Raw genomic sequence first — 46,865 nt, 5'->3', positions numbered from 1 at the left:
CTCTCAACCACAGGCGTGTCGTTCACCGCATTCACGGTGACGTTGACCGTGGCTTGGTCAGTCAGCGAACCATCGGTGACGGTATAAGTGATTTCGACATCACCATTGAAGTTCTCGGCCGGTGTGAACACCAGTTTGCCGTCAACAATCTCAACTGTACCTTGTGTTTCAGGTACGGAAGCCGATTGAATAGACAGCGTATCGCCATCAATATCGGTGTCGTTTGGCAGAACATCAATCGTCACTGGTGTATCTTCGTCAGTAACAGCGGTATCATCGTTTGCCACTGGCGCATCGTTCACTGGCGTCACATCGACGTTCACCGTGGTGGACTCTGATACCCCACCGGACGTAACGATGTAGATGAAGCTGTCTGTGCCGTGGAAGTTGTCGTTTGGTGTGTAAGTGACGCTGCCATCCGGGTTGACCGAGACCGTGCCGTTGGCTGGGCCGTGATTGGTATCCAGCGACACCACTTTATCGTTGCCTTCGAACGTGTCGTTATCTAAAACCTTAATGATGGTTGGTGTGTCTTCCACAACCGTCGCTTTATCTGCCACGATGTCCGCCACAGGCGCTACCGTGAAGTTCACCGTTTGGCTAACGCTCTCGCCGCTTGGATCGGCGGCAGTAAAGGTCAGCGCTTCAGAGCCGTTCCAGTCTGCCGTTGGGCTAATGGTCGCGATGCCATTTTCAATCGACACCAACACGTTGCTGTTGCCAGAGACGCTAAACGTTAACTCGCCATCCACGTTATCCACATCGCTGAAAGCGGTATTTAGATCGATGCTGTATGGCGTAAAGTCTTCCGCCAAGGCTTGGTCTGCAATGCTGCTTTCAACCACAGGCGTGTCGTTCACCGCATTTACGGTGACGTTGACCGTCGCTTGGTCAGTCAGCGAACCATCGGTCACGGTGTAAGAGATTACAGCGTCACCATGGAAGTTCTCAGCCGGTGTGAACACCAGTTTTCCATCAATAATTTCGACAGAACCTTGGTCACTCGGCACAGACGCTGATTCAATCGACAGCTTATCACCATCAATATCGGTGTCGTTTGGCAGGACATCAATCGTTACTGAGCTATCTTCCTCTGTAATTGTTGTATCATTAGAGGCAATAGGCGCATCGTTAACTGAGTTTACTGTTACCGAAACTTGAGCTTCATCCTCTAACTCACCATCTGAGATGGTGTAGCTAATCGTTGCATTACCGTTGAAATTTTCAGCCGGAGTGAAAACAAGCTTACCATCGATAATCTCAACGATACCTTGCTCTTCTGGTACAGAAGCAGAGGTAATGATTAAATCATCACCTTCAATATCACTGTCGTTAGCGAGCACATCAATTACAACCAGGGAATCTTCGTCAGTTTGAATCGCATCATTAGTTGCTATTGGCGCGTCATTAACAGGCGTAATATCTAAGTTAGCAGTGCCATTAATAACACCACCATCATCATCAATGATGTCATAGGAGAATGACACTTCAGTGTCATCATCAGCTTCTGGGATGTAAGTCCAAGAGCCATCGCTGTTATCAATTAAGGTGCCATTCCCACTCTCAATAGTGACGTTTGTAATGACAAGAGTATCGGCATCATCAATATTGACATTCGATAGTAATTCTTCAGTAGTTATCGTGATTGGATCGCTATCTTCCTCAACAGCGCTTAATGTCACTGGAGAATTAGTAAGTGGCTTACTTGAGCCATCCCCACTTGTCTCGATACCTGTTGTGAAGAAGTCATTTAAGGTCAACGCTTGTGTTTCAGATAAGCCGAGGGATTCTAGGCCAATAGTTTCAAAGTTTGTTGAGGCTAGCACTTCAGTACCATCTCGTACAATCGTGGCACTATTTTGCAAACTGGAGCCACTATTTTCACCCGCTGCAGGTGCGAGTTCTTCATCAAAAGCAGAAGGGTCTTGACCTTGCTCAATAGCACTAATAATCTGTGCTACATCGTCTGAAATATCTTTTAAACCTTGCTCTTGAGCAAGCTGAATTTTCAGGTCTTGAGGCGCAGCATCTGTCATTGCCACTATCACTTCACCTGGTAGAGGCTGCTGTCCTTCTGCAAGGACTCTCAGCTGCCCATCCAAACCTATTACGACGACTTGATTACCGAGTGGCACTAATGCTGTACGATCCATATAAACCTTAACCCTAAATAACTGTCAAGTTTTTGACTAACAATACTAATTTGCTATATATTGCCCGAATATATAGTGCAATAACAGCAATTTGATGCTCAATAAAGTAATTATGTGTCATACATCAATAAGAATCCAGATGCATAAGTGTTTTATTTTATTAAAATCTGGACTCTCGTTTCTAGCCATTACCTCCATGTTTAATTTGAGATCTTAATTCAATTTTTAGGCAGATTTAGTAGGTTGATTTATCAAAATTGAAACAAATGAACAGCGAATCAACAGGTTACTTCATCGCATATTAATGTTATTGTGCGCTAAATTATTGACGCCCTTATAAGTATTCCACTTATAAGCCCTATCACCTCGAGAATTTTTACCATTATCTAGGAGAATCACAGTGAAGTGGACTCGTGCCAACGCCTTTTGTATTGGTATGTTCACCGCTAGTCATGCTTTTGGGCAAACGCTAGAGCAAGCGGTTGAAAACACATTAAAAACCAATCCTGACATCAAAAGTGCGTTCAATGAATTCGTTAGCAAGCAGTATGTGAATGAAGCATCTGGTGGTGCTTACCTCCCATCCGTAGACTTAGATGCCGGTATCGGTTACGAAGGAATCAAACCTGCAGAGTCAGGGCGAGATTCAACCGATCTGACAAGAAAAGAAGCCACCGTGACACTAACCCAGCTAATATGGGATGGCTCAGCGACACTTAATGATATGGATCGAACAGCAGCTGATGCTGAATCGGTCCGTTATCAACTTCTAGCTGATGCCCAAGACACCGCTTTAGAGGTCGCGAAAGTTTATTTAGACTCAGTAAAAGCTTATGAAATTCTGACACTTTCCGAGAATAACTTGAAAGTGCATAAGAAGATCTATGAAGACATTAAAAAGCGAGTTAACTCAGGTATCGGTTCTACAGCAGACCTAACCCAGGTAGAGGCTCGTTTAGCAAAGGCTCACGGTAACTTGGTGGCAGCTCAGAACAACTTATATGACAGCCACACCACCTTTACACGCCTTGTCGGACAGTCACCACAAGGATTGATTTTCCCAAGAGCGGACCAAAACTTTATTCCCTACACCATCGATGAAGCGATTGACTTGGCATTCGAGTCACATCCAGTAATCAAAATTTCGGTAGCTGATGTGGACTCTGCAAAGTTCCAATACAAGCAATCTAAGGGAACTTACTACCCAACGATATCGGTAGAAGCGGCTCAAACATGGCGTGATGATGCAAGCGGTATCGAAGGAAGCAGCGAAGAGACAACAGCAATGTTACGTATGCGTTACAACCTCTTTAACGGTGGTAGTGACGTAGCCAACGCTGAAAGTTTTGCCTACCAACTAAATAAAGCAAAAGACCTAAGAGAACGTGCATACCGCCAAGTAGAAGAAGGTCTTCGTCTATCTTGGAGTGCGTTAGATTTAACACTTCAACAAAAAGAGTTCCTAGCGGATCACGTAGATTCGGCCTCTGAAACTGTCATCGCCTACGAAAAGCAGTATCGCATTGGAAAACGCACTCTGCTGGACTTGTTAAATACTGAAAACGAACTTTTCGAAGCGAGAAAGAACTACTTAGATGCTCGATACTCAGAGCAGTACGCCAAGTACCGCGTTATGAACGCGACTGGCCAATTGTTAAATGCCTTGCGTGTCGATGTACCTACAGAATGGAATGAAAAGGTGGAGTACTGATCATGAAACCAGTGAAGATTCTATTTGCATTGGGTATGCTCGCCATCACTCAACACGTTGTTGCTGAAGACGAATATGAGTATCGTCCTGTACCAAATGCAGAACAAATAGCAGATTTGCAAGATGACGATAACGATGGTGTCATCAATGCTCGAGATATGTGCCCAGGTACACCTGAAGGCTCAGAGGTCGACAACGACGGTTGTGGAGAATACATTAAAGCATCAGATAACATGCAAGTGCGGATACTTTTTGCTAACGACTCTGATGAGATCAATCCAGTCTTCAGAAGACAAGTCCGAGAGCTTTCCGACTTTTTAAAAGAGTACCCTACTACTTCGATAGAGCTGCACGGCTATGCTAGTAAAGTTGGCGGTTCAAAGCATAACCAAGATCTTTCTGAAAGACGAGCACGCAATGTCCGTGAAGCCCTACTAAGCTACGACATCGAACCGAGTAGAGTCCGCATTGTTGGTTTTGGTGACACTCACTTAGCACAACAAGGGACCGATGAAGTCAGCCATGCTTTAAATCGTCGAGTAACCGCATCAGTCGTTGGTTACAAAGGCGAGATAAAAAGAGAGTGGACAATATTCACAACTCTTCCAGAAAGGTAAAGTACCTGTTTTTGTTTGCTCTGCAAGCACAAAGCAAACAAAAACGAGTGAATACTTAACCTCAGAAAAGGAGCTTCGGCTCCTTTATTTTTACTCATTTCGACAACCGTATTATGCTTTAGGAATCGGCACTTTAGTGTTACTCTAGCCACGTCATAACAACGAGAGTTTTGAAATGAGCAAACTTACATCAGATATCCAAGCGAACCTTGACCTTTTTGTTGCAGAAACGAAAGAAAACCAATTGGTTTGGGGTTTACGCAATGAAGAAGGTTGGCTATCTTGCGATTCAACTGAATTCGAAAACAGCGAAGTCATGCCTTTCTGGTCTTCTAAAGAAGATGCAGAAGCACATAATGTTGAAGAATGGTCAGATTTTACTGTACTAGAAATCCCATTAGATATCTTTGTTGAAGATTGGCTTTTGACTCTTGCTGAAGATGGTGTTCTTGTTGGAACTAACTGGAACGATCAGTTAGAAGGCAAAGAAATGGAGCCTCAAGATCTAGCAAAGCTTTACATTGATTAAAGATTTCTGACCTCAACTTTATGTTGAGGTCTTTCTTTTTTATGCCTCTTCTTTCAATATCTCGACCAAGTGCATAGTTTTACTACTCTTTTTCTTAGTACACCCAACTTAATCACAACGCTGATGCGTTAAAAGCGCTATGATAACTCAACTTTAAAGGCACCTTAAATTAAAGGCTCGTTTAAACATGCGCATGCTCTATCCCTTGCTTGCGTCACTTTTGCTCACTCCAGTATATGCAAGCGACACTCAAGATATTGAACCAAACCAAAATATCACACAGTGGCACTCTGTCTACCAAACCACACTACGAAGCAACCCTGAGTCGGCATTGAGCATGCTTCAAGATCGCTACCATACAGCGAAATCGGACAGCGAAAAGCTCTACGTAAGTGGATTGATTTACGAATATATGTCAAACATAAATCAGCCTTACTACGGCAGCAGTCAAGTCTTAGACAACCATTTTTCTCAATTAGAATCAGAATATATTCTTGCCTTAAATGAACGTAAGCATGGTAGTTACGAGGCCTCAGTAGATAGCTTTTCTTCTTTGCGACAGACAATGAAGAAAATATCCGATTCCGAAGGCAAGGCTCTGATGAACTATCAACTTTGTTATACGCTGAATCAACAAGGTCGTTATCACAAAGCAAACTTTTATTGCTCATCCTTAGAGAGCCACTTAAATCATAAGCATCAAGAAAACTTCCCTGTTGATCTTGCTTTGCGCGTGGTAGCAAATAACTACAATTACCGCGGTGACTATGAAAAAGCCTTAAGTTTGTATCGACAGTTGATGGCCAACATGTCGACGCAAAGCGATCCTTCAGGGATTTACAATGACGTCGGCAATTTACTTGCAGAGCTGGGGCAATTTGAACAATCAGAGCAATATCTCATTCAAGCCTTACTGGTTCGCCAAGATGAAGGGACACCTCTTGAAGTTGCGCAAGTCGAACATAGTCTAGGAGCGATGTACAGAAAATCCAAAGAACTCGATAAGTCCATCAGCCACTACAAAAATGCATTAACGATTCTCGAACAACTTCATTATCCATACGGGCAAGGGTTGACCTATTTAGGGTTATCTGCTGCTTTGGCCGATTCTGGGCAATTGGATACCGCGGTAGATTACATTGGAAGAGCATTAAACATTGCCCAAACTTATGAGAATACGCACCTTGAAACAGAGGGTCATTTGGCTGCTGGATTGGCATATTTAAAGAACCATACACCCGAAAAGTCGATTGAACACGGTACAATTGCGTTAAGATTAGCGGTAAAAAACGCTAGGCCCTTATTGCAAGCGCAAGCCCAATTACTCCTCTCAAAAGCATACCAAGCTCAAAATGATTACAAAAAGGCGCTGGAGCATCACAAGGCCTACTCGACGATTGAACTAACGAACCGAGACGCGAGTAATATCAAGGCGTTAGAGGCACTAGATCTCACTAAAAAAGAGTATGAATATGATCTACAAGTCGCGCAGTTGAACAACGAAACTCTTCTAAGTCAGTATCAGTTTGAAAAACTCACAGACCAACAACGCACTTATAATTTTGTTGTTTTCTGTTTATTGCTTCTCCTCGCTCTGGCATTGATGATTCAGCGACAAACACGCTTAAAAGCCAAAATAGACAGCTTAACGTGTGCATTAAACAGAGCGGCAATTATAGAGACGATTAAAAGCCAAACCTCCAAAGCGGAAGGAGACTTCCGCTACGTTCTAGCATTAATCGATCTAGATGACTTTAAGGCGATTAATGATCAGTATGGTCATCCAACTGGCGACTTAGTACTACAACAGGTTTGCAAAGCGCTTAAAGCTAAACTTAATAAGGGAGAGTACTTGGGGCGTTTAGGTGGAGAAGAGTTTATCTTGCTATTGAAAAACGTCGATGAGATTGACGTTCCCTTTAGAATACAAAGTCTGCATAAAACAATTTCAGAAAAGAGTGTACATTCGATTAATAACCATCAATTGAATATATCTGCGAGTCTGGCCTATCTATCAACCTCAATGCCACTCACCAACTTTGATGAGCTCTATTCGATATTAGACCAAGCGTTATACAATGCTAAGAAGCAAGGAAAAAACTCTCTTGTGGACGCATACAACGAGCCGATCAGTTTAAGTGCTGAGTATATTCTCTAATAAAGCCAAACCACCAGCGTAGTGGTTTGTTATAGGTGGAAGCATCAGTAAGCCATTCAGATGCAACACCATCATCAAGGAGTCTTTGTGCCCAAGGCAAGAAAAAACATTCAGTCTCTAGAGCGAGGTTTTCTAATCCTCGAGTTGCTCTCGATGAGTGAGTCTCCCCTATCATTACAGACGATCAGTAATGCGATCCAGTTAAATAAGACGACTGTTCACGGGTTACTTGCGACTCTACACTCTCTTGGATATGTATCCAAACACAACCATAGCTACAGCCTAGGGTTTAGATGCTATGAACTGTCTAAGCCGATTGAACAAAAAAACGAAGCTATCCGACAACATTTTGTTCCATTGCTGAAAAAATGGCCCAAATGACTAACAACACAGCTTACCTCGCTGTACAAAGTGGCGCTAAAGAGTACTTGTATATCGATGCTATAGAGCAGGATAACCCTCTTACTATCCGCAGCCCGAGAGGGAAACGAGAAGGACTCACAACATCTGCGATCGGCAAAGTTTTTATTAGTTTTGATGATGAGCTTCGTCGAACATTGCGCCTTGAAAGCCAAATATTCCCCACGTTAGAAACTGAACTTAATCAGGTTGTATTATCAGGTTACGCACTCGATTTAGAAGAGGCAGAGCCAAACCTCAATTGCTTAGCGATCCCCCTTTACTTGGATGGTAAGGTCGTTGCTGTTGCGGGTGTCAGCGGTGCTGCCTCCGAACTGACGGTCACTAGGCTAAAACACTTTGCCAGCATCTTTCTCAAACTTTAAGATTTGACAGTGTCGAATCCTAGGCCATTTTTATACTGTTTTGATTACATGCTTATACGTCGCCTCTAATATGGTCGTTGTTCAACTCAACAACGTAGGAGAAGCGATGTCTACTGTATTAATCACTGGCGCTAACCGTGGCTTAGGCTTGCAATTTGTCCGCCACTACCTTGGAAAAGGTTGGCAAGTTATCGCAACTTGTCGTTCACCAGAAAATGCTAAGCAGCTCAATGAACTAGTAACCCAATCTAATCAACTTCAACTGATGGCTCTAGACGTCACTAACCAACAAGATATCGATCAGTTAGCCACTCGATTAGCGGATCGTCCGCTCGATCATTTAATTCTGAATGCAGGTGTATTAGGCGAAGAGTGTGCAACGCTTGGCGAAATGACCCAGAAAAAATGGCTAGAAGTACTAAACATAAATACCGTCGCACCTGCCCTGCTAATTCAAGCACTACAAGACAACGTTGCGAAAAGTCAGCACAAAACCATCGTGGGAATCTCAACCCGAGTTGCGAGTTTAAGCGATAACAGTTCAGGTAACATGTACAGTTATCGAGCATCTAAAGCAGCGCTTAATCAGGTTCTAGTATCAGCAGCACGCAATCTCGAATCGCAAGGAGTAAAAACTGTCGCAGTTCATCCCGGCTGGGTAAAAACCGATATGGGCGGTGAGGACGCAACCTTTTCTGCCGAGGAAAGTGTTGCAGGCATTGTTTCGGTCGCAGAACAACTAACACTTGAGCTATCCGGAAGCTTCCGCGTATTTGATGGCTCTACAATCGAATGGTAACTGATCTCTAAATGACGTCTCCCGGCCAAATTGAAGGCCGGGAGAATACAGTAAACTAATAGGCCAAAAAGATAAAAGCTCGCACTATCGTCAGACAAGCGAGCCGTTATCGTCTATGGTGTTGTACTACCGTCAAACGCTGAGGAAGTCAGCGATTGCAGAGGTGTCATTTAGGCAATGATTTCCCGTGAAACTCACTCAATCATCCCACTCAGGCGCTAGCCCTTCAGGGTTTACTTCGCGGCCATTTCTTTCCAACGCATCTATCTTAGCAATCGCCTCTTCACTCAGATTAAGTTCAAGTGCTTTCAGGTTACTTGCCAAATTCTCTCGTTTAGTTGAAGACGGGATCACCGCGTAACCTTTTGACAGCGCCCAAGCAAGCGCGACTTGAGCTGGCGTGGCCTGATAGTCCTCAGCAATACCTGCAATAGTTGGGTCCCCAAGTACTTTCCCATATGCCAAGGTCATGTAAGACGTTACCTGAATATCGTTTTCCTGCATGAAGCTGACCAACTTACGATTTTGCAAATAAGGGCTAAGCTCGATTTGGTTAGTAACAATATTCTCTTTACCGACCACTTCTATCGCTTGTTGCAACAAGTCAATATTAAAGTTGGAGACGCCAATATTACGGGTTAACCCTTGCGATTTAGCTTCAAGTAATGAAGCCATGTATTCGCTCAAGTTATTGTTATTGCCAGGCCAGTGGATCAAGGTCAAATCCACATAATCTGTATTTAGCTTTTCTAAGCTCTCTTTTAGACTTGGAATGAGTTGTTCCGTGTTCATGTTATCAACCCAGATCTTGGTCGTAATGAATAGCTCATCACGTGCAATACCGGACTGTGTCAATACTTCACCGATTTCTGCCTCATTACCGTAAATCTGTGCAGTATCAATTACGCGGTAACCCACTTCTAACGCATTACGGACTGAATCCTTAACTACTTCACCCTCTAAACGAAACGTGCCGACGCCAAATGATGGTACTTTCATCTAAATCTCCTGAATTATCGATTTTATAGTTGATTCGAAGCAAAACTTTACGCCGCAAGAAACTTTCCGTAAAGTTAACAATACTCAAATCTAATTTGAAATATATTCAACAATGAAAGCTACTCTAGATGAAATGCGCACCTTTATGGCCGTGGTCGATACGGGTTCAATCAGCTCTGCGGCTGAACTGTTATCGATGACCGTCTCGGCGGTGAGTCGATCGGTATCTCGGCTAGAAGCCAAACTCGAAACGACTTTGTTAAATCGCACAACCCGTAAGTTAGATGTTACTAATGAAGGAACGATATACCTCGATAAAGTCAGACATATTGTAGAAGCAGTAGAGAATGCCGAAGCACAACTGAAAAGCCAGAAATATAAGCCCTCTGGCCTCCTACGAATAAACGCAGCTACCCCCTTCTTACTGCACGTACTAACGCCGCACATTGCTAAATATCAGAGCTTGTATCCAGAAGTCGAAATCGATCTCAATTCCAATGAGGAAAATATTAGCCTTTTGGGAACAAAAACCGATATTGCTTTTCGTATCGGTGAGCTACAAAACTCAACCATGCGCGCGATATTTCTTGGTAAAAGTCGGATTCGAATCGTCGCGAGTCCAGAGTATTTAAGACAACATGGTACTCCAACCTCAATAGATCAGTTACTCAATCACAAGCTACTTGGATTCAACAAGCCGGAGTATCTTAAGGAATGGCCGATCATGGATGATAAGAACAAACTTCTGCGTATTATGAGTAGCCTAAGATCTGATAATGGCGAGACGCTAAGGTGTTTAGCCTTACATGGTGCGGGGATAGCTTGCCTGTCTGACTTTATGACCTACTCTGACCGACAAGCTGGTCGCTTAGTGGGCGTGCTTAGTGAACACACGCATAATGTCGAACAGCCCGTTCATGCGGTGTATTACAAAAATGCCAGTACCTCACGCCGGATCAGCTCTTTTATTGACTTCATCAAGCAAGAAATCAAGGTAGAGAACCACCAGTTCCTTTAAAGACCACCGCTGTTTGTGGCAAAACACTTTTGTCTTTTTGCCGCTTTTTCTCACAACAAAAATCTCATAGTGTCCTGAATATCAGGGAGGCACCTTGCCTCCTAGTACTCACAGTAATAGTCAGGATTCATAATGCATAAAGATTTAAGTAACAGATTCACCATCGGGGTTGAGCTCCCCCTAGATAATGACTGGACCCAAGAAGGCCAGAAAAAACGCCTGCTCCAACGAAAACCGTTCGGCGTACCAGACATGAGTGCACATAAACAGCGTATTATGTTAGCCGATAAGTTAGGCTTTAACGTAGCGTGGGTGAGAGATGTCCCGTTGTACGACCCTAACTTTGGAGACGCGGCACAAATTTATGAACCGTTCAGTTATCTTGGCTATCTCTCTGCGTGCACCGACAACATTCTACTAGGGACAGCAGCGATAGTATTACCGTTAAGACAACCTTGGCTAGTGAAAAAAGCCGCTGCGACCATCAACGAGTTAAGTGGTGACCGCCTGATACTCGGTGTGGCTAGTGGAGACCGTCCTAGTGAATATCCCGTTTTTAACGCTAACTTTGACAGCCGTGGCTCGGCTTTTCGAGAAAGTGTAGAGATTTTGAAAGATACGCAAAATGATAAGCTGGGTAACGATCTACAGTTATTACCCGAGTTTGCTGATATTCCTATCTATGTCGCAGGGTTAGCGCAGCAAAGTCCACAATGGATAGGAGAAAACCTAGACGGCTGGCTCGCCTACCCAGGCACACCTGATGATCATGAACACCGCGTTGTACTTTGGCGCTCCGTAGCGGGAAACAAACCCTACGCCAGCTTTATTCATCTTGATTTAGTCGATAACCCAAATGCACCAGTCGTTCGGCATCACTTTGGTATCCGGGCCGGAGTCAATGGCTTGAGCGATGAGCTAGAAAAAATGCAAGAAGCAGGAGTCAATCACATCGGGTTGCATTTCCGTCGTAATAGCCAACCAATTGAGAAATCAATGGAACAGATCGCTCAGTACGTGTTGCCACGCTTTAACTAAGATCAAATAAAAATATGTGCCACCTTACTAAGGGGTGGCACGCTAGGCTTGGCACTTGGAAAAACAAAAGCTGCAATAACGACAAAAATCTTTTGTTAAAACAACAATAATAGAGTTATTTTAAAGTAAGTCTTGGTTGAATAAAGTCGATGAACGCGGAAATACGTTTAGAGACTGAAGAAGATTTGTAGAAGACAGCATTGACCTGTTCTCGTCCAGTATTTGTGATTTTTTCCGATTCAAACAATGCCACTAACCGTCCAGAATCAAGATCATCTTTCACCATAAAGCCAGATAAACATGCAATGCCGTTCCCTGCCAGCACTAACTGTCTAACCGTTTCACCACTGCTGGATAGGATATCAGGCTCTATCATCTCAAACCCTCGTAATGGCCACTGATTTAACACTTTAGCGCCAGAAAAACCGATCAAGTTATGACTGCGCAAATCGCTCACCGCTTCAGGGAAACCTCGTTTAGATAAATAACCAGGCGTGGCAACGATAAATAGTGGGCTTGTTCCTAAAGGTTTAGCATGCAGTGTTGAATCCGATAATCGTCCAATACGTATTGCCACATCGGTTCTTTTTTCCAATAGATCCACAAAACCCTCATTAGAGGTAAGATCGAGTTGAATATCAGGATAAGCCTCTTTAAATGGCTGAATTAACGGCACGAGTTGATGTAAAACAAATGGGCTAGCGGCATCAACTCTTAAGCGCCCCTTGGGTAATTCACCTCGTGTGATGATCTCTTCTTCAGCTTGCTGTATTTGTAGTAAACCTAAGCGAACCGCTTCAACAAACTGATGCCCTTCCTCAGTAACTTCCACTCTGCGTGTCGTGCGATTCAGCAAGGTTACCCCCAACTGTGATTCAACTTTACTAACCGCACGAGATACCCTAGCGACTTGAATACCTAGTGCATCAGCAGCGGAAGAAAATCCACCACTATCCACAACTGCCATAAGAATCTCTAATTCATCTGATCGGGTTAACATTTCATCCCCTTTCTTAATTGCGCATTTCCATCATTTATAGCAAAAGTATTTTGTAATAAACACCATTTTTCGCAACGAATAACTCTTTAATAATACACGGCATGGAAACGGGCTATTCGTTTATCCATTCATATTCAATGATTATAAGAGAGTTGTTATGCCTTTAGCTTTACTTGCATTGACGCTTAGCGCCTTTGCTATTGGAACCACGGAGTTTGTAATTGTCGGTCTGATACCGACTATGGCCTCCGACCTCAACGTATCATTACCTTCAGCGGGTCTTTTAGTTAGCCTGTACGCACTTGGTGTCGCGGTTGGTGCTCCCGTTTTAACAGCGCTGACTGGTAACTGGAAAAGAAAGTACGTTCTGCTTTCTGTTATGGCACTGTTTGTTCTTGGCAATCTGTTAGCCTGGCAAGCACCTGGATACAACACTCTAGTCACAGCAAGGATACTGACCGGGCTTGCACACGGTGTGTTCTTTTCGATCGGCTCGACTATCGCCACTGGCCTAGTGTCAAAAGAAAAAGCCGCTAGCGCAATTGCTATTATGTTTACCGGTCTGACCGTAGCTCTAGTGACGGGCGTGCCACTTGGCACCTGGATTGGCCAGACATTTGGTTGGCAGGCAACCTTCCTAATCGTCGCGATCCTTGGAATCATCGCACTGATAGGAAGCGCTCTGCTAGTGCCGAGTAATCTGAAACAACCACCAGCAACCAAGCTGTCATCGCAAGTAAAAGTCTTGACTCAACCTCGTCTACTTTTGGTGTACGCAATCACCGCGCTCGGTTACGGTGGTACGTTCACAGCCTTCACTTACTTGGCTCCTATTTTGGAAGAAGTTTCGGGGTTTGGCTCTAGCGCTATCAGCCTAATTATGTTGGTTTATGGTGTATCAGTCGCATTCGGCAACATCTGGGGCGGAAAGATGGCCGACTCTATGGGGCCAATCAAAGCTCTGACAGCGATTTTCTCGGGCCTAATTGTGGTATTGCTCGTGTTTAGTGTCACAGCATTTAATCCAATTTCTGCAGTAGTGACCATTCTTGTCTGGGGTGCCTTTGCCTTTGGTAACGTTCCAGGACTTCAAGTTTATGTTGTCAAACTAGCAGAGAAATATTCACCTGATGCAGTCGACGTCGCTTCTGGTCTCAACATTGCTGCATTTAACGTAGGTATTGCACTGGGTTCTTGGGGCGGTGGCCTTATCGTGGCCAATGCTGGGCTGATGCACACACCTTGGATTGGCGCGATCGTAGTATTAGGTGCTCTACTACTAACCCGTTTCAGCGGAATGCTAGACAAGCGTGGAGAACAGCACGCAACGGCACACTGATTCACGTTCCGAATCTGTAAAAATCACTTAAATTAGCCCGGCATTACGTCGGGCTTTCAATACAGAGTTTAAATACACCATTGACTGAGGTAGAAAGTTTATTCTACCCTTAGGTAAAACAAACGTTCTACCTGGTGTATCAAATAGTGAAAGAAAAAATCGCAGCAAGCCTAGAAAAAGCATTCAGTCAGTATGGCTTCGCCGAGCCTAGCGTACCCCAACTCAAAAACGCCTGCGAAGTCAGCCTGAGAACCCTGTACAAATACTACCCCTCCAAGGAAGCGATGATTGTTGCAGCTCTCGAGCATCGCCATCAAAGGTATTTGAGTTTTTTGCTCGAAGACGCCCCTGCCAATGGAACACCGGCTGTATTACACCTATTCACTCGCCTCGAGGATTGGATGAAGGAGTTTGCACCGAATGGCTGCATGTCCATCAATGCATTAGCAGCCTATCCAGAAAATCTATCTATTAATCAAGCAGTAAAACAACACAAATTGGCGGTTCGTCAGCTTATGGTCCAACTAAGTCAGCGAGAAGACCTCGCAACCACACTCTTCTTGTTACATGAAGGTCTATCCAACGCATGGCCGGTTCTCGGTCACGCTGCCTTTGCATCCGCTGAACACACTCTGCTAGAACTAATGAAGGAGAACAATCAATGACCACAATCCCGAAAGTCATGAAAGGCGTCCAACTTATCGGTCATGGTGGGCCAGATATGCTTCGTTACCGCGATGATATACCTGTGCCAGTCCCCTCGCCTGATGATGTATTGATCCAAGTTGCCGCCGCCGGAGTCAATAACACCGACATCAATACCCGAACAGCATGGTATTCTAAAAATGACGCCAATAGCATGGATGCAAGTTGGTCAGGAGACGCGCTATCTCTCCCTCGAATCCAAGGTGCCGATGTATGCGGTACCATCGTCGCTGTTGGTGAGAATATCTGCCCATCACGAATCGGTCAGCGTGTGCTCATCGAACCATGTATTACGCGCTTCAACAGTCAAGCACTTAGCTCGCCTTGGTACTTCGGTTCAGAATGTGATGGTGGCTTTGCTCAGTTCACTGTTGTTGACAGTAAACATGCATATGCTGTGAATAGTAGTTTATCGGATATCGATTTGGCCTCCTTCCCTTGTTCTTATTCAACTGCCGAGAACATGCTTGTCCGCTCTAATGTCACAGCGAGCGATACCGTACTGATTTCAGGGGCATCCGGCGGTGTTGGCTCTGCCGCAATCCAACTGGCGAAGGCGCGTGGAGCATACGTCATTGCTATCGCCAGCCCAGAAAAGAAAGAACAGATCACGGCATTAGGAGCAAACCAAGTTATCCCTCGCGATGCAAATTTAACAGCGACTCTCGGAGAAAACAGCGTTGACGTAGTGATTGATTTGGTCGCAGGAGAGCAGTGGCCACAATTTCTTCAGGTACTAAAGCCAGGATCAAGATACGCTGTTTCCGGCGCCATAGGCGGCCCAATTGTCGAGCTGGATGTAAGAACTCTTTACCTTAAAGACCTAACGTTATTTGGTTGTACCGTTTTGGCACCAGAAGTATTCGGTAACTTGGTTCGCTATATCGAACAGAACGCAATTCGTCCCTTAGTCGCGGAGTCATTTCCCTTGAACCAGATAGGTCAAGCGCAAGAAGTATTTTCACGCAAGCAACATATTGGGAAACTGGTTTTGGAAATCACATAGCTTTTGTGATTAACAACGACCTATACAAGTCATTGTAATTTGAGAACCCTTTAAGCATTCTACAAAATGTTCAGTAATTAGGAGTGCGCTACGGTTGGCTTAGCTTGTTATCCCTTTTCATCACGCTAAGCCAGCTTGTAAAAATATGCGGTGTTTGCTTCTGAGTTATAAATGTTTAATACCAACATTATCTTACTTCTGGCGTTCATGAACAGAACCGAGATCTGAACGACTTCGGTGTTAAACCTACGATTCTATTAAATATTTTCCTGAACGCGCTCACATCTTGGTAACCCACTCTAAATGATATTGCGTCAAATGTTAGGGTTGTCGACTCAAGTAAATCACAAGCTTTTTGTACTCTTAAGCTTTGTATGTATTGGTTAACATTGAAACCTGTCGCCTTTTTAAAGCGTCGCTGCAATGTCCTTTCTGTTAAACAACTCAACTCTGCAAGCTCTTTATTGCTCAGTTTTCCTTGATAATGATCGTTTATATAGTGCTGTATTTGAACAATTACCTCATCACCATGTTGGAAGTTTGGAGTAAACTGTTGATAAAAGCGTTGCTCTCTCGGACCAGTATCAATAACCAACATTTTTCCTAACAGGCGCATTACTGCCGGTGACGCAAATAAGGAAACCAGCTCCAAACCTAAATCCACCCATGACATCATACCCCCAGCCGTAATGATCGTTCCTTCGTTAATAAGGATGGCTTCTTGTCTTACGTGGATATCGGGAAACTGACTCGCTAATGAAGGAGCCAAGCCCCAGTGTGTCGTACAAGACTTATTGGTCAACAACTGGGTTTGAGCAAGAATAAAAGTACCAGCGCAGGCGGAGGCTAAAATCGCACCTTTACTATATTGGACATTTAACCAGTCGAGTAGCTCTGGCTCTGGTTCTAAGTAATATTGACCAGCGCCGCTAGGCGGAATCATTACCGCTGTTTTCACATCGAAGTGCGTGTTTGACCAGTGATCCAATATCTCTACTTCAAAGTGCACATCAACGCCCAATTTAGCCGCCGCACGGTTTGCCATCTCGAAGAGTTCGCTTAAACCATATACGGAGGCTTGCGAGCTATCTGGGTAATTAACGAGTGCTATTTTCATTTATCTTCAAGTGTCGCGTTTTGACTCTTTTGTGTCATTTTAGACTCTAAAGAAGGTGGCTAAAAGTCTTTATATTATTCGTACCGCAATGATCCTCAATAAAAGGAAAAGAAAATGACTCAAAAAGCCCTACTTGTAATTGATTTGCAAAACGACTATTTCACGGAAGGAAAGTTTCCTTTATGGAATACAGAATCGACTTTAGACAATGTTAAGAGAGCAATAACTAAAGCCAATGAGCAAAACATTCCTGTGATTCATATTCAGCATATTGCCGATCCTGACATGGGCATTGCCCCATTCTTCAATGAAGGCAGCGACGGTGCCAATATTCACCCAGAAGTTCTTGCTTTAGCACCGAATTCCGAAATCGTGGTAAAGCACTTCGCAGATAGCTTTGAAGGAACACGTTTAGAAGAAGTATTGGCAAGCAAAAATGTAACGGAGTTACTTGTATGCGGAATGATGACACAAAACTGCGTGACACATACAGCTATCTCAAAATCTGCGGACAAGTATGATGTTTCGATCTTAATCGATAGCTGTACCACGGTCGATGAAATGATTCACAACATTGCACTTCACGCTGTCTCAACGAGAGTTCCCCTCGTAACTATTGAAGATAAGCTGTAATACACGCAAAACCTTTCGCTCACACAATGCGGGCGAAAGGTCACACATATATGCACTTTCATTGATATTTGCTTACTTTGTGTTAAACATTGGTTTCCAAATAGTTACAAGGAAACGTTTATGAAATGGATAGTCGTATTGTTTATTAGCTTATTTTCAGTTTTCAGCCATGCGAAAGAGTGGAAACAAATTCGCTTCACTGTTGAAGGGGCTTACCCCCCATTTAGCTGGACGACAAAAGAGGGAAAGCTAGAAGGGTTTGAAGTCGACCTCGCTAACGCGTTATGCAAAGAGTTAGAAGTAAAGTGCGTTATCTCAAAAATGGATTGGGATGGCATCATCCCTTCTCTCCTTAGTCGCAAGAACGATGCGATTATTGCTGCAATGACAATCACAGAAGAACGAGAAAAGAAAGTCGATTTCACCGTCCCTTATGCAAAAGTACCGACTCGTTTTGTAATGAAAAATGATAGAGAAATCAACATGGATGACGGCAGCCTAAATCGTTTATCTATTGGAGTTCAAAGAGCCACAATTGGTGATAAGTACCTTTCTGCCTTGTATCCAGATATTGATATTCGTCGTTATGGTACGTTCGATGAGGCATTTACCGATCTACTCAATGGACGGTTAGATGCTGTATTTGGCGGCTCAATCGGTTTAAGTGCTGGTTTTCTTGAAACTGCACAAGGTGAAGGCTATCACTTTACTGGACCAGCGTTTACAGAGGAAAAGTGGTTCGGCCGTGGCATTGGCGTAGCAGTGAGAAAACAAGACAAAGAATTAAAAGCATTACTCGATAGCGGAATACAAAAATTGATCCAGAGCGGTAAGCATAAAACCATCGCCAGCAAATATTTCTCCTATAGTATTTACGAGTAACCTCGCTATTTTTTTATAGCCTGCGCGGTATAGGAAACTTCCCTTTCCCTATATGGCGACAAAAACAGAGCCCTCGAGCAGTCGCCCGAGGGTTATTTTTATAAAAAAGCCCACGTATATAAGTAACCCGCTCCCATGGCCATCGTTAAGATAACGATTAGGAAGGCAGCGATCATTTGGTTCTTAAAAATTGATTTCAACAAAATCACTTCTGTAAGACTTGCGCCAGCACTACCAATAATAAGCGCCATAACAGATCCAAGAGCCATACCTTTTTGTACTAGTGCCGCGCTAAGTGGAATGACCGCCTCTGCACGGATGTACAATGGAATACCAATGATTGCTGCGACCGGAATCGCGTACCACTTCGCTTCACCAGCGAACTCCGCAATGAACTCCGTCGGGATGAAGCCATAGATAAATGAACCAATCGCAATGCCCATCATGAGATAAGGGAACACTTGCTTAAAGTCTTTCCAAGTTGATTGCCAAATACGTGCCCAGCGGCTAGGTTCTTTCTCTTCCACGACTGTCGCTGTTGCACTACCGTCTGATGAACAGCAAGACACTTCCACTTTAGGTTCAGGTTTTGGTGCATCACCACAGCAAGATGTTTTCGCCGCAACTGGCGTAGGTTCATTGCAGGCGCTGGTATCACAGCTTGATGCTGGTCTCGCTTCTTCTTTTTTCTTGCTTGAATCGCCACAAGAAGTACCGCACGAAGAAGAACCTACCGCTTGATATGCTTCTGGTTTGACGTAACGTTCAAACCCTAGTTTTTCAAGTACATAGCCTGCTACCACTGATACTGACATCGCGATAGCAAAGTAAAATACCGCAACTTTCCAACCAAAAGTCACTACAAACAAGCCAATAATCACTGGGTTAAGCAACGGGCTTGCAAATAGGAACACCATCATAGGTCCAAAACCTGCTCTTGCACGCAACAAGCCTTTTAAGAAAGGAATGGTCGAACACGAACAGAAAGGCGTAATCGAACCTAGCAACGCAGCAATGAAGTAACCTTTACCCTTTTTCGAGCTGAGAATAGATTGAATTTTTTCTGGCGTTAGAAAATCTTGCAACACACCGACAATGTAGCTAATTGCCAGAAATAAGATGATAAGTTCGGTTGCTAGAAACGCAAACATATCCAGCGCTTCTTTAGCCATAGTTATAATTTCTGTATTCACATTTACTCTCCTCGTCATTTTTCGCTAACAAGCTTACCTGATAGATAAGCCTTTATTTCGATATTTCTGGAATCATAGAATCACAAAACAAAAGATCAACAAAATATTTCCATAAAAATGGAATAATAAAACTAGTCATTACTTATCATAAAGTTACATGTCATTAGCTATGCAGACTGGTTGTCGATGATAATTTCAGAGCATCTCGAATCCTTTTTATCAAACATAACCTAAAATTATCAAAATAAGAAAAAACCATAATTATTACAGTACTACCCTCTGAGTTAGTATGACTTTCGACCATTCTTAATAATAAGGAAAACCTATGAGAGCGATAACTTACCAACGAGATAACGATACTTTCTCTTTATCCGAATTACCTACACCAAAACTAGAAACCCAATTTGATGTATTGGTTAAAGTTAACGCTGTTGGTTTGAACCCTGTCGATGCAAAAATTCATTATTGGTCAGACATGGTCACTAACATGGGTAACAATTTTGTTGGCGGGTTAGACGTATCAGGAGAAATAGTCTCTGTAGGCGATGCGGTCGTTGATTGGAAGGTTGGCGATAAAGTGTTGTATCACGGAAACATGAGACGCCATCACGGTGGATTCGCTGAATTTGCTATCCATGATTCAAGAACGCTCATAAAGCACCCTCAGGTTTCGGTTGAAGTGGCAGCATCTACACCTTGCGCAGCCTGGACCGCATATCGCGCTTTGGTAGACAAGCTCGATATTTCAAATCGAAGCAGCATTTTTATCGCCGGAGGTGCTGGTGGCGTTGGAAGCTTTGCTATTCAGTTAGCAAAGACATTTGGTGTTGAACAGATCATTGCTACTAGTTCAGAAGCTAATCACGCATATTTGTCCTCGTTAGGAGCAACCCATATGATTGATTATCATCATGAAGATGTAGTTCAGCGAGTAATGGACATTACCGGAAATCATGGCGTTGAGGTTGCACTCGATTGTGTAGGCGGTGATAACGACCGAATTGCAGCCTCGGTGTTAACCTTTGAGGGAGAAATGGTGGAGCTCGTCAAGACTGTCGACCCTTCTCAATATCCAGATGCCTTCTTAAAAGGCTTGGGCTTCCACCAAATAAGTTTGGGCTCTGGTCATGTCTTTGGCGAGAGAGGGTTTGCAAGTATCGTTAATGCCGGAAAGGAAGTGTCTGAGCTATTAGAAAATGGAGAATTGGAAGTACCGAAACTGAAGATCATCGGCTTAGAGGATGTAGGTAACGCACTCTTGGACATGCGAAATCAGAGAACAGTTGGAAAGATTGTCGTTAATCTGAACCAAAAATAATTAATAAAGATCTCGAGGCACACTGGCAAAGTAATGAGCAAGTTAAAGCATCTTGTTACTTTGCCAGATACGAAAGACTTTTATTTTATCTATAACGATGAATGAAAAACAAAATCTCTTGTCATGCTTCCCTGCACTTCACCAAAATTAGGCGTTTTCGAGAGTGTCTCTCCAAGCCGCTAGCAATTTAATATGACGTGGTTCAATCCCACAGCAACCACCAATAATGCTTGCTCCCTGCACATGCCACTTTTTAGCATACTCAAGATATTCAGTCGGAGAGAAATGACGAACTTCCTGAATGGTCTCGTTGGCTTGGTGCGCTTGCTTTATCGGAGCAAAGCTATTTGCGAAAACACCTATCGTCAATTCTCTACCTGACTCACTCAATACTGCTTGTGTATCAATGATCGCTTGCTCGACAACTTCAGGAATAGAGCAATTGAAAAAGATACCTGAAACATTTGTTTTCAACAGCGTATTAACCGCGACTTTAAGAGATTCCCCTGAGCGAAGGCGAGGCAAAGAGTTAGGGTCATCCATTAAGGTGAAAGCAAGATAATTGGGCTTATCTGTTTTGGCTAAAATTATTGATAGAATTTCAACTTCAGCAAGGCTAGACACGGTCTCAGCTAACCAAATATCAACATATTGATCTTGAGCTTCAAATAACTCAGAAGCCACTTCCAGTGCCCTTTTCGGCTCGAATAATTCAGGCCTGTAAGACCCCATTACAGGAGGAAGAGACCCCGCAACGAGCACTCTATCGTTAGAGCTGGTGACTACATCTCTGGCAATTTTGGCTGCAGATTTTGCTAACTCAGCCCCTTGCTTTGCATAGAGTTCCTCTCCTAAGTGAAATGGAACACATGCATAACTGTTAACAGTGATAATCTCAGCGCCAGCGTCTATGAAATTCTCATGGGCCATTTTTACATATTGTGGTGATTCAATTAGCGCTTGTGCACTCCAAAGCGGCTGAGAAAAAGGGGCGCCAATACGTTTCAACTCTCGCCCCATGCCACCATCTAAAATTGTTACTTTCTTCATTTAGACATCCATACCGCCAAACATCCATAAGCTCTATTCAAACACAATTTTTATCAATTCAAAATGAAATTGTTATGTTTAAAGTGAACAAAGACTTAATGGCTGATTAAACACTCTAGTATTTACCAGACCTTTCATTCGGACCAAGATAATATTATCGCCATTAACTTCGAGTAAAAAGCCCATTATCTATGTCTCTCGGCGAGGCGGGCGTTACGAGCCACAATAGTGCATGAAGTGATTGAGGGGCTAACCCTCAATCAAATTTTCTTTTTATTATAAGACCTTAGATAAAAATTTCTGCAATCTAGGATTGGAGGGGTTATCAAAAAATCGCTCAGGAGAGTCAGAAACCAAAAGCTCACCATCTTCCATAAACAACACCCTATCAGCGACCTCTTTTGCGAAACCCATTTCATGAGTAACCACGACCATGGTCATTCCGTCCTTGGCCAAATCTTTCATCACATCAAGAACTTCTCCAACCATTTCAGGGTCTAGTGCTGATGTGGGTTCATCAAACAACATAATGTTGGGCTTCATTGCTAACGCACGAGCGATCGCAACGCGTTGCTGCTGTCCGCCTGATAAATGATTAGGATAATTATCCATTCTCTCCGACAGACCGACTTTATAAAGCAAATCTTTTGCTTCTTTCTTCACCGATTCAGGGTCACGTTTAGAAACCTTTAAAGGTGCTAACATGACGTTCTCTATCGCCGTTTTATGTGGAAAAAGGTTGAAGCCTTGAAATACCATGCCCACATCAGCGCGTAGTTTATTGATATCCGTAGATTTGTGGTACATATCGATACCATCTACGATAATAGACCCACTATTTATTGTCTCTAATTGATTGATCGTCCGTAAGAATGTTGACTTACCAGAACCTGACGGTCCTACGATGACAATCACTTCCCCTTTTTCTACATTTACCGATACGTCCTTGAGCGCATGGCAGCCATTAGGGTAAATTTTATTAATTGTTTTTGCTGAAATAATGTATTCCATTAATGACTCCACCATTAATCACTTGCTGCCAATTTTTTTTCTAACGTTTGTATTGCCCAAGATAAGGTACTAGTCAGAAGCAAATAAAGGGCCGCTACGGTAAACCAAACTTCAAATGGGGCAAAACTACCACTTACGACTTCCCTGCCCGCTTTTGTCAGATCAGTAATCGAAATCACGGAGACAAGTGAGGAATCTTTTATCAGGTTGATAAACTGCCCGGCTAAGGGAGGTAATGTCTGCTTAAACGCTTGAGGTAAAATGACATAAATCATCGCTTTGGGATAATTCATTCCTAGTGAACGCGCCGCTTCCATTTGTCCTCTTGGGATTGACTGGATTCCTGACCGCACAATTTCTGCGACGTAAGCGGCGGTAAACACGGAGAGCGCTATCACTCCCGCAGTAAAACGCTCAAGGTCAAGCACAGTACCAATAAAGAAGTAAACGATAAAAATCTGTACTAAAAGAGGCGTTCCACGAATAACCTCGACATACACAAGCGCCAGCTTTTTTAATGCCGGATTGCTGGATATACGCATTAGTCCGACAACTAAGCCCAACGCTAGAGCAATGATAAGTGACCAGAGTGAGATTTTAATGGTCGTCACAACACCATCTAAAATTGGGCCAGAGCGCCACTCTTTTATAGTTGCTAAGGTATCTCCTTCAAAAATAAGATCACCTTCATAGACGTCGACAGACTTATATTGGCTTAGTTCAAGAACAATATCACCATGAATACTCTCCAGAGCCAGTTGGTTATTCTCGTCGAGAATGATGTTCCCATCGACAGGCGCGGTAATGGATGAAGCAGCGTTAGTGGCAATATAAGGAAGGACACGCTCCCAATTCCAGCTGTAATCGATTCGCTTACCTGACAGATAGACAAGACCGCAAATTGATAGCAAAACAAGAACAAAAACAGCGTTCCACAATAGGGATTTAAAGTTATTTTGCATGTGATTCCGAGAATGACTTTGATTAAAGTTGGTTGGGTATTTGAATAAAGAAAAGCGTTAGCTTCACAGCGCGAACCGTTTGGTTGGCGATGAACCAAGCCAGAAGCTAACCGCTCCTCTACAATAACAATATGATTACTTGACTTGCTTTAACCATTTATCGTCGTTAAACCACTTATCGTAAATGCGATCGTAAGTTCCATCGCCCTTAATTTGACGTAAATAGTTGTTTAAGAAGTTGAGCGTATCTGGATTTCCTTGCGGCACAGCCCAACCCAAAGGCTCGTAAGTAAACGGTTTAGCCAAGTGCATTAACTGCCCTTTGTTTTCCGCCACATAAATAGAGTTGTAAGGAAAGTCATAAACAAACGCATCTACCTTTCCGTTGGCAACCTCAAGTACCGCTTCAGACTGAGTTTCGTATAGATTTATCTTAGCTTTCGGAAGGTATCGTTTTACCGCTTGCTCACCCGTTGTCCCAAGCTTAGTTGCAACAACATATTCTGGACTATTGAGATCACGGTAACTAGACACTTTACCTTCATGCTTGAGATCTACGAGAATGGATTGGCCAATAACCACATAGGGATCAGCGAAATTCACCTGAGTATTTCGCATAGGTGTGATCGTCATCCCGCCCATAATCATGTGACACTTACCAGTCAACAGTGTTGGGATAATGCCATCCCATGAAGTGTTTACCGGCACAAACTTAACATCCATGGCACGCGCCATTTGCTTACCCAAATCGATATCAAACCCGATGTACTGCCCATTTTTTGCTGTCATTTCAAAAGGCATATACCCAGAATCAAAGCAGACTTTTAGCTCCCCTGTACTTTTGATGTCGTCTAAAATTGGGTCTGCATTAACCGTCGTCGAAACAGCTAACCCCAGTGCAGCAAAACACAATAACTTTTTCATGGATATTCCTTTATCATTTGTTGTAAAGTTTTTTTATACACGACAAAAGAATAAAAAACCACAAACAATGACTTTTTAATCACTAGAATTTGTAGGATCGTTACTAAGCTGGAAGATCTGAATGAAAATCTATACCAAGCCATTGCAATTGAATTGCATGCATTAAGTGATTAAGTTGTAGGCAGGTCACTATAACGACAAGAAACATACGCTTTGACTGAATAGTCAGCGTTTCCGAGAGTGGTTTAATTATTAACGAAACCATACAGATATTCGCTTTTTCACATTGACCGTAATGTCAAAAGTGCTTGAGTTTTATTGTTGACAATTCTTCCATAGTCAATGGTCACAAATGTGATGTACAGCACATTTCTATAATGGCACTATCACCTTTGTCGAGAGATATTAACAAGGATTCGTTGGGCATCTTGACTTTGTAATACAAATAAAAAGGTGACTATATGAAAAAACTAATGACGCTCTCATCACTATTATTATTCAGTTTATCTGCTACTGCTGGTATTCATGTCGAACACTCTACAAACAAAGTTGTTCTCAATGACTTTACGACAAAAGATGCCGCTTATAGCTCTGCGTTTGATCTTGTCGATGAATACCAAACGCTATCAAAACATGAACTTAGAAATCGTCTAAACATCATTGGAAGCGGTTTCCCTCGTGATATTGCAATCGATGATAGTAAGGTGAGAGTTGAAGAATACGCACTTAACCGTGATGAAGTTAAATATCGTGCAATCATAAACTTCGATTATCACTTCAGAACAAGTGACGGCGGTAAAAACTAAAAAATCATCTGCACCTTTACTTTCTTAGAGCCCTTCCTATTTTAAGAAAGTAAAGGTGTCTAATCACATTGAAACGACTGCTTTTCATAAATCGCTCTCTCCTTACATAAACAGTATCAATCCCTACATCTATCGTTTACATAAAAATCATTTTTCCAATCTTCATTGAGATACATTTCGTCGTTTGGCACTTTATCATTCACTTGGTTCGCCATATGGATTCCACATCACTTAAATGAAAAAGACCCTTGAAATTGAGTTAAATTTTCTATGAAGATTAACTAAATCTAAGATCGACAATTGTCGTTACATTTTTCTCGTTTATAGCAATATATAAAAAACTCTTTTTGTTTTAATTAACCATAAAGCGTGAAAATAAAAAAAGGCAACAAGACACTTCTTGTTGCCAAAGAAAAAATACATCATTCAAAAAATATGAAAATGAAAACTAGCAGTGGACTAGCTAACAAAACCATTATATTCAAAACACTTAAACAAGTAACGATCAATATAATCCATTATATATGGATGAAAATCAGCACTTATGAAATTACACCGATAAATAAAAAAGCCTGAAAATAGTTTCAGGCTTTTTAGATTTATTAATTTTTTAGAATGAATATCTCGCAGCTATTGCAAGAATATCGTCTTCATTGTCTACATCTGTAATTCTGTATTCTGCTAGTGCTTTAAAATTAGAAGTCAAATCGTACTCTGCACCTAGTGAGTAGTAATCGACGACATCTTCATCATCACGCTCTAGATTGTTATAGCCAACTAGTGCCCAAAGCTTATCTGTTATTTCATAAGTGGCAACTGCTTCAATACCGGTGTAATCAATATTACTTTCAGAACCATCTTTAGCCCAGTTTTCACCATCACTGTATAAAACAGAGGCATAAAACTTGTCGTATTCAAATGCAATAGCACCCGTTAGCAGCTCTGCATCTTCTGCACCCGATTGCCCTTCACCTTCGTTGTAACCAAGCGCAACTTTGAAGCCATATGGCAACTTGTAGTCAGCCGCCGCACCATAAGAGGCTGCATCTGTTGACACTTCATCGTTTTCAGCCTGATAGCTAACATGAATATTCAAACCTTCGTAGCTTGTCGTTAGCTTAAATACTGAATCGGAGCGACCGGTACCATATAGATCCGCACTTACGCCAGCAGCTTCATTACCAAACTCCGGGAAAATATCCGTGTAGTCAGATACTAAAGTGACCGCACCGTATTGACGTCCATAACTTACTGTTCCGTAATCTGCACCAACTCCTACATAGCCTTTTCGGATATCAAATTCATCATCTTCAATCCCATCAGCATCTCTGCGATTAGACTTAAATTCCAACTCATATAAGCCGAATGCATAAAGATCTTCATTTATTTTAGACTCACCTGCAAGTCCTACACGAATGTAGCTATTATCTCCGTCTGCATTTTTATCATCAGAGAAATAATACATCCCTTGCGCTCGTCCATGAATATTTAATACTGATTCTTGATCTTCATAAACTACGGCTGAATTTGCAGCACTTGCAGAAAAAAGTGCTGCGATTGCGATCGACGTTCTTGTCATTTTCATTTAATTACCACTACTTGTGTTGTTTGAATCGAGTGAAATTATGAACAGTGGCAATTATTTTTAAAGTGCAAATTCAACCATATTCTATGGATAAATATAAACAAGCCCTCAATCTAAAACATTATGTCCTAGTACTCATATTAGTCGAGATAATCCATCCAAACAGGAGGCGTTCCTATTATTTTTTGAACAGTATCAATGAATAGTTTGGCTAATGGTTGTTGATTTCGGTGAGTATACATTGCATATATTTCCCCTATTGCGGGAAGATTATAATCAGGAAGCAACTGTACAAGATCTTGTTTACTCAAACTCTCCTGAAGAAAGAACTGCCCTATTAAAGCATACCCTAGATCAGATTTTACGGCATCGAGCATTAACTCAGTTTCATTCACGAAGTACTGCCCATTGATATTATACGTTCTAACGTCGCTTGATGACTGGCTTGGCGCTATACGTAGCTTATCTGCCTTAAAGTTAGCATTAGAGTATATTACTGCTGGCATTTTTATAAGCTCTTCTGGAGAGCTCGGAGTTCCATACTTGTCAATAAAACTCTTTGATGCAACCAGTGCCATATTATTGCTTGCCAACTTACGTACTATCATGTTGGACTCTCGGATTGGTCCGATACGAAACACAACGTCAAAACCTTCGTGGATAACATCGACTCGATTATCATCGAGCAGCAGCTCTACAGTAATGTTTGGGTACTGTTTTATAAACTCTTTAACTGCCTGATTTAAGTATGCTCTGCCAAAGAAAGTGGAGCTTGATATTTTCAAGTTACCCTTCGGTTCATCCTGAAATGTAGCAGCAATACTACGAGTTTCGGTTAGAACCTCTCTTACTTTCTTGGCTTGCGCCACCATCTCAACACCTGCATTGGTCAGGGATAACGAACGCGTGGAACGGTTTAACAGCCGTAAGCCCAATTCATCCTCTAGCTTTTTGATCTGTTTTGACAAAGCTGAACGATCTATATGATTTCTGTCAGCAGCTTTAGCAAAAGTTCCGTATTCAGAGACATCCAGTAGTAATTCAAGTTGGCTTGCGAGATCCACTGCACAATTCCTTATTTAGTTTTTATTCTTTATGTGATGGGAAATGGATTTTACAAAATTAATTTCAATTTTTTATGGTTCAAATTGCATCAGTGAATTGCAAATAATGCACGAATTAAAAACGCTTTAATTTTCGTCGCTATCTTTAGCTTCTGTTTAGTTATTCCTATCTATTATGGCTTATTACATTTAACAATACTCCACGTCTTTAAAACCCTAAACTGACCTTTTTCAAACCAAAAAATGAGCATTTTGACCAATATTTAATCGTGCATTTTTATCACTACTCTATGTTCGCTGAGGGCCTATTTACCCATAGGTACAATGAATACAATGCCGTTCCTTTTAGTATGAACAGAATCATTTAGGGCGCGACAAATGTTAAAGAAAGTTTTCGGAATTGGCCTTTTATCCGTTTTAGCTGCTTGTGCAGACGAAGAGATAACCAAACAACCTAATACTCCCTTACCTACGATAGACGTCTCCAAAGTCATCTATGAGCCCGTTCAATCGTGGTTCACCTTTACAACAAGGCTTCAAGCCCCAGAGAAAGTTTCTTTAATGCCACGCGTTTCCGGAGTTATTGAAACGGTAGAGTTCAAAGACGGACAGAGTGTCAACAAAGGCGACTTACTCGTCACTCTTGATGATCGAACCTTCAAAGCTCAGGTCTCACGACTTGAAGCGCAAGTTAAGAGTGCTCGAGCTGCGCTAGAGCAAGCAGCAAACGAACAAAAGAGAGCCGCTCAACTTGTTAAGCGAAAGGCCATCTCAGCGGAACAAGCAGAGGCCCGAGATACCGCAGTAAAACAACGCTCTGCAGAACTAATGGCCTTGCGTGCTCAGTTAGAATCCGCAAAGTTAGATCTTGAGTTTACGAAGATATATGCCCCTATTAGCGGTACTATTTCAAGAGCATTCATTACTAAAGGAAACAATGTAAACGCAAATCAAAGCGTTATATCAAACATTGTCTCTAACGATCAGGTATATGCATACTTTGATGTCGATGAGCGAACTTGGAACCGTTACTTCTCGACAATCAATGCCGACTCTAACTTACCTACTCGTCTTGAACTATCTGGACAAAATGGGCAGGTGTTTTTTGGACGCGTTGACTTTGTCGACAACTCCATCAACGAAAACACCGGTACTTTGCAGGTTCGAGCGGTATTCGATGCAACAAAATCAAACTTAAAAGTGGGATCGTTTGGCCGAGTTCAGATATCAACAACCAAACCAGTTGAACGAGTTCTCGTTCCAGAGCGTTCTATTGGCACAGATCTAGAAAACCGCTTTGTATTAACACTCAATGAAGAGAATACGTTGCAATACAGCATCGTAACCTTAGGCGAACGTTACGGAACATTTCGTGCTATCGAGAATGGCTTGAACGCCGACTCAATTATTGCGGTAAATGGCCCAGCAAAAGTTGGCCCAAATAGCAAAGTCACACCAAAAAATGTCACGCTAGATATTAGCAATACTTCATTGATTATGGCTTCAAACTCAACATCGTTGCCAAACAAACGTTTAGCTCAAGACTAAGAAGACAACCGAATGAAATTTGCACACTTTTTTATTCAAAGACCCATATTTGCCTCTATGTTATCGCTATTGATATTAATAGTAGGCGCAATTTCACTTTTGCAGTTGCCTGTGAGTGAATATCCAGAGGTTGTCCCTCCTACAGTAGTAGTTACAGCAAACTATCCTGGTGCGAACCCAAAAGTAATCGCAGAAACAGTTGCTACGCCTCTGGAGCAAGAAATTAATGGTACAGAAAACATGTTATATATGTTTTCACAGGCAACCAGTGACGGCAGAATGACATTGACCGTAACCTTTGCTTTAGGTACGGACTTGGACAAAGCTCAGGTTCAAATTCAAAATCGCGTCACTACAGCTTTGCCCCGATTACCAGAAGCCGTCCAACGGTTAGGAGTTGTTGCCGAAAAAGCCTCTCCTGATCTCACTATGGTTGTGCATATATATTCTCCAGATTCTAGCCGTGAAGTCAGTTATTTAGCTAACTACGCTAATTTAAACTTGAAAGATGAGATAGCTCGGCTCGGAGGCGTTGGTGATGTGCGCCTTTTCGGTGGTGATGAGTACTCAATGCGCTTGTGGTTAAATCCAGATGAGCTCGCTTCTAGAAATCTAACCGTAATGGACGTTGTCTCAGCCGTCCGATCTCAAAACCAACAGGTGGCAGCAGGCTCATTAGGTGCGCAACCAGCCGCTAATGAAAACCAATTCCAAGTTTTGTTGAACGTAAAGGGCCGTTTGGAGAATATTGATGAATTCAACGACATTATAGTAAAAGTTGACGAAACAGGGGCTTTGACACGTCTTAAAGACGTTGCACGCGTAGAGCTAGGTCAAAACTCTTATGCACTGCGCGCCTTGTTAAATGGTAAACCAGCGGTGGCGATGCCCGTATTCCAGCGCCCTGGTGCTAATGCTATTGAGCTATCGAATCAGGTTCGCTCAACCATGGACCGTTTACAAGCAGCCTTTCCAGCTGGAGTTTCATATGAAATAGCCTACGACCCGACCGTCTTTGTTCGTGGATCGATAGACGCAGTGGTTCATACTCTGCTAGAGGCAATTGTACTAGTTGTTGTTGTAGTCATTTTGTTTTTGCAAACATGGCGCGCGTCTATCATCCCTATCATTGCGGTGCCTGTTTCATTAATCGGTACGTTCGCCGTAATGCAAATGCTCGGAGTATCGATTAACACGCTTTCGTTGTTTGGACTTGTTCTCGCCATAGGCATCGTCGTCGATGACGCCATTGTCGTCGTCGAAAACGTGGAACGGAACATCCATAATGGCCTTGCACCACTAGAAGCAACGAAACAAGCAATGACCGAAGTTACCGGGCCAATTATTGCAATTGCTTTAGTATTATGTGCGGTGTTCATCCCGACGACCTTTATTACAGGGTTATCCGGTCAGTTTTATAAGCAGTTCGCACTAACAATTACGATCTCGACGATTATTTCAGCAATTAACTCGTTGACGTTATCGCCTGCTTTATCAGCACTGCTATTACAAGATAAGAACGCAAAACCCGATCGGCTAACCAAGCTATTGGATGCGGTTTTTGGTAAGTATGTTTTTGCGCCATTCAATAGAATTTTTGAGTACAGCTCGAACCAATATCAAGCTCTGGTCAAGAAGCTGATTCGCTTTAGCCTTGTTGTTGTGGTGGTATACATTGCGTTACTCGGGGGAACGGTTTCTCTATTCAAAGCGGTTCCTGGAGGATTCATTCCTCAACAAGATAAGCAGTATTTAGTTGCGATCGCCCAACTTCCAGATGCAGCAAGTTTAGATAGAACAGAGTCCGTTATTAAAGAAATGGAAAACCTCGCGCTGGCAACACCTGGCGTAGCACAAACGATTTCTTTCCCAGGCTTATCGGTTAATGGTTTTACTAACAGTCCGAATAGTGGCATCGTTTTTGTTACGCTTGAGGACTTCGATAAACGAAATGATCCAACTCTCGGAGCAAATGCGATTGTTGCATCTTTGAATAAGAGCTTTTCAATCATTGATGAAGCCTTCGTTGCGATTTTTCCACCACCACCAATCCAAGGACTTGGCTCAACTGGCGGCTTTAAGCTTCAAATCGAAGACCGTGCGAACAAGGGGTTTGATGAGCTCTTCAAGCAATTGAACTTGGTAATAAGTGAGGCATCAACAAGACCCGAGCTGATGGGATTATATTCCACATTTCGTATACAAGTGCCGCAGATGGACATCCAAATAGACCGTGAACAAGCGATGCTGCAAGGTGTTCCTCTAGAGCAGGTTTTTGATGCGCTTCAAGTTTATTTAGGATCATTATACGTCAATGACTTCAATATGTTTGGTAGAACATACAAAGTGAATGCCCAGGCAGACATGAACTATCGTCTCGAACCTGACCAAATACTTAACTACAAAGTAAGAAATGCTGCCGGACAAATGGTTCCTCTCGGCGCTGTACTGGAGATCATACCCACGATTGGGCCTGACCGCGTGATGCACTATAACGGCTACCCTAGTGCAGAACTAAACGGCAGTCCTGCTTTTGGTTACAGCTCTGACCAAGCCCAAACGGCTATTGAGGAAGTACTGGATCAAAACCTAGCAGAGGGAATGGTTTATGAATGGACTGATGTAACCTACCAACAGATTTTGGCTGGTAACACGATGGTGTATATATTCCCACTTGTTGTTTTGTTAGTTTTCATGGTGCTAGCTTCGCAATACGAGAGTTTAAAACTACCATTCGCTATCATTTTGATCGTTCCTATGACCATTTTTTCTGCACTAGCAGGTGTTTGGTTCATTGGTGGTGACAACAATATATTCACACAAATTGCTTTGATTGTCCTTGTGGCTCTAGCGTGTAAAAATGCCATCTTGATGGTGGAGTTCGCTAAAGAACTTAAAGACAATGGCCAAGATACCTTATCAGCGATTTTGGAAGCATGTCGTTTACGTCTTCGACCGATTCTAATGACATCAATTGCATTTACCGCTGGTGTTATTCCATTAATGATTGGTACAGGGGCCGGAGCGGAAATGCGACAAGCAATGGGTATTGCCGTATTCTCGGGTATGGTAGGCGTAACGGTATTTGGATTACTACTCACACCTGTTTTTTACATGTTAGTGAGTCGAAACAAAAAACGTCAAACACTATAACCATAATATAAATACTCATTTAAATTCATACTAAAGGGAGCTATTGCTCCCTTTTCTTTTGGTTATTAAGTATATTAATAATTTCTAGACAGAGCAGTAGTTATACATGAAACTAATACGCTAATATCTAACTTGGATAAACATTGTGGATTTAGCAAATAAACTACACCTGCTTTTAGAAGTCTCTAAAGCTGGATCTTTTACAAAAGCAGCAGATGGGATGAATATCGACCGCTCTGTTTTATCTAAACACATCAAACAGTTAGAAGAGCACTTAGGCGTTAGGCTATTAAACAGAACAACTCGCGCTCTTTCATTAACGCAAGTCGGCAAGCAAATAGTTGAAAAAGCAGACCAAATATCTCAACTCCTTGATGATACTCAACAAATAGCGGAGAACTTTCAGACTGAGCCTTCAGGGAAAGTACGAATTTCAAGCTCAACATTATTTGGAAAACTCTATCTACAACCTTCGATAGAGAAGTTTTTACATAAGTACCCAAAAGCAAGTGTTGAACTAATGCTAGATGATCTTCATGTAGACGTGATTAGAAGTAATTTTGATATTGCTTTTCGAATCGGACCTATGAGGGATTCATCAATGGTAGCAAGAAAATTAGCAAAAAATACGACTGCAATCATTGCTTCTCGAAATTTAATTGAAAAACATGGTAACCCAGAAACGCCTGATGAGTTAGTTAAGCTACCTTTTATTATTTATTCAAATGGTAATTTTATTGTCGATAAACTTAAATTCTACGACAAAGAAAAATCAGATGGTTTAGATACATACCCAATATCAGGATCATACATGGTCAATGAAGCTGAGCTAATAATTGAAAGCGTAAAGTCAGGTCTGGGCGCAGCACTCATAGGTCAATTTATGCTTCCTAACAACCTAGAGTCTTCTAATTTAGTTCAACTTTTACCAGAATATGAAACTCAAGATTTTGGTGATATTTATGCCATGTACTCACACCGTCAGCAATCACCATTGGTTAGGGCATTCATTGATATCGTTCAAGAAGAAATTGGCATACCACCAGTATGGGAAAAGCATTTCAATAAAAGCTAGGTGATTCTATTTAACCAAAATTAGCAGAAAATAAAAAATAAAATAAAATCAATAAATTAAACCAGGAATGTTTAATATTCATCGAAGTTTAATGTTAGGTGAATTAAGTTCCATTCTAAATGGCGCTTAATTCACTAAATATAAAAAATTCTTGATTTATAATACTAACAAATCCATCACCTATACGAGTTACGATGTATATTAAAGAAAAACACACCTCGGTCACTAGTTTGTTAGTATATAAAATATCTTATCTTATTTTTTTGGTTATTTATACGTTAGCAACGATTTATTTTAGCGTACAAATGGACAAAAGCACATCGGAGAACTCTCTTATAGAAATGACTCAAATAGCATTTGTGCTTTTTTCATCGTTAATGTGTTTGTATAAATCTAAGGAATATCTTGAACTCAAACACATATTAGTAATAATTTCTTCATTTTTTATGGTTATATTCGTTAGAGAAATGGACTACCACATAGAGCAGTATTTCCCTCACGGTTCATGGAAGTATCCTGCTTGGATTATAATAGTCTCAGTCTGTTATTTTTGTTTTAATAATATAGTTAACATAAAAAATGAGGTAAAACTTTTCATTTCTCATTCTAGCTTCACGACATTAACAATTGGATTTTTCATTGTTTTCTTATTCTCACGCTTTGCAGGGTATGGTGATTTTTGGGTCGAGTTCATGGGGAACTCATACAATAGAGATGTGAAAAACTTGGTTGAAGAAAGCTTAGAGTTACTAGGTTACGCGATACTTTTAAACGGTGTTTTACTTATTAAAGTAGAAAATCACTAAGTATAAATAAGAGTTCAAGCTTTGAACTTTTTGGTTAAAAAAAAGCAGCAAATTATATTTGCTGCAAATGATGAAAAAAACAATATGCGTAAGTTAACTTCCTAGCAATGGATGCGTTAACGAGTTAATAATAACGAACCGTAACAATTAAGTCTCGTTGAAAATAATCCATAAAGAATGGCATTTATTACACTGTTAATTATGTAACCTTATCTAATCTAGTTATCACACGCCGTCGTTTTTATATCTTATCTCTTTCCGTCAATAAATAGCTCTTCACATCAGATCCCATTTATCATCCCACAACAGTCGGATTCAAAACAAAGCAATAAAAATCAATAAATTAGAAGTAGCCACTTAAAAAATAAAAAGGAGTAAAAACGAAACTATATCAGATAGAACATATTAAAGATCACCGACTCTGAGTAGAAAGCCGTTCATACTCGTTACGCATACAATCAATAAAGACTTCCATCGCCGGCGTCACACACTTCCCAGCATGATAAGCGCAGAGTGGCTTGATCATCTGTGAAAATTCGGTGAACTCAAGCTCTTGTAAACTGCCCTCTTGCAACTCTTTTTCAACCGTAAAACGAGGTAAGTAAGAGATACCAATATTACTCTCAACGCAATTTTTGATCGTATTAATACTGCTAAGTTCGATCATGTTGTCGATGCTAATATCACGCTCCTGAATAATGCTCTCAAACATCCGTCGAAAAAGGCACTTAGGGCCATTGCTTATAAACCCTAAATCAATATGTTGCTCTCTCTTCTTTAAATCTAGCCCTTTTAAAAGCGGTGAAGCAACCAATACCAGTGGCTCGTGCTCAAACTCGTGGACCTTGAGCGTATCGTCATTACCTACTCGATAAAACACACCTAAATCAGCTTTATCCGCTATCAACTCATCTCGAATCTGATAGCAATTTTGTGATTGCAGAGAGAGTCTGACATTGGGCGCTCTGATCCTGAACTCTTTTAAAACATTAGCCATCTTATAAGCAAGTTGAGTCTCAGCAACCAGCACTTTCAATTCACCGGTCGGCTCCGAGTTTTCTTGCTGTGCTGTTCCCTCAATATTTTCCATCACTCGCGACAGTTCATAGACGTAAGGCAGTATCTTTTCTCCTGCTTGAGTCAAAACCATCTTACGCCCTATTTTTTCGAACAGCTGCAGAGACAGATCTTGTTCCAACTGCTTGATTTGAAAGGTGACGGTTGATTGCGTGCAATAAAGCTTCTGTGACGCTTTTAGAAACGATCCTTCTTCAACAATAGCTTTAAAAGTAAGAAAGCGTTTTAGATTCATGACTAGACTCCACAACCAACAGTTCAATAAATTAAAAGTCTAAGTTTTAATTTATTCAATTTTTTAATCAATTGTAGCGAAGTATAGTGCAGTAAAAACAGGAGAGATAGAGATGACCGCCATCTACACCGCATTTTTTACTTACGTAATCATTACTTCAATTACACCAGGGCCAAACAACATTTTATCGCTCAGCATCGCGACGCAATATGGACTAAAACGCTCAACAAAAGTGATTTCGGGGATGTTTTGTGGCTATGTTGTTTTGATGCTACTTTGTGGCGCTTTCACGTATAACATGATCAGCCTCTTGCCCGTGATTACACCTTGGCTAACATGGATTGGAGCAGCTTATATTGTTTGGTTGGCTTGGGGGCTTGCTACGAGTGAGATCAAAACTTCATCGGATAATTCTAAAGGTATCAGTTTCTTAACAGGTTTCGGTTTGCAGTTCGTTAATGTGAAAATCATTCTTTATGGAATTACCTCTATTTCTACGTTCGTACTGCCCCACACTCAGAATATCTACTGGATCTTAGCGACTAGCCTCATTCTTGCTTTGATCGCACTTCTTAGCAACGTAGTCTGGGCCGTTGCAGGAAAGCTACTTCAATCGCAATTCCAGAGATATGGCAAAGTCATCAATATGAGCTTAGCAGCAGCTCTGATCTATTGTGCGACACAGTTATTTACTTAAGTATATAGTTGATCATCAAGAACAATATTGCTCTTCAACTTAGACGACTACGTTTATGTGAAGAGCAAATTCTGCTCTACAAATCGCTGCGGTTTCTCGTGCCCTTACTCGCTCCTTCATACGGCAGTTTTTGAAGAAGTAGATTCAACGTCACTTAATCAACCTAAAGATACGAAATCTTTTTTAGTTATACAGACACGGCCTTGGCGACCTCGGCAATAACTAAGCATTACTTAGTATACACAAATCAGAAAAACTAAGATAATCTTAGTCATCCAAGTCCTTCGTATGAACTTTAAGTGTTGTTTGATAATCCACTCCCAGCCCGCCTTAAGCATGCGCGTAAACAAGCGAATCTATCCCAAAAAGCACTGGGCATCCGTATCGGCATGGATGATAGTTCTGCAAGTGCAAGGATGAATCAATACGAAAGGGAGCGCCATACTCCCGACGTAAAAACGCTCAAACTTATCGCAGATGAGCTAAACGTGCCTCTAAACTATTTTTTTTGTGAAGATGAAATCACCGCTGAACTTGCTGTGAATCTCCACAAGCTGTCAAATGATGACAAGCAAAGAGTGCTTGAGAGCACAGCCCAGCTGATTGCGGACGCAATCGCCACGAAGTCGAGTACGTAATTGGGATTAAACGCCTAAGAATACGTATCAATACCAAAGAATCAAAGAGCATAACTAAGGGTTCAACATGGCTACAACAAAAGCACTTGTGGTTTTTTCCGGTGGGCAGGACTCTACGACCTGCTTAATCGATGCATTAAATACATATGATGAGGTTCATGCTATAACGTTTGATTATGGCCAGCGTCATTCAGATGAAATAGATATCGCTATCGAATTAGGTAAGCAACTTAACATCAAAAGCCACAAAGTCCTGGATGTAAAATCAATTAATGAGTTAGCGATAAGCTCGCTGACAAGAGACAACATTCCGGTATCTAATGACTTAAGCGACGCTAACGTACCCAATACATTCGTTCCAGGGAGAAACATTCTCTTTCTTACTTACGCATGTATCCATGCTTACCAGCTTGGCATTCAAGACATCATTACGGGAGTCTGCGAAACAGACTTTAGTGGTTACCCTGACTGCCGAGACAACTTTATTCGCTCTCTAAATCTCTCTTGCAATTTAGGTATGGATAAAGCCTTCAACATTAAGACTCCTTTAATGTGGCTTACTAAAGCAGAGACCTGGGCTCTAGCTGATAAGCACAATATGTTGGAGTTTGTCCAAAACAATACGTTAACATGTTACAACGGAATCGTTGGTAAAGGCTGTGGTGAATGCCCAGCGTGCCTACTGCGACAAAGCGGCTTAGAAGAATACTTAGCGAGCAAATAGTCTTTGTTAGCGGTAATAGCGCTGGGATAAAACCTTTTGCGTTAGCTTCTAAACGTTTTATCTCAGCGTGAAACTCCAGCCAACAGAGCTTCATTTTGATGCCGCCAGATTGGTGGCATCAATTAAATGCGAAACGATTGTCGAACCAAAGATAGCACTACACCACAACAGCCAACACTGCTTAGCTTTTACAACGCTATAAATTGCTTAGATATATCGACAATGTTTCGATAGCAAAGCTACCAACGGCATTACTCGCGAAACCGGGATTAGATAGAAAAGCTACCTCGAATGATGACGAGTCTCTCGTCTAAGCAATACTCAAATATTTATGAGTTTGAACAGACAAACGCCAATTGCGGGCAATGCACGTATCAATACACAATTGCGTAGCACGAGGCTTCTGGCTAATTGGTTGTAGTGCAATGATAGTCTCAGCCGCTACGTTCGCATTTGCTAAAAGGTCATCAAGGTGGTCGATGTCTTTCTGGGTGCCGACTGGATGCTTAATCTCATTTGCCCGCTCTAACGCGCTATTAAGCACTGGTAATTTACCTTTCATTGCTACTTTTGGTGACACTGTCACCCACGTATTTTCTGAAGTAATCACTTCTGATGTGCCACTGGTTTCAATTTGGCATTGGCACCCCATATCTTCAAACGCCTTTGTTAAAGGGCGCAGATCATAAATACAAGGCTCTCCACCAGTAATCACGATATGCTTAGCATTAAAGCCTTGCTGTTGATATTGCTCTACGATGTTCTCGGCAGATGCAACACACCACGTCGGAGAGTCTTCCGTTTTCACCAGAATATCGCCTATTTGACGTTGATCATTCTCATCTGCATACCACGTTTGTTTGGTATCGCACCATGAGCAACCAACCGGACACTCTTGAAGCCGAACAAAAACAGCAGGGACTCCAGTGAAAACCCCTTCCCCTTGGATGGTTTCAAACATCTCATTTAGCTTATACAACGCAGAACTCACTCAACTCATAACATTTCGAGGCGAAGACCATAATGGACACGCGTGTCTAGGTCAATTTAAACCAAAAATTAATTGTTAAAATAGACCATTTTGTAGTTTCATAGCGTAATGAATATAGGTTTCTGGTTAACGTTAAACCAAGCCTTATTCACTGACAGCTCCCAAAAAACTTTAAGGTAAGAAATGATGTATAAACTGATCGCACTAGATATGGATGGCACGCTACTCAATAGTGATAAAGCCATTTCTGAAGAAAACAAACAAGCGATCGCAAAAGCTCGAGAAGCAGGCGTTACTGTCGTTCTCGCTTCTGGTCGCCCATTAGAAGGAATGCAAGACAAGCTCGACGAACTGAATATCCATTCCGATCGAGATTTTGTTCTTTACTACAACGGTTCGATGGTCAAGAACGTAGGCACAAACGACATCATCCACCAGCAAATCATAGATGGTAAAGCTGCAAAATTGGTGGCGCGAAAAGCCGAAGAGCTAGGTGCGTACGTCCATGCTTTTAGTCAAGTTCATGGTTTAATCACCAACGAACACAACCCTTACACCGATATTGAAGCAAAGATAAATGGCTTAAATGTCACCGAGATGAACTTCGAATCACTAGAAGACGATCATCCAATCATCAAAGCTATGATGGTTGCAGAGCCAAGCAAACTAACAGAAGTTATAGCAGCACTGCCAGCTGAAATGCGCGAAGCGTTTACGGTTGTTCAAAGCGCTCCGTTTTTCCTTGAGTTTCTTAACCCTGCGAGCAACAAAGGTATTGGTGTTGCCGCAATTGCCGAGTATCTGGGAATTAAACCGGAAGAAGTTATCTGTATGGGTGACGCAGAAAATGACCACCACATGCTGAAATACGCTGGCCTTGGTATCGCGATGGCAAATGCAATGGAAGAAACCAAGCAAATCGCTGACTACATTACGGCAAGTAATGATGAGCACGGTGTCGCTAAAGCTATAGAAAAGTTCGTGCTCAATGCATAGCCCTTTCCGCCATGTCTGTTGCGTTAAGCTTCTTACGTTTAACACCCCTAGCCGTCCAAGATAGGCAAGCGGCGTTGTTCGTGGACTAAACGTGTAAAAGCCTTGCTGTAATGCAAGGCTTTGTTTTTACTCAAATACTAATAGATAACAAATACAGCCATCAATCTAGCAACGTTTTGCTCGGTTGGTTTTCACAAGTCAGCTTCCTTGCAAGCAGCATAAATAACAACATTAATAATGGATAATGTAACGTCGACAAGACTAATGACCACAAACCGCTAAACGATACGATATTAGCCGAGTACAAATAGAGTTGATCAACAAGCAACAATGCCAGCGTCACAAAGATCATCTGCCGAGTATCTAAATGTGCTTTCGACTCTTTAAATGTCATGACCAACGCTGATGCAGTGATTAAAATTGCTAACCAGCGACCAAACACAGGTAATGGCCAGATGACGGAGATGACCGATGTTGCCGCAGTCATAATGAACCAGACGCCTTTTGAGCTTAGAACTTGATCAACGTTCACATCTTGATTTGTCTCCAGTCGAAGAACATGCCAAGCCACCAAGCTGCCTAACAGCGCGCCAAATAACATATCTAAAATAAAGGCACTGCCGAGGAAAAACTTACCTAACACCACAGTAAGAGTGATGAACACGAAGACTGCCGTTGTTCCATTCAAACCAAAATACTGGGTTCTATGAAACAAGAACGTCAGCACACAAAACCACACAGCGATAGGCAAGCTAGGAAAACTAAAGCCAAAGCTGTGCGTTAACTCCATCATTGGTATATAGACATGTGGGCGCGGTAGCGAAAAGCCTTGTTGAGCGACAAGCACCATAAGCGACGTTGCACTAATTGCGAAAAAGAGTCGGTACACAAACCGGCTACCAAAGCGCATCATGGCAAAAGGAAATAGAAAGAGTAGTACCGTCGGTTCTGTCAGATCTATAACGAGTTTCGAGATCTGACTAGCTACCTCGTAACTCGTTTCTGACAACGCCCCTACCCAACTCTGTAAATCTATCAGCCACGCCAATTCAACCTGACGAAATGAAGGCGCGGATTCGATCAACTGAGTCACATAAGATACTGATTGCTTGGTAGCTTGATCAAAAAACTGAGTGGCTTGTGGCCATTGCTCAGGATAACGATATAAAGATGATGGTAATTCAGATGGGCTAAGCAACATCGCTGACGCAACTTCTACTCCATAATGAGGGGCAAACCAAATAGGCAGTTCATTTCCACCTAAAGAATTATTCATAGAAAAAGCGATAATGTCAGAGTCTGATATACAGTCGTAAAAAACCGCAGTGTCCGTTCTGCCAAGCTCCTCTCCAACCGTAACCACTATACCGGTTTCTTCCCACGTTTCTCGTTGAGCAGCAACTTGTGGAGACTCACCATCAATAATGGTTCCGCCAGGTAGAGAAATCTTATCCGTTAATACTTCATGAACTAGCACTAACTTGTCATCAGCGCGAACAATACAGAGCGCTCCTTTAACTTCGCTCGCAGTGGCTTTAGCCGTAGAGATCGGTGAAACAGGTAACAAAATAAAACAAAGGATGAGTAATAACAGCTGTCTCAACACAAAATATGACCTTAAATAAACATAATGATAACCAATGAATCATGGCAGTTAATCTTATCTTTTTCGACAAAAATTAAGTAACGAGTTATGCCAAACTGAGTTGATCGCGTAAAACCTGATCTCAACGCTCACTGGAGAATAATTTAATGCAAACCTGACAAAAATCAGACAAAACATAAAATGTTGATCGCAATTCTGCCAGTTATATAAAGATAACGTCAGGAAAAAGTCATACACATTTTGTGGGTTCTCATAGTTGACACAATAAAAAAGGGCTTATTATTCGCAAACAATAAACCCCAGTTATGGTAACTATGTACTGATCGTTGAAACCAAGAATGAATCTTATCTCATGGTCAACGAATCAAATTCACTGGCCCGATCGTTAGTTAGACTTGCAATTCGCATCGCCGACTTTTTGCCAAACACCCCAAGGCCCTGAGTCTGCTGGATTATCACCTTGAGTCCACCACTGCGCTTGCCAAACTTTACCATTCCAAGTAACCGTATCTCCTTTGAGATACACTAAGCTGGCTTGCCATACAGTTTTACAGCTATCTGTGGGAGGCGTTGTCACCGTTTTCGCTTGAGCGGATACTAACGCTTGGTATTGTGTGCTGGTCTTATCAACGTTGAAGTTCAAAACCACTCTTGCTTCTCCGCTCTGAGTAGCACCAAATTCAACATCAATACGACAACTTGCATTCATTGCTAACGTCGCCTGAGAGCACTGATCATTGGCAATAACAGCTGCATCAGTAACACCCGAAGCAAACGCGCGAACATTTTCCACAGTGAAGGTGGTGTTCCCTGAATTCTGGATAACAAAGCTATGTTGCTGTAACTCCCCAACATTAAATGATGCCAGTGTCTGTTCGGTGGTGTATCCAACAGAAACATTCTCTTTTGGTGGTGTTACTGTTCCGATAACACCATCGACAAAATTGCGCATAGCAGCGATATCGCTATAAACCCCATACATACCAGGACGAGCACAACCTATTCCCCAACTGACCACACCAAGTTGAGTAATTACACCACTGCGATTAATGACGATTGGACCACCACTATCTCCCTGACAAGAATCTATCCCACCTTGAGGAATACCAGCACAGAATGACACTTCTCCAACCGTTGTGTAGTTGCCACCGGCTTGACGGCAAGTCATATCCGACACAAGTGGGACGTCAACCTCTTGCAATCGAGACGGAGAGCTTCCTCCTTCAGAAGTTCGCCCTAAGCCAGCAACACTAAGCCAATCTCCGATGCTCGCGTATTGCGTTAGACTACCATTCGCAATCTCAACTGAAGAAACAGCTTGAGGCACAGAGTCGAGCTTCAATACCGCGAGGTCATGAGAAAGCGTCGCGCGGCGATATGCCGGGTGCATATGGATCTCACTGACGTTTGCACGAACACCATCACTACCGTTATAAACAACGCCACCGATTTTAACCGCAATCTGACTCGGAGAATCACCCTCAACACAATGTGCAGCAGTCAGGACGTAACCATTCCCGATATAACTGGCCCCACAATACGATCGGTTACCATAACGACTAACAATTTGGGTGTAGAATTTCCAGTCACGTGGGTCGGCAGTTACTCCGCCTACGATCTGGGGTTGGATAGTGTGATTTTGCGTCTGTGACAAATCATCAGCACTTGCGAACATTGGCAAAACGGCTAAAGCAAGTAACGATTTTGTTAGTTTCAAAATATTGTCCTCTTGTTTTTGTAAGCACGATCCTCGTGCTACTAATAAACAAGCAGACAAAAACGCCGATACCAATGTAGGTGCATATCAATTTGTTAACATTGCGAGTAGCTTATAGAGAAAAGTCTATTGACGAACTGAATGATTTCAATTCGATCGAACCTAAATCACAATATTAAAGTTAAATACGATTATTCGTTCAGCGGTTTTCTTAAATAGTGGATATGGTGTGCAAATCCTTGTTTTTCATACAAAGATATTGCGCCCTGGTTAAAATGCCATACTTCAACAAACATCTGTTTTGCACCGTAATCAGAGAACGTTGACTCAATTTTATTAATCAAAGCCTGCGCCGTACCTTGTTTTCGATATTCAGGCAGCACATAGAGCTCATCCACGCTTCCCATCATAACTGGCTGGCTGACGGTAGAAATAAGTTCACAGAAGTGACCAGAAATAAAGCCAATAATTTCATCTCCTTGTTTTGCTACGTAAACAAGGCACTCAGGGTCATCAATATATCGAGCAATGCTTTTTTCTTGTTCTATCTCCTCTGCCGTTTTGAAAAGCTCAGGAGATTGAAGATGATGCTCATCATGAAGCTCGAACATAAGATCGTTGAGCAACTCTAGGTCGCTAAAACACGCAGGTTTAATCGCAAACGTGGTCATACAAAGGGTCACTAAAAATGGAATGGCTGTAGTTTGTGAGGAAAACGTCGTATTGGCAAGTCACAAATGCTTTCACGATACGTTTGTACTGTTTGAGCAACAAAAAAGCCCCTGTACTTAATAAACGTACAGAGGCAGAACCAACCTACAGAGTTCGAGGATCAGGGGTTAGTTAGAATTGAGTTTTTCTCAGCGTCGTAGCACTCGCTCAATTTCGTTCAAGCTACTTGGGTCATCAATCGTTGACGGAACGGTGTATTTTTCACCATCAGCTATTTGACGTATAGTTCGACGCAAAATTTTACCTGAACGTGTTTTCGGTAAACGGTCTACAACCAACGCATGCTTGAAGCAAGCAACTGCACCTATCTCACTACGCACTTTGCCAACAAGCTCACCTTCAAGGTCTAGCTCATCCACTTTGACGCCGTCTTTCAGTACAACAAAACCAAGTGGAAGCTGACCTTTTAGATCATCGTGGATACCGACCACCGCACATTCTGCAATCGCTGGGTGGCCTCCTACTATTTCTTCCATTTCACCTGTCGACAATCGGTGTCCCGCGACATTAATCACATCATCAATACGTCCCATAATAAACAGGTAACCGTCTTCATCCAGATAGCCACCATCACCAGACACGTAGTAGCCTGGGAACTGGCTAAGATAACCAGTTTCAAAACGGTCATGATTACGCCAAACCGCTGGCAGACAACTTGGTGGTAGCGGACGTTTTAATGCGACAAAGCCTTGTTGGTTAGGCCCGACAGCCTCTCCAAGTTCATTCAGAATTTCGACCTGATAACCCGGAATGGGCTTCGTCGAAGAACCAGCTTTAACTGGCATCATTTCGACACCTGTCGGGTTGCCAGCGATGGCCCAGCCCGTCTCGGTTTGCCACCAGTGGTCAATAACGGGCTTGTCCGCTTTGCTCTGAACCCACTCCAGTGTCGGAGGGTCAAGGCGTTCTCCCGCCATAAAGATGTTTTTCAGATTCGACAAGTCGTACTGTTTTAAGTGCTCGCCTTCCGGGTCCTCTTTCTTAATCGCACGAAACGCCGTTGGTGCAGAGAACAACGCATCTACTTTATATTCATCACACACTCGCCAAAATGCGCCAGGATCCGGTGTTCGAACAGGCTTGCCTTCGAATAGGATAGTAGTGCAACCGTGAATCAGTGGGGCGTAAACAATGTAAGAGTGCCCTACTACCCAGCCCACATCAGATGCCGCCCAAAAGACGCCATCTTGAGGAATGTTATAGATTGCGCTCATGGAGTACTTCATCGCGACAGCATGGCCACCGTTATCACGCACAACGCCTTTCGGCTTACCTGTCGTGCCCGATGTATAAAGTATGTAGAGCGGATCGGTTGCTAACACCGGAACACAACCATGTGGCAGCGCTTGTTTGTACTCTCGCAGCCAATCTAAGTCTCTTTCTTGGTTTAGCTCAGCGTCGCACTCTGGACGTTGGAAAACAAACACTTTCTCAGGCTTCCAACGGCTGTCCATAATGGCTTTGTCTACCATTGGTTTGTATGGAATGACTTTGTTGATCTCAATCCCGCACGACGCCGTCATGATCACTTTCGGCTCTGCATCTTCAATTCGTACAGCAAGCTCATTAGGTGCAAAACCACCGAATACTACGGAATGAATCGCCCCCAAACGCGCGCAGGCAAGCATCGCCATTGCGGCTTCTGGGATCATCGGCATATAAATAACGACTCGGTCGCCTTTTTCAACACCTTGAGCAGACAGCATGCCAGCAATTTTTGCTACTTGGTCACGTAGATCGCTATAGGTGTACGTGGCTTTACGACCTGTCACTGGCGAGTCATAAATGAGTGCAGTATTATCACCGCGTCCTTGCTCGCAATGGTAATCTAATGCTAACCAGCACGTATTCATTACACCATCTGGAAACCAACGTTCTATGCCGTTTTCATCAGATTTCAAGATAGTTTTAGGAGATTCAAACCAATCGAGATTCTCCGCTTGAGCGCGCCAAAAACTCTCCGGTTCATTCTTCGCCCATAAGTATTCTTTTTCGTATGAAGACATATTGCTTCCTCCAGTATGTCCTGACATTGCTCTCGTTCTACTCAAAGATCGCTCTTTTAATCCAAAGATCGTCTCTTTTAATCGAAGACATAGAAGGGTACACGCACAAATCCCTCCATCAGTATTCTCGCACTTCGGCTCATAATGGCTTTTTGCACCACCCAGCCCTGCTCAGTTTGCTTCGCTTGTGCCCCAACTTTTAACGTTCCTGACGGGTGACCAAAAGTCACGGACTCTTTTTCACCGCCACCAGCGGCTAAATTCACTAACGTTCCGGGCACACACGCAGCAGAAGCAATAGCAACGGCTGCTGTTCCCATCATTGCATGATGTAGCTTGCCCATCGACAGCGCGCGAACGAGCACATCAATATCCGACTCATTAACGGCTTTACCACTTGAAGACAGGTAACTTTTCGGTTTAGAAACAAACGCTATTTTCGGCGTATGTTGGCGTGTTTGA

The 46,865-nt window shown here is 42.4% G+C and carries 40 protein-coding genes and 1 pseudogene (1 of these 41 cut by a window edge); 23 read left to right on the top strand and 18 right to left on the bottom strand.

Annotated features, from left to right (window positions below):
* Positions 1-2,153 (bottom strand): tandem-95 repeat protein (locus R7Z49_RS18100; RefSeq protein WP_318111888.1); only part of this gene is annotated, 2,153 nt, incomplete at its 3' end.
* Positions 2,154-2,553: 400 nt separating this feature from the next.
* Here R7Z49_RS18100 and R7Z49_RS18095 point away from each other — a divergent pair.
* The 6 genes and pseudogenes from R7Z49_RS18095 (at position 2,554) to R7Z49_RS18070 (ending at position 8,752) form a co-directional block, all read left to right on the top strand.
* The gene (locus R7Z49_RS18095; RefSeq protein ID WP_017635971.1) at positions 2,554-3,864 is read left to right on the top strand and encodes a TolC family outer membrane protein; all 1,311 of its coding nucleotides are present in this window, start codon (positions 2,554-2,556) and stop codon (positions 3,862-3,864) included.
* A 2-nt stretch (positions 3,865-3,866) separates the two neighbouring features.
* On the top strand, positions 3,867-4,481 hold the full coding sequence (locus R7Z49_RS18090; RefSeq protein WP_005377354.1) for an OmpA family protein: 615 nt from the start codon (positions 3,867-3,869) through the stop codon (positions 4,479-4,481).
* Between the two features lie 175 nt (positions 4,482-4,656).
* The gene (locus R7Z49_RS18085; protein WP_053304422.1) at positions 4,657-5,010 is read left to right on the top strand and encodes a DUF2750 domain-containing protein; all 354 of its coding nucleotides are present in this window, start codon (positions 4,657-4,659) and stop codon (positions 5,008-5,010) included.
* 187 nt (positions 5,011-5,197) lie between these two features.
* A complete protein-coding gene (locus R7Z49_RS18080; protein WP_318111887.1) occupies positions 5,198-7,168 on the top strand; it encodes a tetratricopeptide repeat-containing diguanylate cyclase in 1,971 nt (656 codons plus the stop codon).
* 87 nt (positions 7,169-7,255) lie between these two features.
* Positions 7,256-7,953: pseudogene (locus R7Z49_RS18075) on the top strand (IclR family transcriptional regulator).
* Positions 7,954-8,059: 106 nt separating this feature from the next.
* Positions 8,060-8,752, top strand: coding sequence for an SDR family oxidoreductase (locus R7Z49_RS18070; RefSeq protein ID WP_258469884.1), 693 nt, complete (start codon positions 8,060-8,062; stop codon positions 8,750-8,752).
* 198 nt (positions 8,753-8,950) lie between these two features.
* On the opposite strand, the gene dkgB is transcribed toward R7Z49_RS18070, so the two are convergent.
* Positions 8,951-9,751: a 2,5-didehydrogluconate reductase DkgB gene (dkgB, locus tag R7Z49_RS18065; RefSeq protein ID WP_047102673.1), complete on the bottom strand. Its 801-nt coding sequence runs from the start codon at positions 9,749-9,751 to the stop codon at positions 8,951-8,953.
* 112 nt (positions 9,752-9,863) lie between these two features.
* Here dkgB and R7Z49_RS18060 point away from each other — a divergent pair, with 112 nt between their 5' ends.
* Positions 9,864-10,769, top strand: coding sequence for a LysR family transcriptional regulator (locus tag R7Z49_RS18060; RefSeq protein ID WP_005377343.1), 906 nt, complete (start codon positions 9,864-9,866; stop codon positions 10,767-10,769).
* Between the two features lie 132 nt (positions 10,770-10,901).
* A complete protein-coding gene (locus R7Z49_RS18055) occupies positions 10,902-11,807 on the top strand; it encodes a TIGR03571 family LLM class oxidoreductase (RefSeq protein WP_047102674.1) in 906 nt (301 codons plus the stop codon).
* A gap of 115 nt (positions 11,808-11,922) precedes the next feature.
* Here the strand turns inward: R7Z49_RS18055 and R7Z49_RS18050 are convergent, their stop codons facing one another.
* Complete coding sequence (locus R7Z49_RS18050) at positions 11,923-12,807, bottom strand: LysR family transcriptional regulator (protein ID WP_005377338.1); 885 nt, start codon at positions 12,805-12,807, stop codon at positions 11,923-11,925.
* Positions 12,808-12,964: 157 nt separating this feature from the next.
* Between R7Z49_RS18050 and R7Z49_RS18045 the strand changes: the two genes are divergently transcribed.
* The 3 genes from R7Z49_RS18045 (at position 12,965) to R7Z49_RS18035 (ending at position 15,857) form a co-directional block, all read left to right on the top strand.
* The gene (locus R7Z49_RS18045; protein ID WP_017635963.1) at positions 12,965-14,146 is read left to right on the top strand and encodes an MFS transporter; all 1,182 of its coding nucleotides are present in this window, start codon (positions 12,965-12,967) and stop codon (positions 14,144-14,146) included.
* A gap of 143 nt (positions 14,147-14,289) precedes the next feature.
* Entirely contained in the window at positions 14,290-14,811 is a 522-nt protein-coding gene (locus R7Z49_RS18040; RefSeq protein ID WP_031777252.1) for a TetR/AcrR family transcriptional regulator, read from the top strand.
* Complete coding sequence (locus R7Z49_RS18035) at positions 14,808-15,857, top strand: alcohol dehydrogenase family protein (protein ID WP_258489141.1); 1,050 nt, start codon at positions 14,808-14,810, stop codon at positions 15,855-15,857. Before R7Z49_RS18040 ends, R7Z49_RS18035 begins: the two co-directional genes overlap by 4 nt.
* A 205-nt stretch (positions 15,858-16,062) precedes the next feature.
* On the opposite strand, the gene R7Z49_RS18030 is transcribed toward R7Z49_RS18035, so the two are convergent.
* Positions 16,063-16,974 carry a GlxA family transcriptional regulator gene (locus R7Z49_RS18030; protein WP_318111885.1) on the bottom strand — a complete coding sequence of 304 codons (912 nt, stop codon included), beginning with the start codon at positions 16,972-16,974 and terminating at the stop codon, positions 16,063-16,065.
* Between the two features lie 114 nt (positions 16,975-17,088).
* Between R7Z49_RS18030 and R7Z49_RS18025 the strand changes: the two genes are divergently transcribed.
* On the top strand, positions 17,089-17,607 hold the full coding sequence (locus R7Z49_RS18025; RefSeq protein ID WP_318111884.1) for a cysteine hydrolase family protein: 519 nt from the start codon (positions 17,089-17,091) through the stop codon (positions 17,605-17,607).
* 120 nt (positions 17,608-17,727) lie between these two features.
* Positions 17,728-18,489, top strand: coding sequence for a transporter substrate-binding domain-containing protein (locus tag R7Z49_RS18020; protein WP_005388903.1), 762 nt, complete (start codon positions 17,728-17,730; stop codon positions 18,487-18,489).
* Positions 18,490-18,587: 98 nt separating this feature from the next.
* Here the strand turns inward: R7Z49_RS18020 and R7Z49_RS18015 are convergent, their stop codons facing one another.
* Positions 18,588-19,661 carry a permease gene (locus R7Z49_RS18015; RefSeq protein ID WP_250156594.1) on the bottom strand — a complete coding sequence of 358 codons (1,074 nt, stop codon included), beginning with the start codon at positions 19,659-19,661 and terminating at the stop codon, positions 18,588-18,590.
* Positions 19,662-20,007: 346 nt separating this feature from the next.
* Here R7Z49_RS18015 and R7Z49_RS18010 point away from each other — a divergent pair, with 346 nt between their 5' ends.
* Complete coding sequence (locus R7Z49_RS18010; protein ID WP_222712543.1) at positions 20,008-21,000, top strand: zinc-binding dehydrogenase; 993 nt, start codon at positions 20,008-20,010, stop codon at positions 20,998-21,000.
* Positions 21,001-21,147: 147 nt separating this feature from the next.
* Here R7Z49_RS18010 and R7Z49_RS18005 read toward each other — a convergent pair whose 3' ends face one another.
* The 4 genes from R7Z49_RS18005 to R7Z49_RS17990 all read right to left on the bottom strand — a co-directional run bounded on the left by R7Z49_RS18005 (position 21,148) and on the right by R7Z49_RS17990 (position 24,947).
* On the bottom strand, positions 21,148-22,050 hold the full coding sequence (locus tag R7Z49_RS18005) for a homocysteine S-methyltransferase family protein (protein ID WP_206970878.1): 903 nt from the start codon (positions 22,048-22,050) through the stop codon (positions 21,148-21,150).
* A 276-nt stretch (positions 22,051-22,326) separates the two neighbouring features.
* On the bottom strand, positions 22,327-23,061 hold the full coding sequence (locus tag R7Z49_RS18000) for an amino acid ABC transporter ATP-binding protein (protein ID WP_005377326.1): 735 nt from the start codon (positions 23,059-23,061) through the stop codon (positions 22,327-22,329).
* A gap of 14 nt (positions 23,062-23,075) precedes the next feature.
* Positions 23,076-24,023 carry an amino acid ABC transporter permease gene (locus R7Z49_RS17995; RefSeq protein WP_005377325.1) on the bottom strand — a complete coding sequence of 316 codons (948 nt, stop codon included), beginning with the start codon at positions 24,021-24,023 and terminating at the stop codon, positions 23,076-23,078.
* Positions 24,024-24,158: 135 nt separating this feature from the next.
* Positions 24,159-24,947 (bottom strand): transporter substrate-binding domain-containing protein, encoded by a 789-nt coding sequence (locus R7Z49_RS17990; RefSeq protein WP_005377324.1) that lies wholly within the window; start codon positions 24,945-24,947, stop codon positions 24,159-24,161.
* 461 nt (positions 24,948-25,408) lie between these two features.
* Here R7Z49_RS17990 and R7Z49_RS17985 point away from each other — a divergent pair, with 461 nt between their 5' ends.
* On the top strand, positions 25,409-25,753 hold the full coding sequence (locus R7Z49_RS17985; RefSeq protein WP_005377323.1) for a DUF3316 domain-containing protein: 345 nt from the start codon (positions 25,409-25,411) through the stop codon (positions 25,751-25,753).
* 610 nt (positions 25,754-26,363) lie between these two features.
* On the opposite strand, the gene R7Z49_RS17980 is transcribed toward R7Z49_RS17985, so the two are convergent.
* On the bottom strand, positions 26,364-27,338 hold the full coding sequence (locus R7Z49_RS17980; protein WP_025768142.1) for a porin: 975 nt from the start codon (positions 27,336-27,338) through the stop codon (positions 26,364-26,366).
* A 140-nt stretch (positions 27,339-27,478) separates the two neighbouring features.
* Positions 27,479-28,402 (bottom strand): LysR family transcriptional regulator, encoded by a 924-nt coding sequence (locus R7Z49_RS17975; RefSeq protein WP_017821684.1) that lies wholly within the window; start codon positions 28,400-28,402, stop codon positions 27,479-27,481.
* A gap of 378 nt (positions 28,403-28,780) precedes the next feature.
* On the opposite strand from R7Z49_RS17975, the gene R7Z49_RS17970 reads away from it, so the two are divergent.
* The 4 genes from R7Z49_RS17970 to R7Z49_RS17955 all read left to right on the top strand — a co-directional run bounded on the left by R7Z49_RS17970 (position 28,781) and on the right by R7Z49_RS17955 (position 34,984).
* On the top strand, positions 28,781-29,950 hold the full coding sequence (locus R7Z49_RS17970; protein ID WP_025768141.1) for an efflux RND transporter periplasmic adaptor subunit: 1,170 nt from the start codon (positions 28,781-28,783) through the stop codon (positions 29,948-29,950).
* Between the two features lie 12 nt (positions 29,951-29,962).
* The gene (locus tag R7Z49_RS17965; protein ID WP_318111883.1) at positions 29,963-33,103 is read left to right on the top strand and encodes a multidrug efflux RND transporter permease subunit; all 3,141 of its coding nucleotides are present in this window, start codon (positions 29,963-29,965) and stop codon (positions 33,101-33,103) included.
* Between the two features lie 145 nt (positions 33,104-33,248).
* The gene (locus R7Z49_RS17960) at positions 33,249-34,178 is read left to right on the top strand and encodes a LysR family transcriptional regulator (RefSeq protein ID WP_318111882.1); all 930 of its coding nucleotides are present in this window, start codon (positions 33,249-33,251) and stop codon (positions 34,176-34,178) included.
* Positions 34,179-34,372: 194 nt separating this feature from the next.
* Entirely contained in the window at positions 34,373-34,984 is a 612-nt protein-coding gene (locus tag R7Z49_RS17955) for a hypothetical protein (RefSeq protein ID WP_262606988.1), read from the top strand.
* Positions 34,985-35,396: 412 nt separating this feature from the next.
* On the opposite strand, the gene R7Z49_RS17950 is transcribed toward R7Z49_RS17955, so the two are convergent.
* Positions 35,397-36,296 (bottom strand): LysR family transcriptional regulator, encoded by a 900-nt coding sequence (locus tag R7Z49_RS17950; protein ID WP_053307039.1) that lies wholly within the window; start codon positions 36,294-36,296, stop codon positions 35,397-35,399.
* A gap of 112 nt (positions 36,297-36,408) precedes the next feature.
* On the opposite strand from R7Z49_RS17950, the gene eamB reads away from it, so the two are divergent.
* From eamB to queC, 3 genes are all read left to right on the top strand, one after another.
* A complete protein-coding gene (gene eamB / locus R7Z49_RS17945) occupies positions 36,409-36,993 on the top strand; it encodes a cysteine/O-acetylserine transporter (protein WP_005388201.1) in 585 nt (194 codons plus the stop codon).
* A 299-nt stretch (positions 36,994-37,292) separates the two neighbouring features.
* Positions 37,293-37,631: a helix-turn-helix transcriptional regulator gene (locus tag R7Z49_RS17940; protein ID WP_318111880.1), complete on the top strand. Its 339-nt coding sequence runs from the start codon at positions 37,293-37,295 to the stop codon at positions 37,629-37,631.
* 67 nt (positions 37,632-37,698) lie between these two features.
* Positions 37,699-38,355: a 7-cyano-7-deazaguanine synthase QueC gene (gene queC, locus R7Z49_RS17935; RefSeq protein WP_005377298.1), complete on the top strand. Its 657-nt coding sequence runs from the start codon at positions 37,699-37,701 to the stop codon at positions 38,353-38,355.
* 310 nt (positions 38,356-38,665) lie between these two features.
* Here queC and queE read toward each other — a convergent pair whose 3' ends face one another.
* Entirely contained in the window at positions 38,666-39,316 is a 651-nt protein-coding gene (gene queE / locus R7Z49_RS17930; protein ID WP_005377296.1) for a 7-carboxy-7-deazaguanine synthase QueE, read from the bottom strand.
* A gap of 216 nt (positions 39,317-39,532) precedes the next feature.
* On the opposite strand from queE, the gene R7Z49_RS17925 reads away from it, so the two are divergent.
* Positions 39,533-40,342, top strand: coding sequence for a Cof-type HAD-IIB family hydrolase (locus R7Z49_RS17925; RefSeq protein ID WP_017821691.1), 810 nt, complete (start codon positions 39,533-39,535; stop codon positions 40,340-40,342).
* 160 nt (positions 40,343-40,502) lie between these two features.
* Here R7Z49_RS17925 and R7Z49_RS17920 read toward each other — a convergent pair whose 3' ends face one another.
* The 5 genes from R7Z49_RS17920 to prpF form a co-directional block, all read right to left on the bottom strand.
* Positions 40,503-41,948 (bottom strand): bifunctional NUDIX hydrolase/phosphatase PAP2 family protein, encoded by a 1,446-nt coding sequence (locus R7Z49_RS17920; RefSeq protein ID WP_017633779.1) that lies wholly within the window; start codon positions 41,946-41,948, stop codon positions 40,503-40,505.
* 385 nt (positions 41,949-42,333) lie between these two features.
* Entirely contained in the window at positions 42,334-43,665 is a 1,332-nt protein-coding gene (locus R7Z49_RS17915; RefSeq protein ID WP_186585011.1) for a trypsin-like serine protease, read from the bottom strand.
* A 191-nt stretch (positions 43,666-43,856) separates the two neighbouring features.
* Positions 43,857-44,336: a GNAT family N-acetyltransferase gene (locus R7Z49_RS17910; protein WP_005377290.1), complete on the bottom strand. Its 480-nt coding sequence runs from the start codon at positions 44,334-44,336 to the stop codon at positions 43,857-43,859.
* Between the two features lie 189 nt (positions 44,337-44,525).
* Positions 44,526-46,403, bottom strand: a complete 1,878-nt coding sequence (locus R7Z49_RS17905) for a propionyl-CoA synthetase (RefSeq protein ID WP_186585010.1) — start codon at positions 46,401-46,403, stop codon at positions 44,526-44,528.
* A gap of 77 nt (positions 46,404-46,480) precedes the next feature.
* Positions 46,481-46,865: the 3' portion of a 2-methylaconitate cis-trans isomerase PrpF gene (gene prpF / locus R7Z49_RS17900; RefSeq protein ID WP_186585009.1), read on the bottom strand. It continues 812 nt past the right edge of the window; 385 of the gene's 1,197 nt are visible here — the last part of the coding sequence; its start codon lies off the right edge, out of view; its stop codon occupies positions 46,481-46,483.

It is taken from the genome of Vibrio sp. 1562, from assembly GCF_033340155.1.
Taxonomy (GTDB): Bacteria; Pseudomonadota; Gammaproteobacteria; order Enterobacterales; family Vibrionaceae; genus Vibrio; species Vibrio alginolyticus.
This window is presented reverse-complemented; position numbering and strand designations above follow the sequence as displayed.

What these genes read in the sequence shown, in the direction of transcription:
- R7Z49_RS18085 (WP_053304422.1), top strand. Translation starts at nt 4,657, where the DNA reads ATGAGCAAACTTACATCAGATATCCAAGCGAACCTTGACCTTTTTGTT.
- R7Z49_RS18010 (WP_222712543.1), top strand. Translation starts at nt 20,008, where the DNA reads ATGAGAGCGATAACTTACCAACGAGATAACGATACTTTCTCTTTATCC.
- R7Z49_RS18015 (WP_250156594.1), bottom strand. Translation starts at nt 19,661, where the DNA reads ATGGCTAAAGAAGCGCTGGATATGTTTGCGTTTCTAGCAACCGAACTT.
- R7Z49_RS18000 (WP_005377326.1), bottom strand. Translation starts at nt 23,061, where the DNA reads ATGGAATACATTATTTCAGCAAAAACAATTAATAAAATTTACCCTAAT.
- R7Z49_RS18005 (WP_206970878.1), bottom strand. Translation starts at nt 22,050, where the DNA reads ATGAAGAAAGTAACAATTTTAGATGGTGGCATGGGGCGAGAGTTGAAA.
- R7Z49_RS18055 (WP_047102674.1), top strand. Translation starts at nt 10,902, where the DNA reads ATGCATAAAGATTTAAGTAACAGATTCACCATCGGGGTTGAGCTCCCC.
- R7Z49_RS18030 (WP_318111885.1), bottom strand. Translation starts at nt 16,974, where the DNA reads ATGAAAATAGCACTCGTTAATTACCCAGATAGCTCGCAAGCCTCCGTA.
- queC (WP_005377298.1), top strand. Translation starts at nt 37,699, where the DNA reads ATGGCTACAACAAAAGCACTTGTGGTTTTTTCCGGTGGGCAGGACTCT.
- R7Z49_RS17955 (WP_262606988.1), top strand. Translation starts at nt 34,373, where the DNA reads ATGTATATTAAAGAAAAACACACCTCGGTCACTAGTTTGTTAGTATAT.
- R7Z49_RS17905 (WP_186585010.1), bottom strand. Translation starts at nt 46,403, where the DNA reads ATGTCTTCATACGAAAAAGAATACTTATGGGCGAAGAATGAACCGGAG.
- R7Z49_RS18090 (WP_005377354.1), top strand. Translation starts at nt 3,867, where the DNA reads ATGAAACCAGTGAAGATTCTATTTGCATTGGGTATGCTCGCCATCACT.
- R7Z49_RS18045 (WP_017635963.1), top strand. Translation starts at nt 12,965, where the DNA reads ATGCCTTTAGCTTTACTTGCATTGACGCTTAGCGCCTTTGCTATTGGA.
- R7Z49_RS17970 (WP_025768141.1), top strand. Translation starts at nt 28,781, where the DNA reads ATGTTAAAGAAAGTTTTCGGAATTGGCCTTTTATCCGTTTTAGCTGCT.
- R7Z49_RS18035 (WP_258489141.1), top strand. Translation starts at nt 14,808, where the DNA reads ATGACCACAATCCCGAAAGTCATGAAAGGCGTCCAACTTATCGGTCAT.
- R7Z49_RS18020 (WP_005388903.1), top strand. Translation starts at nt 17,728, where the DNA reads ATGAAATGGATAGTCGTATTGTTTATTAGCTTATTTTCAGTTTTCAGC.
- R7Z49_RS18070 (WP_258469884.1), top strand. Translation starts at nt 8,060, where the DNA reads ATGTCTACTGTATTAATCACTGGCGCTAACCGTGGCTTAGGCTTGCAA.
- R7Z49_RS18060 (WP_005377343.1), top strand. Translation starts at nt 9,864, where the DNA reads ATGAAAGCTACTCTAGATGAAATGCGCACCTTTATGGCCGTGGTCGAT.
- queE (WP_005377296.1), bottom strand. Translation starts at nt 39,316, where the DNA reads ATGTTTGAAACCATCCAAGGGGAAGGGGTTTTCACTGGAGTCCCTGCT.
- eamB (WP_005388201.1), top strand. Translation starts at nt 36,409, where the DNA reads ATGACCGCCATCTACACCGCATTTTTTACTTACGTAATCATTACTTCA.
- R7Z49_RS17995 (WP_005377325.1), bottom strand. Translation starts at nt 24,023, where the DNA reads ATGCAAAATAACTTTAAATCCCTATTGTGGAACGCTGTTTTTGTTCTT.
- R7Z49_RS18080 (WP_318111887.1), top strand. Translation starts at nt 5,198, where the DNA reads ATGCGCATGCTCTATCCCTTGCTTGCGTCACTTTTGCTCACTCCAGTA.
- dkgB (WP_047102673.1), bottom strand. Translation starts at nt 9,751, where the DNA reads ATGAAAGTACCATCATTTGGCGTCGGCACGTTTCGTTTAGAGGGTGAA.
- R7Z49_RS18050 (WP_005377338.1), bottom strand. Translation starts at nt 12,807, where the DNA reads ATGTTAACCCGATCAGATGAATTAGAGATTCTTATGGCAGTTGTGGAT.
- R7Z49_RS17990 (WP_005377324.1), bottom strand. Translation starts at nt 24,947, where the DNA reads ATGAAAAAGTTATTGTGTTTTGCTGCACTGGGGTTAGCTGTTTCGACG.
- R7Z49_RS17925 (WP_017821691.1), top strand. Translation starts at nt 39,533, where the DNA reads ATGTATAAACTGATCGCACTAGATATGGATGGCACGCTACTCAATAGT.
- R7Z49_RS17910 (WP_005377290.1), bottom strand. Translation starts at nt 44,336, where the DNA reads ATGACCACGTTTGCGATTAAACCTGCGTGTTTTAGCGACCTAGAGTTG.
- R7Z49_RS18025 (WP_318111884.1), top strand. Translation starts at nt 17,089, where the DNA reads ATGACTCAAAAAGCCCTACTTGTAATTGATTTGCAAAACGACTATTTC.
- R7Z49_RS17965 (WP_318111883.1), top strand. Translation starts at nt 29,963, where the DNA reads ATGAAATTTGCACACTTTTTTATTCAAAGACCCATATTTGCCTCTATG.
- R7Z49_RS17980 (WP_025768142.1), bottom strand. Translation starts at nt 27,338, where the DNA reads ATGAAAATGACAAGAACGTCGATCGCAATCGCAGCACTTTTTTCTGCA.
- R7Z49_RS17985 (WP_005377323.1), top strand. Translation starts at nt 25,409, where the DNA reads ATGAAAAAACTAATGACGCTCTCATCACTATTATTATTCAGTTTATCT.
- R7Z49_RS17950 (WP_053307039.1), bottom strand. Translation starts at nt 36,296, where the DNA reads ATGAATCTAAAACGCTTTCTTACTTTTAAAGCTATTGTTGAAGAAGGA.